The 45,136-nt window shown below is 74.9% G+C and carries 35 protein-coding genes; 28 read left to right on the top strand and 7 right to left on the bottom strand.

Annotated elements, in window-relative coordinates:
- Positions 1 to 247 precede the first annotated feature (247 nt).
- The 8 genes from ACIQI7_RS36535 (at position 248) to ACIQI7_RS36570 (ending at position 11,519) form a co-directional block, all read left to right on the top strand.
- Positions 248 to 1,657 carry a histidine kinase gene (locus ACIQI7_RS36535; protein WP_401118537.1) on the top strand — a complete coding sequence of 470 codons (1,410 nt, stop codon included), beginning with the start codon at positions 248 to 250 and terminating at the stop codon, positions 1,655 to 1,657.
- Positions 1,609 to 2,274, top strand: coding sequence for a LuxR C-terminal-related transcriptional regulator (locus tag ACIQI7_RS36540; protein ID WP_387760233.1), 666 nt, complete (start codon positions 1,609 to 1,611; stop codon positions 2,272 to 2,274). Before ACIQI7_RS36535 ends, ACIQI7_RS36540 begins: the two co-directional genes overlap by 49 nt.
- A gap of 221 nt (positions 2,275 to 2,495) precedes the next feature.
- Positions 2,496 to 4,070 (top strand): DUF2637 domain-containing protein, encoded by a 1,575-nt coding sequence (locus ACIQI7_RS36545; protein ID WP_401118540.1) that lies wholly within the window; start codon positions 2,496 to 2,498, stop codon positions 4,068 to 4,070.
- 136 nt (positions 4,071 to 4,206) lie between these two features.
- Complete coding sequence (locus ACIQI7_RS36550; protein ID WP_401118543.1) at positions 4,207 to 5,496, top strand: DUF6986 family protein; 1,290 nt, start codon at positions 4,207 to 4,209, stop codon at positions 5,494 to 5,496.
- 132 nt (positions 5,497 to 5,628) lie between these two features.
- Positions 5,629 to 6,285, top strand: coding sequence for a YigZ family protein (locus tag ACIQI7_RS36555; protein ID WP_401118545.1), 657 nt, complete (start codon positions 5,629 to 5,631; stop codon positions 6,283 to 6,285).
- A 438-nt stretch (positions 6,286 to 6,723) separates the two neighbouring features.
- Positions 6,724 to 8,601, top strand: a complete 1,878-nt coding sequence (locus ACIQI7_RS36560) for a hypothetical protein (RefSeq protein WP_401118547.1) — start codon at positions 6,724 to 6,726, stop codon at positions 8,599 to 8,601.
- A 114-nt stretch (positions 8,602 to 8,715) separates the two neighbouring features.
- The gene (locus ACIQI7_RS36565; protein ID WP_401118549.1) at positions 8,716 to 10,476 is read left to right on the top strand and encodes a restriction endonuclease; all 1,761 of its coding nucleotides are present in this window, start codon (positions 8,716 to 8,718) and stop codon (positions 10,474 to 10,476) included.
- A 281-nt stretch (positions 10,477 to 10,757) separates the two neighbouring features.
- Entirely contained in the window at positions 10,758 to 11,519 is a 762-nt protein-coding gene (locus ACIQI7_RS36570) for a ZIP family metal transporter (RefSeq protein WP_401118552.1), read from the top strand.
- 126 nt (positions 11,520 to 11,645) lie between these two features.
- Here the strand turns inward: ACIQI7_RS36570 and ACIQI7_RS36575 are convergent, their stop codons facing one another.
- The gene (locus tag ACIQI7_RS36575) at positions 11,646 to 12,551 is read right to left on the bottom strand and encodes a LysR family transcriptional regulator (protein ID WP_401118554.1); all 906 of its coding nucleotides are present in this window, start codon (positions 12,549 to 12,551) and stop codon (positions 11,646 to 11,648) included.
- 151 nt (positions 12,552 to 12,702) lie between these two features.
- On the opposite strand from ACIQI7_RS36575, the gene ACIQI7_RS36580 reads away from it, so the two are divergent.
- Positions 12,703 to 13,644 carry an EamA family transporter gene (locus tag ACIQI7_RS36580; RefSeq protein WP_401118640.1) on the top strand — a complete coding sequence of 314 codons (942 nt, stop codon included), beginning with the start codon at positions 12,703 to 12,705 and terminating at the stop codon, positions 13,642 to 13,644.
- Here ACIQI7_RS36580 and ACIQI7_RS36585 read toward each other — a convergent pair.
- Positions 13,559 to 14,107 carry a MarR family winged helix-turn-helix transcriptional regulator gene (locus ACIQI7_RS36585; protein WP_401118556.1) on the bottom strand — a complete coding sequence of 183 codons (549 nt, stop codon included), beginning with the start codon at positions 14,105 to 14,107 and terminating at the stop codon, positions 13,559 to 13,561. The two genes, ACIQI7_RS36580 and ACIQI7_RS36585, sit on opposite strands and share 86 nt — an antisense overlap.
- A gap of 167 nt (positions 14,108 to 14,274) precedes the next feature.
- On the opposite strand from ACIQI7_RS36585, the gene ACIQI7_RS36590 reads away from it, so the two are divergent.
- Complete coding sequence (locus ACIQI7_RS36590; protein WP_387760246.1) at positions 14,275 to 14,607, top strand: DUF2218 domain-containing protein; 333 nt, start codon at positions 14,275 to 14,277, stop codon at positions 14,605 to 14,607.
- Here ACIQI7_RS36590 and ACIQI7_RS36595 read toward each other — a convergent pair.
- Complete coding sequence (locus ACIQI7_RS36595; protein WP_401118642.1) at positions 14,580 to 15,236, bottom strand: phosphatase PAP2 family protein; 657 nt, start codon at positions 15,234 to 15,236, stop codon at positions 14,580 to 14,582. The two genes, ACIQI7_RS36590 and ACIQI7_RS36595, sit on opposite strands and share 28 nt — an antisense overlap.
- A 486-nt stretch (positions 15,237 to 15,722) precedes the next feature.
- Positions 15,723 to 17,063, bottom strand: a complete 1,341-nt coding sequence (gabT, locus tag ACIQI7_RS36600; protein WP_401118560.1) for a 4-aminobutyrate--2-oxoglutarate transaminase — start codon at positions 17,061 to 17,063, stop codon at positions 15,723 to 15,725.
- Between the two features lie 241 nt (positions 17,064 to 17,304).
- Between gabT and ACIQI7_RS36605 the strand changes: the two genes are divergently transcribed.
- From ACIQI7_RS36605 to ACIQI7_RS36615, 3 genes are all read left to right on the top strand, one after another.
- Positions 17,305 to 19,395 carry an ATP-binding protein gene (locus ACIQI7_RS36605; protein WP_401118563.1) on the top strand — a complete coding sequence of 697 codons (2,091 nt, stop codon included), beginning with the start codon at positions 17,305 to 17,307 and terminating at the stop codon, positions 19,393 to 19,395.
- A 164-nt stretch (positions 19,396 to 19,559) separates the two neighbouring features.
- Positions 19,560 to 21,128, top strand: coding sequence for a PucR family transcriptional regulator (locus tag ACIQI7_RS36610; RefSeq protein ID WP_387760253.1), 1,569 nt, complete (start codon positions 19,560 to 19,562; stop codon positions 21,126 to 21,128).
- Positions 21,129 to 21,384: 256 nt separating this feature from the next.
- Positions 21,385 to 22,827, top strand: coding sequence for an aldehyde dehydrogenase family protein (locus ACIQI7_RS36615; RefSeq protein WP_401118566.1), 1,443 nt, complete (start codon positions 21,385 to 21,387; stop codon positions 22,825 to 22,827).
- Between the two features lie 138 nt (positions 22,828 to 22,965).
- Here the strand turns inward: ACIQI7_RS36615 and ACIQI7_RS36620 are convergent, their stop codons facing one another.
- A complete protein-coding gene (locus ACIQI7_RS36620) occupies positions 22,966 to 23,634 on the bottom strand; it encodes an NAD(P)-binding oxidoreductase (RefSeq protein WP_401118568.1) in 669 nt (222 codons plus the stop codon).
- Between the two features lie 69 nt (positions 23,635 to 23,703).
- On the opposite strand from ACIQI7_RS36620, the gene dxr reads away from it, so the two are divergent.
- The 5 genes from dxr (at position 23,704) to ACIQI7_RS36645 (ending at position 29,415) form a co-directional block, all read left to right on the top strand.
- The gene (dxr, locus tag ACIQI7_RS36625; protein WP_401118571.1) at positions 23,704 to 24,945 is read left to right on the top strand and encodes a 1-deoxy-D-xylulose-5-phosphate reductoisomerase; all 1,242 of its coding nucleotides are present in this window, start codon (positions 23,704 to 23,706) and stop codon (positions 24,943 to 24,945) included.
- 80 nt (positions 24,946 to 25,025) lie between these two features.
- On the top strand, positions 25,026 to 26,330 hold the full coding sequence (locus ACIQI7_RS36630; protein WP_401118573.1) for a M50 family metallopeptidase: 1,305 nt from the start codon (positions 25,026 to 25,028) through the stop codon (positions 26,328 to 26,330).
- A gap of 142 nt (positions 26,331 to 26,472) precedes the next feature.
- Positions 26,473 to 27,633 (top strand): flavodoxin-dependent (E)-4-hydroxy-3-methylbut-2-enyl-diphosphate synthase, encoded by a 1,161-nt coding sequence (gene ispG, locus ACIQI7_RS36635; protein ID WP_387760262.1) that lies wholly within the window; start codon positions 26,473 to 26,475, stop codon positions 27,631 to 27,633.
- A gap of 205 nt (positions 27,634 to 27,838) precedes the next feature.
- Positions 27,839 to 28,714 (top strand): GNAT family N-acetyltransferase, encoded by an 876-nt coding sequence (locus tag ACIQI7_RS36640; protein ID WP_401118645.1) that lies wholly within the window; start codon positions 27,839 to 27,841, stop codon positions 28,712 to 28,714.
- Between the two features lie 113 nt (positions 28,715 to 28,827).
- Positions 28,828 to 29,415 carry a GNAT family N-acetyltransferase gene (locus tag ACIQI7_RS36645; RefSeq protein WP_401118576.1) on the top strand — a complete coding sequence of 196 codons (588 nt, stop codon included), beginning with the start codon at positions 28,828 to 28,830 and terminating at the stop codon, positions 29,413 to 29,415.
- Here the strand turns inward: ACIQI7_RS36645 and ACIQI7_RS36650 are convergent.
- The gene (locus ACIQI7_RS36650; protein ID WP_401118578.1) at positions 29,412 to 30,329 is read right to left on the bottom strand and encodes an aminoglycoside phosphotransferase family protein; all 918 of its coding nucleotides are present in this window, start codon (positions 30,327 to 30,329) and stop codon (positions 29,412 to 29,414) included. The genes ACIQI7_RS36645 and ACIQI7_RS36650 overlap by 4 nt on opposite strands.
- Positions 30,330 to 30,441: 112 nt before the next feature.
- The gene (locus tag ACIQI7_RS36655; RefSeq protein WP_401118647.1) at positions 30,442 to 31,368 is read right to left on the bottom strand and encodes a ferritin-like domain-containing protein; all 927 of its coding nucleotides are present in this window, start codon (positions 31,366 to 31,368) and stop codon (positions 30,442 to 30,444) included.
- A 282-nt stretch (positions 31,369 to 31,650) separates the two neighbouring features.
- On the opposite strand from ACIQI7_RS36655, the gene rimP reads away from it, so the two are divergent.
- The 10 genes from rimP to ACIQI7_RS36705 all read left to right on the top strand — a co-directional run bounded on the left by rimP (position 31,651) and on the right by ACIQI7_RS36705 (position 44,964).
- On the top strand, positions 31,651 to 32,187 hold the full coding sequence (gene rimP / locus ACIQI7_RS36660; protein ID WP_401118581.1) for a ribosome maturation factor RimP: 537 nt from the start codon (positions 31,651 to 31,653) through the stop codon (positions 32,185 to 32,187).
- Between the two features lie 55 nt (positions 32,188 to 32,242).
- Positions 32,243 to 33,244 carry a transcription termination factor NusA gene (nusA, locus tag ACIQI7_RS36665; protein WP_387760269.1) on the top strand — a complete coding sequence of 334 codons (1,002 nt, stop codon included), beginning with the start codon at positions 32,243 to 32,245 and terminating at the stop codon, positions 33,242 to 33,244.
- A 75-nt stretch (positions 33,245 to 33,319) separates the two neighbouring features.
- Positions 33,320 to 33,613 carry a YlxR family protein gene (locus ACIQI7_RS36670; RefSeq protein ID WP_401118584.1) on the top strand — a complete coding sequence of 98 codons (294 nt, stop codon included), beginning with the start codon at positions 33,320 to 33,322 and terminating at the stop codon, positions 33,611 to 33,613.
- A 229-nt stretch (positions 33,614 to 33,842) separates the two neighbouring features.
- Complete coding sequence (gene infB / locus ACIQI7_RS36675; RefSeq protein WP_401118587.1) at positions 33,843 to 36,956, top strand: translation initiation factor IF-2; 3,114 nt, start codon at positions 33,843 to 33,845, stop codon at positions 36,954 to 36,956.
- Between the two features lie 151 nt (positions 36,957 to 37,107).
- On the top strand, positions 37,108 to 37,404 hold the full coding sequence (locus ACIQI7_RS36680; protein WP_401118590.1) for a DUF503 domain-containing protein: 297 nt from the start codon (positions 37,108 to 37,110) through the stop codon (positions 37,402 to 37,404).
- 153 nt (positions 37,405 to 37,557) lie between these two features.
- Positions 37,558 to 37,998, top strand: a complete 441-nt coding sequence (gene rbfA, locus ACIQI7_RS36685; RefSeq protein ID WP_207812580.1) for a 30S ribosome-binding factor RbfA — start codon at positions 37,558 to 37,560, stop codon at positions 37,996 to 37,998.
- Between the two features lie 2 nt (positions 37,999 to 38,000).
- Positions 38,001 to 39,104, top strand: coding sequence for a bifunctional oligoribonuclease/PAP phosphatase NrnA (locus ACIQI7_RS36690; protein WP_401118593.1), 1,104 nt, complete (start codon positions 38,001 to 38,003; stop codon positions 39,102 to 39,104).
- A 35-nt stretch (positions 39,105 to 39,139) separates the two neighbouring features.
- The gene (gene truB, locus ACIQI7_RS36695; RefSeq protein WP_401118595.1) at positions 39,140 to 40,069 is read left to right on the top strand and encodes a tRNA pseudouridine(55) synthase TruB; all 930 of its coding nucleotides are present in this window, start codon (positions 39,140 to 39,142) and stop codon (positions 40,067 to 40,069) included.
- A gap of 192 nt (positions 40,070 to 40,261) precedes the next feature.
- Entirely contained in the window at positions 40,262 to 43,954 is a 3,693-nt protein-coding gene (locus ACIQI7_RS36700; protein ID WP_401118598.1) for a serine protease, read from the top strand.
- Between the two features lie 65 nt (positions 43,955 to 44,019).
- Positions 44,020 to 44,964 (top strand): bifunctional riboflavin kinase/FAD synthetase, encoded by a 945-nt coding sequence (locus ACIQI7_RS36705; protein ID WP_401118600.1) that lies wholly within the window; start codon positions 44,020 to 44,022, stop codon positions 44,962 to 44,964.
- Positions 44,965 to 45,136: the final 172 nt, after the last annotated feature.

Raw genomic sequence — 45,136 nt, forward strand, 5'->3', positions numbered from 1 at the left:
GGTACTGCAGGGGGGACCCTGTGGGAGAGTAGGACGCCGCCGAACAATCATTGCTGAAGAACCCCCATCCGGGACCCCGGATGGGGGTTCTTCGCATTTCCCGATCATCTCACTCGTGGGTGTCACTTCGTCCACCAGCAGGTGGTCCTAGGTCCACCCCGGAATTGGGGTGCCATGGCCAGTGTGGGTGCCGACTGGTTCGTGAACACTGATGGAGGACGATCGGTACCGGCATCAGGAGCTTCCCGTGACAACAGTGAGTCGTACGAGCGGCACGTCCGTACGTGCGCAGGCCCGGGCCGCGTTCGCGGCCGGCGGTGAGGGGCTGACCCGACTGGTCGTGGTGTTGCTGAGCGCGGTGCCGGGGTTCGCGCTGCCGGTGGCGGCCGCCGTCCTCTCGGGGGTGGTCGCGGCCCAGGTGCTCCAGAACTACTCCCCGGAGATCCTCGCCGCGCTGCTGGTTGCGGCGTTCGCCGGTTCCGTGGTGGCGGCGTTCCTCGTCCGCAGCGTGGCCGCCCGCACCCGCGGTCAGCTGGAGCGCTGGTTCGGCATACGGCTGCCGGCCGCGTACGAGCCGCGTCCGGAGCTGGAGTTGGACGGTCGTGGCCACTGGTGGACGGGCTACACCTACCACCGCTCGCGGACGGTGGCGAAGTACGCGCAGGTCGTCCACTGGGGGCTGCGGGACCGGACCACCCGCGCCGAGCTGCTGTGGCTGGTGGTGAACCCGTTCCTCGTGGTGGCCCTGGTCGGGCCGGTGGCCGTGCTGCTTGGGCTGGGTGTCGGCTACATCCTCGTGGGGCCGGTGCCGGCGGACGGGGTGGGGCCGCTGAACGGCCGGATGGTGTCCGTCCTGCTGAGCGCCGTGCTCGGGGCCGCCATGGTCGCCGTCGGCACGCTCGTGGCCCCGTTCGCGGTGCGGGTGTACGCGGAGGCGGCCCGCCGGGTGCTGGACCAGGACGGCCGGGCGACGCACGCCCAGCTGACCAGGCGGGTGGCCGAGTTGACCGAGACGCGGGCGGACGCGGCGGGCAACCAGGCGGCCGAGCTGCGGCGGATCGAGCGGGACCTGCACGACGGCGCCCAGGCGCGACTGGTCGCGATAGGGATGACGCTGGGCACCATCGAGCACCTGATGGACACCGACCAGGAGGCCGCGCGGGAGCTCCTCGCCGAGGCCCGCCAGTCCTCGGCCCGGGCCCTCCAGGAGCTGCGGGACCTGGTGCGCGGCATCCACCCGCCGGTGCTGGCCGAGCGCGGACTGGGCGACGCCGTCCGCGCCCTGGCACTGGACAGCGCGCTGCCGGCCGAGGTGTGCGTAAGCCTGCCGGACCGGCCGCCGGCCCCGGTGGAGGCCGCCGTGTACTTCAGCATCTGCGAGCTGCTGGCCAACGCGGCGAAGCACTCGGGGGCGGACCAGGTGTGGGTGGACATCCTGTACCGGGCCGGCTCCCTGCGGGTCACGGTGACGGACGACGGTGTGGGGGTGGCGGACCCTTCGCGAGGAACGGGGCTGCGCGGGATCGAGAAGCGATTGGGTACCTTCGACGGTGTCCTCTCCATCGACAGCACGTCGGGCGGACCCACCACCATCACCTTGGAGTTGCCGTGCGAGTTGTCCTCGCCGAGGACCTCTACCTCCTTCGCGAAGGCCTGATCCGGCTGCTGGAAGCGCACGGCTTCACCATCGCCGCGGCGGTGGAGACCGGTCCCGAACTGTTGGAGGCGCTGCTGACCCACCGCCCGGACGTGGCCGTGGTCGACGTCCGGCTGCCTCCGACGCTCACCGACGAGGGCCTGCAGGCCGCGCTCAAGGCCCGGCGGGAGATCCAGGGCCTGCCGGTGCTGGTGCTGTCGCAGCACGTCCAGCAGCTCTATGCGCGGGAGTTGCTGGCCGACGGCACCGGGGGGATCGGCTACCTGCTGAAGGACCGGGTGTTCAACGCCGGGCAGTTCATCGACGCGGTGCGGCGGGTCGCGGCGGGCGGCACCGCGATGGACCCGGACGTGATCGCCAAATTGATGCAGACCACCTCGCGCCGGCCCGGCCCGCTGCTCCGGCTGTCCCCGCGCGAGCGCGAGGTGCTGGAACTGATGGCCGAGGGCTGTTCCAACTCGGCGATCGCCGCCCGGCTCTCGGTGAGCGACGGTGCGGTGGCCAAGCACATCGCCAACATCTTCGGCAAGCTCGAACTCGCCCCCGACGAGGACGCCAACCGTCGGGTGCTGGCCGTACTGACCTACCTCAACGGCACGGCGGGGCAGACCCGCTGACGGCCCGGTCGGCCCCCGGTGCGGCTCCGCGCGGTGCCGGGGCCGGCGCCGGGCCCCCACACTGTGACACCCCAGGCTGTGGAAACGCTTAAACAGGTGTACGAGTAAACTCCGGTGGGCCGGGCCCGGCGGTTGCTCAGCCGTCCGGCGGCCCGACCAGCGGGACCCGGCAGCCGTGGCAGCGTACGGCAGCAGCCGACATCCAGGGGTTGATAGACGTAATGGCACGCCCAACGCTCACCAAGGCCCATCGGGGCCTGCTCGGCATGGTCGCGGCCGGTGCCTGCATCATCTCGGGCATCGGCTTCGCGGGTTCGTACAACGCGGTGCGCGAGCTGGCCGAGCAGAAGGGTTTCGGCGCCTTCTCCTACGCCTTCCCGATAGGCGTGGACGCAGGCATCGTGGTGCTCCTCGCACTCGACCTGGTGCTCACGTGGCTGCGGATCCCCTTCCCGATGCTGCGGCAGACCGCGTGGCTGCTGACCGTCGCCACCATCGCCTTCAACGCGGCCGCCTCCTGGGGCGATCCGCTCGGCATGGGGATGCACGCCGTCATCCCCGTGCTCTTCGTCGTCGTGGTGGAGGCCTCGCGGCACGCGGTCGGCCGGATCGCGGCGATCACGGCTGACCGGCACATGGAGTCGGTCCGGGTGATGCGCTGGATCCTCTCTCCGATACCGACCTTCCGGCTCTGGCGGCGGATGAAGCTCTGGGAGCTCCGCTCCTACGACGAGGTCATCCGACTCGAGCAGAACCGCCTGGTCTACCGGGCGCAGCTGCGCTTCCGGTACGGCCGTGGCTGGCGCCGTTCGGCGCCGATCCAGGCACTGCTGCCGCTCAAGCTCGCCAAGTTCGGCGTGCCGCTGGACCCGGCGCTGCTCGACCGGCTGGACGACGAGGGCCGTGAGCGCGAGGCCACGAAGGTCGAGGCAGTCGAGGCCGTCGCGGCCATCGAGCAGGATGCCCCGGAGCCGGAACTCCAGGAGGGTCGGGCCGCTGCGGCCATCGCCCCGGTCGAGGCGGACCCGGTCCAGCCGCCGCAGCCCCGGCCCGAGCCGCACCCCGAGATCGAGCCTGTGTCGGCCGCCGAGGCCCCGGTGCAGCCGCAACAGGTCCAGCCCGAGCAGTTCCAGCCCGAGCAGCCCCAGGCTCCGGCCACCGTCCCGCCGGTACCCGTCGAGGTGGCCGCACCGGTGCTGGCGAAGCTGGCCGCCGTGCGTCGGCGCGTCGAGGCCGAGCCGGAGGGCGAGCCCGTCGAGGGCCCGGTGCAGCGTGGAGACGAGGTCGACGTCTGGGCGGCCGGACAGACCCGCGTCGGCACCCAGCGACCCGACGCCGCCGCTCCCGTTCCGCCCCTGGGCCCTGAGGCTCCTGCCGTTCCTGCTCCTGCCCCCGCCCCTACTCCTACTCCTACTCCTGCTCCCGCGCCTGCCCCCGGCGCCGCCCCCGCCCCCGTCGGTCGGGCACCCCGCCCGACCTCGCCGTGGTTCAACGCCGTACCGGTGGCCGCGGAGCCGTCCTCGGAGCACCTGGAGCCGGTCGAGGAGCCCGTTCCCGGTGAGGTGTCCGACACCCGTCCGGGGCCGGCGCACCTCGACCTCGACCTCGCCTACGAGGCGCTGCTGTCGTACATGGACGCCCACAACCACCAGCCCGACGCCCAGCGGCTCGCCGACTGGCTGACCAGGAGGTACGGCGCCACCGGGAAGGGACCGGACGGTGCAGTCCACCCGAAGGAGGTCGCCGACCTCTACCCGGCGCTGAACGAGCGGTACGCCGACGCCGGGAGGGACTGACCGCGGGGGACCGACCGCGGGGCCGACCACAGCCGTCACCGTCCGGGCACCGGGCGGCCATTGACGCCCGATCCCGCCGGAGCTACCTTCGCCTCAACAAAATGTTGAAGCGATGGGTCGGCATGGAGGAGTGCGGATGACACGGGTCGGGGTCGACGGAAACGGGCCGACGAGCGGGGCCTCCTTCTCCTCCGCGGCCCGTGCCGCCGTGGAGGCGCTGCTCGCCCCAGTCGACGCCGAACTGACACGCCGTTACCCGGGCGAGCCCGGCACCAGGCAGCCGGTCCACACCGTCTACGTCCCGGCGGACGCCTTCGGCGCCGACACCGTGCGGGAGTGGGGCCGCCGGGCCCTGGAGGCCTTCGACCGCCACGCCGCCACCCCCGCCGAGCTGGCCCGCGCCCTCGGGGTCGCGGACGACGGACTGCTCGCCGACGTGCACGCCCGGGTCCGCGCCAAGCTGGAGCGCGAGCCGGTCGAGGACCTGCGGATCGACTTCGAGGACGGCTACGGCCCCCGCCCCGACTCCGAGGAGGACGCGGCCGCCGTCCGCGCCGCCGAGCTGGTCGCCGCGTCGGTGGCCGACGGCAGTGCCCCGCCGTACCTGGGCATCCGGATCAAGTGCCTGGAGGCGCCGGTCCGCGCCCGCGGCATCCGCACCCTGGAGCTGTTCCTGGCCACCCTGCTGGCCGGTGGCGGCCTGCCGGAGGGGCTGGTCCTGACCCTGCCCAAGGTGACGTACGCCGAGCAGGTCACCGCGCTGGTCCGGCTGCTGGAGGACTTCGAGGCGAGGGCCGGGCTGCCCGTCGGCCGGATCGGCTTCGAGATCCAGATCGAGACCACCCAGGCGATCCTGGGCCCGGACGGCCGGGCCACCGTCGCCCGGATGATCGAGGCCGCGGAGGGCCGCGCCACCGGCCTGCACTACGGCACCTTCGACTACAGCGCCGCCTGCGGCGTCGGCGCCGCCCACCAGAGCATGGACCACCCGGTCGCCGACCACGCCAAGGCGGTCATGCAGGTGGCCGCGGCCGGCACCGGGGTCCGGCTCTCCGACGGCTCGACCAACGTCGTCCCGACCGGCTCCACCGAGCAGGTGCACGCCGCCTGGAAGCTCCACCACGGCCTGGTCCGCCGCTCGCTGGCCCGCGCCTACTACCAGGGCTGGGACATGCACCCGGCGCACCTGCCGACCCGCTACGCCGCGGTCTACTCCTTCTACCGCGAGGGCCTGGCGGCCGCCGCCGCCCGGCTGGCGGCGTACGTCGCGAAGGCGGGCGGCGACGTGATGGACGAGCCGGCCACCGCCCGGGCGCTGAGCGGCTACCTGCTGCGCGGCCTGGACTGCGGCGCCGTCGACCTCGCCGAGGTCACCGCGCTGACCGGCCTGGACCGCGAGCGGCTGGAGGCCCTGGCCGGCCGCTGACCCGACCGCGGAGAGCCGTCGGCCCCGGCCGCTGACCCCTCCCGCCGCGCGCCAACTAGGCTGGCGGTGCCGCTCCGGTGTCCCGGGGCGTGCGCCGTCAGCCGTCGCCGCCCTCGGGAGGACCCCCGCGCCATGTCCGCCACGCCGGAGCCGACCGCCAGGCCGTACCTCACCATCCGGCGGGCCGGCAGCCACGAGATCGAGATCAAGAAGTCCCGGTTCATCTGCCACCTCGCCCGGGTCGCGGACGAGGAGGAGGCGCAGGCCTTCATCGCCGGCATCCGCAAGCAGTACTGGGACGCCCGGCACAACTGCACCGCCTTCGTGGTCGGCGACGAGCAGCACCGGGAGCGCTCCAGTGACGACGGGGAGCCCGGCGGCACGGCCGGGGTGCCGATGCTGGAGGTGCTGCGCCGGCGGGGGCTGACCGACACCGTCGCCGTGGTCACCCGGTACTTCGGCGGGATCAAGCTCGGCGCGGGCGGCCTGGTGCGGGCGTACGGGAACGCGGTGTCGGAGGCGGTGGACGAGATCGGCCTGCTGGAGCGCCGGCCGGTCGCGCTGCTGGCCGTGACGGTGGACCACGTGCGGGCCGGGCGGGTGGAGAACGACCTGCGGGCCGCCGGGTACGCGGTGAGCGACCTGGCCTACGAGGCCACCGGGGTGCGGATCGAGGTGGGCGTGCCGGAGCCGGAGGTGGCGGAGTTCCACACCTGGCTGGCCGAGGCGACCGGCGGAAGCGCGGTGGCGGTCCCGGCCGGCCGCACCTACGTCGAGGTGCCGGTCTGACCGCGGGGAAGGGTGGCGCCCGTGGGGCCAGCGGGTCGGACGGTCCGTCGGACGGCCCGTGACCGGCCGTTTCCCGTAGACCAGGCGCCGCGCCACGCGGAAGACCGCTTGAGCAGATTCACCCGAACGTAGTGTCGTGGCCCGGAGTTGGAACTTCCCCTCCGGGCCGTGGCGTTTCCTGGGCAAGGCTCCGGCAGAACCGGACGAAACCATCGATGGAGGACACAGGACCCGACCCCGCACCGCGGAGGCATGCGCATGACCTCAGACCGTTCGACCTCGAATCCCCAGTCCACGACGAATCCGACCGCGAACCGCCCGACCGCGAACCGCCCGGCTTCGAACCATCCGATCGCCAACCGTCCCGCCCCGAACCGCGTCCGCTCGCACGCCGCCGCCGACCTGCCCGGTGCCCGCGGTCCCGCGGCGCCCTACCGGATGACGGTCACCACGGCCCTGACACACGCCGAGGCCGTCGCCCTGGCCGACGAACAGCTGGCCTCCTGGCTGAAACAGGAGGGCTTCGAGGAGCCCCCGCCGGCCCGTCCCGCCCCCGCCGGGCGGAGCGCCGAACCGGCTCCCGGCACCGAGCGGCTGCGGCTGGGCGAGCGCGTCCTGCTCGACCGCGACCAGGGGCCGCTGCGCGGCGACCCGGACGTCGGCCGCTACGACCTGGACAGCGGCTGCGGCGCCCCGGACACGGGCCGCTACGACCGCCGCCGGCTGCGCACCCCGGCCCCGCACGGCACCCAGCAGCTCACCCTCACCGTGGCCACCGCCCCGGACGGCCCCACCTGGGTCCGGCTGGAAGCCGAGACCCACAGCACCGGCAGCGGCGTGCGGACCCCGTGCCGGGTGCCGGTCCCCGAACTCGCCCGCTCGCTCCTCCCGTTGCTCGACGCCACCGACGGCCCGGCCGCCGTCCACCTCGCACCCCGGGTGATCACGGCCGACGAGGTCGACGCCCTGATCGACGAGCTGTGCGACCCCGAGCGCAGGCTGCCCACCGTGGTGGCCAGCGTCCCGGTGAACCTCCCGCTCGACCACTGGGTGCAGGACGTGGTGGCCCCGCTGTGCCAGCAGCTGCCCGGCCTCGCCACCGCCTACGTGCTGGACCCCGGCGCCCGCACCTGGTTCAACGTCGCGCTGGAGTACCACACCGTCTACGGCGGGGCGGTGCGCACCTACCTCCCCGAGGTCGACCCGGCCTCCCGCCAGGACAGCGCCCGACATCCGGTGCTCGCCCGGGGCCGAATAGAAGAGGACCTGCGCCGCGCCGCCGGGCTGCTCGCCCGCGAGCCGCGCCGCCTGGCCGCGGAACAGCCGCTGCCGCCGCCGCTGGCGGCCGTCCCGGTGCTGCGCGTACCGCCGCCGCAGCTCCGCCGGACCGCGGAACAGGCCACGGCTCAGGCCATGGACCAGGCCACGGAACGGGCTGGGCAGCAGGCCGTGGAGCAGATCGTCGACCGGGCACCGGAGCAGGGCGTCGAGCGGACCGCCGAGCACGACGCGGAGCAGGCCGCGGAACGGACCACCGGCCGGGTAGCGGCGTGCCACGGCGACGAACTGGCCGCGCTGGCCCGCGAGGAGCAGCAGGACCGCGTCGAGCAGCAGGCCCGGGCCGACGAGCTGGAGCGGGTCCGGCACACCCTGCGCCTGGAGCGCCGCGAACACCGTGAGCGGGGGCAGGGCCGTGACGGCCGGGACATCCGGGACGGCCGCCTCCACTCCGGCACCCGCGCCCTGACCGGTCGGCACTGCGTCGCACCGGGCGGCGGGCCGGGCGCCGGGCCGCACTCGGCCGCCCAGCCCCACGACGACCGCGGCACGCCCGAGACCTTCACCGAACTCATGGCCAGACTGGGCGAGTTCCCCCTGGTGACCTTCACCGGTGACCAGAAGAGCGCGCTCGCCCTGGACGAGCTCCAGTGCGCCGGCGCGGGCTGGGCCAGGCTCGCCTGGGACGGGCTGACTGCCCTTCAGGAGTATGCCGAGGCGGCCGTGCGCGGTGCGGCCGGCGGGGACTTCAAGCAGTGGTGCGAGCGCACCCCCGAGGGCTGCCGCCGTTTCCCGCCCCGCAAGGCGGTCCGCGGGGAGTCCCGGACGGTGTTCAGCCACACCAAGTGGAAGCGCGAGCGGATGCTGCCGGTGCCGGAATGCGTCGACTCCTCCCGGCGCGCGTTCATGGGCGCGCACCTGCGGATCGGTGGCGGCCGCACCGCGCCCCGGCTGCACTACCTGGACGACTGCTCCGGCAGCGGCCGGATCTACGTCGGCTACATCGGTCTGCACCTGACCAACACCCGGACCAACTGAGCGGCTTGGCTGACCGCCGCGCCCGTTCGGGGGACAATGTCCGGCAGGGGCGGGTCCTCAGGCTCGCCGATCGCCCCGGGCAGGCGCCGGACGAGCATGGGGGAACGACGACCGATGCAGTACTCAGCAGACGGCCAGTCCGAGGGAACCGCCACCGTCCAGTTCCCCCGGCCGGGCTTCCTCGCCTCGGTCTTCCGCGACCTCGGCGCCGAGGAGGAGCGCGCGCCGGACAGCGCCGCCACCGGCCGCCCCGGTGGAGGCCCGGCCGGTGACGGCCCGTCCGGCGACGCTCCGACCAAGGGCGGCCCGGCCGGTGACGGTTCCGCCGCCCCGGGCCTCCCCGGCCCAGGACCCGCCTCCGGACCCGTCTCCGGCCCCGGTGAGGCCGAACCGAACGAGGCCGCCCCGGACGAGGCCGTGGCGGCGCACGCCCGGGCCGCCGCCCTGACCCACCACCGCACGCTCGCAGTGCGGGCCGAACACGACCGTTTGGCCGACCTGCTGCGGCGGGCCGCGCTGCCCGTCGCGGCCATGGACTTCGAGAGCCAGCTGCGCCACTACCAGCCCCGCCCCTACCCGGCCGACGGCTCCGACACGGCCGAGGAATCCGAGCCCCGCTGGGAGGACTTCGCGCCCGCCGAGCCGCCCGCGGCCGACCCGGCGAGCGGCCCGTCCCGTCGGCTGCTCGACTCCGGCTACCAGCGCGAGCTGGCGCAGGCCCGGCTCACCCACCAGCGCGCCCTGCGCGAGTGGCGCACCCGGCGGGCCGAGGCCGGCAGCCCGGCCGCCGACGAGTCCCGGCGCGCCCACGAGGCGGCCGAGGAGGCCCGGGCCCGCGCCGTGCGCGAGTACAACGAGAGCCTGGAGGAGTGCCGCCGGGCCTACCGGCTGGCCGAGCCGGCCGCCGTGGAGTCGCTGCTGGAACGGGCGCTGGCCGCCGCCGAGACGGCCACCCAGGACCTGCCCGCGCCCTGCCGGGCGGTCTTCCGTCCGCTCACCCGCACCGCCGTGCTGGACCTCGACCTGCCCCCGCTCGACCTGGTGCCCTCGCTCGCCGGCTACCGGCTCGCCCCGGACGGCGACATCATCCCGGTGCCGCGCCCGCCCGCGGACCGGGCCACCGACTACCTGCGGCTGGTCGCCCGGCTCGCCCTGCGCGCCCTGCAGGCCGCCGACGCCGTCGACACCGACGAGATACTCGCCGGCGTCGTGCTCAACGGCTGGCTGCGCGATCCCGCCGATCCCGCCGCCGAACCGCTCTGCCTGGTCAGCGTGGACGCCGACCGCGACGCCCTGGCCCGCACCCGGCTGCTGCCGCCGGGCACCCCGTACGAGGAGCGCGACGACGAGGGGGTCTACGCCGACGCCGAGCAGGACGAGGCGCTGGTGCGGCTGCGCGGGCTCGGCGCCGCCGTCACCCCGGACCCGTACGACCGGCCCGGGGTCCAGCCGGCCGCCCGGGCCGGGGCCACCGTCCCGGCCGCTTCCGACCTGTCCGCCAACGAGTTCGCCCAGCTGGTGCGGGACCTGCTTACCCGCGGCGGGATCGCGCGGTGGAGCGTCCGGCTGCGCGGCCCGGCCGGGCTGGTCGCCACCGGCGAGGGCGCACCGGGGACGGCGCTGCCCGGCCGCTGGGTGGTCTGGGCCTCCCGGGACGCCGCGTCGATCGGAGCCGAGCAGATCGAGACCCTGGCCGAGGCGGTCGGCGAGGAGTCGGCCGAGCGCGGCCTGCGGCTGACCACCGGCCGGTTCACCGAGGAGGTGCTGGACCTCACCGCCGGGGAGGGCCACCGGCACATCCACCTGATCGACGGCGACGGCGTCCGCGAACTCGCCCACACCCACCTCGGCCTGCCGCTCGCCACCGGCGGCTGACCCGCCCGCAGGCAGGCCGCGCCGACGGGCGGCCTCACTCCGACGGCCCAGCCGGCGGCCCGTCCGGCGGGCGCCCCGGTGGGCCGGGGCCGAGGCTGGGGGAACGGCTCCCGACCCGGTCCCGGCACCCCGGGTGACCACCGTCGAACGGGCGTCCGGTACGGTCGGCGATCGGCCCGGCCACGGGCGGATCCCAGGGGGAGAGGAATGGGCAGAGCGTTCGGCGGACCCTCCGACCAAGGCCCCGGCCACCCGGCCGGACCCGGGACGGAGCCGGTCCGATGACCGCGGTACTGGTCGCCGCCGCGGCGTTCCTGATGACCCTGGTCGGCGGTTTCGTCGCCCAGCGCACCCGCGACCGCCGCCACCTGGTGCTCGGCTTCGCCGCCGGACTGATGCTCGGCGTGGTCGCCTTCGACCTGCTGCCCGAGGCGATCCACCAGGCGCCGGGCGAGGTGCACGGCGTACCGCAGGCGCTGCTGATGTTCGCGGCCGGCTTCCTCACCATCCACGTGGTCGAGCGCGCGGTCGCCATCCACCGCGGCCACGAGGGCGAGTACGCCGCCCACTCCCACGGCCACCACGTGCACGACCACTCCGCCGGGCGCCAGGGCATCGGACTGACCGCCGCGCTGGCCCTGGTCGGGCACAGCGTGATGGACGGCTTCGCGATCGGCGCCGCCTTCCAGGCCGGCACCACGGTCGGCACGGTGGTGGCCATCGCGGTGGTCGCGCACGACTTCGCCGACGGCTTCAACACGTACACGATCACCCGGCTGTACGGGAACAACCGGCGGCGGGCGCTGACCCTGCTCGCCGCGGACGCGCTGGCCCCGGTGTCCGGTGCGGCGATCACCCTGGCGTTCACCATCTCCGAGCACCTGCTCGGCCTCTACCTGGGCTTCTTCTCCGGGTTCCTGCTCTACCTGGCGACCTCCGACATCCTCCCCGAGGCCCACAGCCCGCACCCCTCGCGCAGCACCCTGCTCTGCACTGTCGCCGGGGTCGGCTTCATGTGGCTGGTGATCGGCTTCGCCGGCTGAAGCCCATACCAGCCCGTAGAGCACTTGCGCGACGTCCGCGCGAGCCCTCGCGACGTCCGTACGATCCCTTGTGCCGTCGTACGAGACCCGACGACAAGCCCGTACGGGGGCCGGCAGGAGGCCCGCTCAGACCGGCAGCCGCCCCCAGCACTCCCGCATCGAGGCCAGCGCCTCGGTGATGGCCGGCCGCCGGGAGGCCTGGGAGCGCCAGAGCGCGAACACCCGGCGGCTCGGCTCCGGCGTCACCCGGCGGGCCGCCACCCCGGGCGGCAGCGGGCCCCGGCCGAGCCTCGGCACCAGGCCCATCCCCAGCCCGGCCGCGACCAGCGCGATCTGCGTCTCGAACTCCCCGACCTGGTAGCGCACGTCCGGCTCCTCGCCGGCCTCGCGCAGGGTGCGGACCAGCCAGTCGTGGCAGATGTTGCCGGGCGGCACGCTGATCCAGCGCTGCCCGCACAGCCGCTCCACCGGCACGGGGTCGAGCGCGGCCAGCCCGTCGTCGACGGGCAGCAGCAGGTCCACCGGGTCCGTGCCGAGGTCCATCCGGGAGACCCCCTCCTGGACCGGCAGCGGCACGGTCGGCCAGTCCTGCACCAGCGCCAGGTCCACCTCGCCCCGGGCCACCAGCTCGGCCGCCGGGTAGGGGTCGCGCTCCAGCAGCCGGACGTCCAGCTCCGGGCAGCGCCGCCGCAGGTCGGCCAGTGCCGCGGGCATCAGTCCACGGGCACCGGACGGGAACGCCGCCACCAGCAGCCGTCCGACGGCCTGGCCGCGCTGCTCCTCCAGCCGCACCTCGGCCTGCTCCACCAGCCCCAGCACGGTCTGCGCGGTGACGGCCAGCTCGCGCGCCGCGTCGGTCAGCACCACGCCCCGGCCCTGCCGCTCCAGCAGCACCGTCCGGGTCTCCCGCTCCAGCTTGGCGATCTGCTGCGAGACCGCCGACGGCGTGAAGCCGAGCGCGGCCGCCGCCCCGCCGACCGAACCGTGCACCGCCACCGCGTGCAGCGCGCGCAGGCGCCCCAGATCCATCATGCAGCGATCCTAAAGTGTCCTCTTCAGTATTCATCGCTGGTGCTACACGGTCCGGCGCCACCATGCTCGACCCATGACCGCGACAACCGCCGCCGCCCCGAGCGGCCAGCCCGGCACGGGCACCACGGGAAGCACAGGTGGCGGGGGCGGCATGAGCCCGCGCCACATCGCCCTGGCCGTCCTGGTGGCCGCCGTCTGGGGCCTCAACTTCGTCCTGATCCACGTCGGCCTGGACAGCTTCCCGCCGCTGCTCTTCTGCGCCCTGCGGTTCGCCGTCGTCGCGGTGCCGGCGGTCTTCTTCGTCGGCCCGCCCAGGGTGGCCTGGCGCTGGGTGGTGGCGGTCGGCGTGGTCCTCGGGGTGGTCAAGTTCGGGCTGCTCTTCCTCGGCATGCACGCCGGGATGCCGGCCGGACTCTCCTCCCTGGTGCTCCAGGGGCAGGCCGGCTTCACCGCGCTGTTCGCCGCCGTGCTGCTGCGCGAACGGCCCGGCGGGCAGCGGCTGGCGGGCCTGGCGGTCGCCTTCGCCGGCATCGCGCTGAGCGCCTGGGACCAGGGCGCCGGCGGACCGCTCGGGGCCTTCGCCCTCGTCGTCCTGGCCGCCGTCGCCTGGGGCCTGGCCAACGTGCTGACCCGCAGGGCCGCGCCGCCGGACGCGCTGCGCTGGATGGTCTGGGTCAGCGCCGTCCCGCCGCTGCCGCTGCTGGCCCTGTCCCTGCTGGTCGAGGGGCCGGAGGCGGACCTGCGCGCCCTGCGCGACATCACCCCGGCCGGACTGGGGGCGATCGGCTACGTCGGGCTGGTCTCCACCCTGCTCGGCTTCGTCGCCTGGAGCTTCCTGCTGCGCAGCTACGACGCGACCGCCGTCGCGCCCTACTCGCTGCTGGTCCCGGTGTTCGGGATGTCCTCGGCCTGGCTGCTGCTCGGCGAGCGGATCAGCCCGACGGCCGCGGCGGCCGCGCTGCTGGTGATCGCCGGGATCGGGATCACCGCGCTGCGCCCGGGGGCCGCTAGCGGCGCGGTGGCCCGGCTGCGAGGAAGCGGGCCTCGGCGGAGCGCAGCACCCGCAGCAGCACCTCCTCGTCGGCGGGGCTGACCTCGCCGAAGTACTCCTGCGCCACCTCGTCCCGGACCTGCCCGATCCGCTCCACCGCCGCCCGCCCGGCCTCGGTCAGCAGGATCCGCACCGCCCGCCGGTCGGCCGGGTCGGGGCTGCGCTCGACCAGGCCGGCCTCCTCCAGCGCGTCGACCACGGTGGTCGCCGAGCGCGGGGCGATGTGCAGCTTGTCGGCGAGGTCGCTCAGCCGCATCGCGTGGTCCGGCGTCTCGCAGCCGGGCACGTGGGCGAGCATGCGCAGCGCCCGGGCCTGGCCGGGGGTGATGCCGTACGGCTCCAGCCGCCAGCCGGTCTGACGGCGGATCCGCTTGATCGCCCTGGTCATCGCGTCGGCGAGTTCGGCGGCGGTGCCGGCGGTGCCGGGAGCGCCGGTGGTGCCCGGAGTGCCGGGCCGGGGGTCGGGGGAGGAGTCCGCCGGTTCGTCGGTCGGCGTGGTGGTCATCGGCGGTCTCCTCGGCTGGCGTCCGCCCAAGGGTAGCCGCCGGTCCGGGGCCCGCGGCCGACGGCGGAGGACGGTCGCGGAAATATGTTGAGCCTAGCTCAGCATCTGGGTTAGCGTTGCGCCTAGTGAGGGGACCCTAAGTTCCCCTCCCCGACCCTGGAGGGCCCATGCCCCGCTCCGAAGCCCGCGTCGCCACCGACCGCCCGGGCCGTTACGCCAAGCAGCTCACCGCCCACATGGGGCGCAAGATCGAGGCCGTCTACTCCGAGGAGACCGGCCGCGGCACGCTGGTCTTCGGCGCCGGCACCGCCACCCTGGAGGCGCAGCCGGACGCACTGCTGCTCACCGTCGAGGGCGAGCGCGAGAACCTGCCCGGCCTGGAGGACGTCGTCGGGCGCCACCTGGTCCGCTTCGGCGCCCGCGACGAACTCGTCATCGAGTGGCACCGCGACAACGGCGAGGCCGGCCTGGTTCACCGCAACGAGGACCCCGAGGCCTGACGCCTCCCGGCACCCGGCCGGGGCAGCCACCGGGCGAGCGACCACAGCACCAGGACGGCCAGGCACCAGCTCGCCACCACGTCCAGCAGCCAGTGGAAGTCGCTCCACACCAGCCCCGCGCCCACCCCGAGCGACAGCAGCGTCGCACCGGCCGCCAGTCCCCGGGCGGCGAGCGGCCCCGCCACCCGGGCCAGCAGCAGCGCCGCCACCCCGTACGCGACCGTCGCGGTCGCGGTGTGGCCGGAGGGGTACCAGCCCCACTGGCCCGCCGTCAGCGGCTCCCCGAGCGGCCCCGGCCGGGCGAACGCCGCCTTCGCCGGGACCACCAGCAGCGGGATCAGCCCCGCCGTCAGGGCCGCCACCGGCAACGGCAGCCACCAGCGGCCCGCCCCGGCCCGGCGTCCCCGCCAGGCGGCCAGCGCGCCGGCCAGCAGCAGCACCGGGACCGCCGGGACACCGCTGCCCAGGTCCGACAGGAGGTGGCCGAGGCGGTCGAGCAGCACGTTCGGGAAGTCCCGGTGGGCCGTGCGGACCGCCCGACGGACCCAGCGGTCCACGCCCAGCAGCGGCCCGTCCGCCGCGACCTGCCAGGACACCACCAGCAACAGCGCCGCCGCCGCCACCGGCACGGCCAACGACCGCGCCGCCCGGCCCAGGACGGCGAACAGCCGCCCCGGAGCAGGGGGGAGAGCTCCGGGGCGGCTCTGATGATCGCCGTTCCGCGCGTCCCGGGGGGTGTGGGGCGGACGGTCGGTCGATCGGCCTTCGGTGTGCGCCGGCCCTCCCGGGCCGGCCTGGTCGTCCTCGTGCGGCACCCGCGGAAGAGGCCCCGGAAGGGGCCCCGCGGACGGCCGCGCCAACGGCTGAGGCTCGCTGTCCATCTGTGATGACACTACGTCAACACCCCTCCCGCGCCGAGCGCCTCCAGCGATTCCGCACATCATCTTCACCCTGCGCCGGGCGACCCCCGGGGCACCCCGACGACCACGCCCGGACCGCCCGCACGGCGGGCCCGGAAACCGAACGGCCCGTGCGGACCAGAGGTCCCCACGGGCCGTTCAGCGCTGTCCGGACAACCCTCCGGAGGGGGATCACCGCCTGACGGGCGACACCGCTCAGAGGGCGGCGAACGCGCCCTCCAGGATGTCCAGGCCCTCGTTCAGCAGGTGCTCCGGCATGACCAGCGGCGGCAGGAAGCGCAGCACGTTGCCGTAGGTGCCGGCGGTCAGCACGACCAGGCCCTCCGCGTGGCACGCCTTGGCGATGGCCGCGGTGGCCTCCGCGTTCGGCTCCTTGCCGCCCGGCAGCACCAGCTCGATGGCGATCATCGCGCCGCGGCCGCGGACCTCACCGATGATCTCGTACTTCTCCTGCATCGCCCGCAGGCGGCCCAGCATGATCTCGCCGATCCGCTGCGCCTTGCCGTTGAGGTCCTGCTCCTTCATGGTCTCGATGGCGCCCAGCGCGGCGGCGCAGGCCACCGGGTTGCCGCCGTAGGTGCCGCCCAGGCCGCCGGTCTGCGCGGCGTCCATGATCTCGGCGCGGCCGGTCAGCGCCGACAGCGGCAGGCCGCCCGCGATGCCCTTGGCGGTGGTGATCAGGTCCGGGACGATGCCCTCGTCCTCGCACGCGAACCACTGGCCGGTGCGGCAGAAACCGGTCTGGATCTCGTCCGCGACGAACACGATGCCGTTCGCCTTCGCGAACTCCACGATCGCCGGCAGGAAGCCCTTGGCCGGCTCGATGAAGCCGCCCTCGCCCTGGATCGGCTCGATGATGATCGCGGCGACGTTCTCCGCGCCGATCTGCTTGTTGATGGCGTCGATCGCCTGGGCGGCGGCCTCGGTGGCGGCGTTCTCCGCACCGGTCAGCCAGCGGTACGGGTAGGCGACCGGCACCCGGTAGACCTCGGGGGCGAACGGACCGAAGCCCTGCTTGTACGGCATGTTCTTCGCCGTCAGCGCCAGGGTCAGGTTGGTGCGGCCGTGGTAGCCGTGGTCGAACACCACGACGGCCTGGCGCTTGGTGTAGGCGCGGGCGATCTTCACCGCGTTCTCGACGGCCTCGGAGCCCGAGTTGAACAGCGCGGTGCGCTTCTCGTGGTCACCCGGGGTCAGCTCGTTCAGCTGCTCGGCGACGGCCACGTAACCCTCGTACGGGGTCACCATGAAACAGGTGTGGGTGAAGTTGGCCAGCTGCTCGGTCGTCCGGGCCACCACGGCCTCGGCGCTGTTGCCGACGTTGGTCACGGCGATGCCGGAGCCGAAGTCGATCAGCGAGTTGCCGTCCACGTCCTCCAGCACGCCACCGTTGGCACGGGACACGTACACCGGCAGGGTGGTGCCGACACCGGCCGCCACCGCACCCAGCTTGCGGGCGTGCAGCTCCTGCGACTTCGGACCGGGGATCGCGGTGACCAGGCGGCGCTCCTGCGGGAGCGGCGTTGCGGCGCTCATGGGGTTTCTCCAGACTTCTCGGCTCGGTGCTTCGCAGGCTACGGCCGCCCTCCCCACCCGGGCACGCGCCACTCGGTAGCAGTGCGCCGCCCGACTTGTCCGGCACGGCCAGCGCGGGCGGTACGACTACCCGCAGGCCACGCTCCACTACCCTGAGCGCGGGCGTGTCGCCGGTACGGCGGCATGGGTATGGCGGCACCGACGGCGGTCGGGCCGGGCGGGCGAGGGAGCGGGGCCGTACATGGCACACGACGGGGCACACCACCACGGCGAGCGCACCACCACCAGACCCCCGACGGCGGTGCCCCCCCAACGCCCCGGCGCGGGTACCCCCGCCTTCGACCTCGTGGCCTGGGCCTGCGCCCCGCGCCCGGACGCCGACCCGGGCATCTACCGGCTCGGCTACCGCCGCATCGACCCGGAGCGGGCGGAGGCGGCCAAGGTCGCGACCTGGCCGCTGCTGCTGCGGGCGGGGCTGAACGCGGTGGTGGCGTGGTTCGCCTATTTGTACGGCACCCAACTCCTGACATACGTCCTGGTGTGGTTTGGCACCCAGACGGGCATCGGCCCACTCGCCTCGCCCTCCGAGTCCGAGGCCATGTTCACGCTCCTGGTGGCCAACATCCTGGTGATCGCCGTGGTCATCAAGGTCTTCGGCCGGATGGGCCGCTGGCCCGAGGTGTGGCGCCGTTACGTCGCGCCGCTGGTGTCGCGCACGGTGACGCAGGAGCGGCCCGCCGAGGAGGACGTCCCGGGGGTGGCCGAGGCCGCGCGGGGGCAGGACCCGTGGGCCGGGCTGCGCCAGGGCGGCGCGGCCGAAGCCGCGGCCCGGCTGGACGGCGAGGTCGTGGGCGACGTCGACTACGTGCGGATCCGGCGCGCCTGGGAGTCCGCCCAGGCGGACCCGGTGTTCGTGCCCGCCTTCGCCGAGCAGGTGGCCACCCGCGGCGCGGCGGCCTTCGCCCACCCGTCCGAGGCGCGTGAGCTGCCCGATCGCGCCGAGCGGCACGATCTGCTGCTGGGTCAGGTCAGGCTCGGCACCGCGCAGGACGTCCCGAAGAACCCGCTGGGCCATCGGGCGGCCGGTTTCGCGCTGGACCCGGCCGTGCTGGGCACCTCGCTGCTCGCGGTGGGCCCCGCCGGGACGGGGAAGACGGTGCGGCTGGCCCGGCCGGTGGCCGAGGCGTTGTGCCTGCAGGCGCTGTCCGGCACCGCCTGCGCGGTGGTGGTCGGGGCGGCGGACGCCGATCTCGGTCCGGACTCCTGGTACGACGTGGTGATCGCGCCCGGCGACCCTTCCTCGCTGTACGGGCTGGACCTCTACGGCGCCGCGCGGGACCCGGACGAGGCGGCCGCCCGGCTGGCCGAGGCGCTGCTGCCGGACGAGCTGACCGCCCGCGCCGAGCACGCCCGTACCGCGCTGCAGCAGGTGGTGGGCCCCTTCCACGCGGCGTACGGCCGCTACCCGGGGGTGCGGGAGCTGCGGGCGCTGCTGGCCGGTGATGCGGACGTGCTGGCCGCCGTGGTGAAGGCGCTCGGCGCGGCCAGCCGGCTGGCCGTCCACGAACGGGACCTGGAGCACCGGGAGCGGCAGCGCGACCGGGCGGACGACCCCGGGGCGCTGCTGGCGGACCGGCTGGCGCTGCTGGAGCGGCCCGCCTTCGACGGGGCCTTCGCGACCGACGGCACCGGTCGGCCCCCGTTCGCGATGCGGGTGCTGGACCACCCGCTTCGCGTGCGGGTGAAGTTGCCCGAGCGGAGCCACCCGGAGGCGGCGCGGATGCTGTCCCGCCTGGTGGTGGGGCAGTTCGTGCAGGCGGCCGGCGCCCGCGAGGACCGTTCGCTGTTCGCCGGCCTGGTGGTGGACGACGCCTCGGCGGCGCTGGACGCCACCGCGGTGCGCGGCCTGCAGCGGATGCGCGGGGCGAACGCGGGCGCGGTGCTGCTGCTGCGCACGCTGGTGGACCTGCCGGAGGCGCTGCGGGCGCCGCTGTTCGGCGCGGTCGGCTGCCGGATGGCGTTCCCGGGGATCGCGCCGTGGGACGGCAAGCTGTTCTCGGAGGCGTGGGGGACGCACCTGGTGCAGGAGACCGCGGTCACCCACACCCCCGACACCTCCGGTGGCGTGATCCGGCGGGCCGGGCGGGTCGGGCGGAAGGCGTTGTCGGGGACGACGGCGCAGACGGAGTCGGTGACGACGCGGGACGTGGAGCGCTTGCGGTGGTCGCCGTCGGATCTGGCGCACGCGTTGCCGGCGGGGCACGCGGTGGTGTCGTTGACGGCGGTGTCGGGGGAGCAGGTGCCGCCGCTGCTGGTGGATCTCAGGGACTGAGGGCGGGCTGACGGCGGGGCCGCCGGGAAGTCGCCTTCGAGGTGGATTCGGCAGTGCGGGTTGTCCGGAGCGTCCATAATGAAGGGGAGAGACCCTCACCAGTCCCACGTCCCTCTCCTCGCCCGGCCGCAACGGCGCGGTCAGGTCGATCCTCCGAAGGTGCCATGCCCCCCACACTCGCCTCCGTCGTCCGCAACACGTCGCTCCATCTGACGGTCCTCGCCGGTGCGGACCACCTGGAGCGGCCGGTCCGCTGGGTGCACACCAGTGAGCTGGACGACCCGACGCCGTTCCTGGAGGGTGGTGAGCTGCTGCTCACCACCGGTATCAAGCTGGGCCGTACGGCGGCGCAGCTGCAGGCGTACGTGCACCGGTTGGCCGACGCGGGGGTGGTCGGGCTGGGGCTCGGGGTGGGGCTGTCGCACACCGAGGTGCCGCAGCCGCTGGTGGACGCGGCGGCGCAGCGCGGGCTGCCGCTGCTGCGGGTGCCGGAGCCGACGCCGTTCATCGCGATCAGCAAGGTGGTGTCGGCGGCGCTGGCCGCGGAGCAGTACGAGGCGGTGACGACCAGCTTCGAGGCGCAGGAGGAGCTGACCCGGGCGGCGCTCGGCAAGGACGGCACGACGGCGGTGGTGCGCCGGCTGGCGGCCCGGCTGGGGGGATGGGCGGCGCTGTACGACGGGTCGGGCGCGCTGTCGGTGGTGGCTCCGGACTGGGCGGCGCGCCGGGCGGGGCGGCTGGCGGCGGAGGTGGACCGGCTGCGTCGGCGGCCGGCGCCGTCGAGCGCGGCGCTGCAGGGGCGCGCGCCGGGGATAGACACGGCGGACGAGGACTACGTGGTGGTCCAGTCGCTGGGGGCGGACCGGCGGGCCCGGGGCTTCCTGGCGGTCGGGACCGAGGACCGGATCACGCCGACCGAGCGGTACGTGCTGAACGCGGCGGTGGCGCTGCTGACCCTCACCCTGGAGCGTTCGCGGGAGCTGCGGCAGGCCGAGGAGCGGATGGGCGCGGCGCTGCTGCGGATGGTGCTGGCGGGTGAGGTGGCGACGGCCCGGCAGGTGGCGGTGGGGCTGTTCGGGGGTCTGCCGGAGGGGACGATACGGGTTCTGGTGGCCGGGGCCGGGCCGGCCTCCGCGGATGCCGCGGAGGCGCTCGGGGAGCTGGGCGACCGGGCCGAGCAGGCGGGTTCGCGGGTGGGCGAGAAGCTGCTGGTGGCGCGGGAGGACGGTGCGCACGGGCCGCGGCTGATGGTGCTGGCGCTGGACAACGGCGCGGTGCACCGGGCCTGTCTGGGGGCGGTGGAGGAGCACGAGGGCCTGTCGTTGGGCGTCTCGGCGCCGGCCGCGCTGGAGGACGCCGGGACGGCGCACGCGCAGGCCGAGCGGGCGCTGGCGGTGGCGCTGCGCGGTGGCCGCCGTTCGGTGGACCACGAGGAGGTCGGCGCGGGGTCGCTGCTGCCGCTGCTCGGCGAGGACGCGGTGACGGCCTTCGCGGAGGGGCTGCTGCGGCCGTTGCGGGAGCACGACCGGACGGCCCGCGGGGACCTGGTGGCCTCGCTGCGGGCGTGGCTGTCCCGGCACGGCCAGTGGGACGCGGCGGCGGCCGACCTGGGCGTGCACCGGCACACGCTGCGCTACCGGATGCGCCGGGTCGAGGAGTTGCTGGGCCGCTCGCTGGACGACACGGACGTGCGGATGGAGCTGTGGCTGGCGCTCCGTTCCGGCGAGGAGTGAGGCCTCGGCGAGGACAGAGGACAGGTGCGCTCCGGCGAGGAGCGAGGCTCCCGGGAGGAGGGTGAGGCCCCGGGAGGCTCAGGGCGCAGTCGGGAAGCGGCGCCCCGGGGGCGGCTCCCGTAGGACGCGGTGGAGTGGCCTCGGGGGCGAACGCTCCTAGTCGGCCAATCCGGTCCGCGCACCGCCCCGCCTACCCTCAAATCCGGGTCCCACGTCCGTGGGCCGTAGGACAGACGAGGAGAGGGCCGGTACCACGGTGACCACCACGTACGATTTCTGGCTCGCCGGCCGCCGGGCGAGCGGCGACGCCGACTTCGAGGTGCACAACAGCTGGGACGGCCGTCTGGTCGGCAAGGTGAGCATCCCGACCGAGGCCCAGGTCGAGGAGGCGCTGGACGCCGCCGTCGCCGCGCTGCCGGTGTTCGCCGCCACCCCGGCGCACCAGCGTGCCGGCGCCCTGGACCACGTGGCCAAGCGGCTGGCCGAGCGCACCGAGGAGCTCGCCCAGCTGGTCAGCGCCGAGAACGGCAAGCCGATCAAGTGGGCCCGCGGTGAGATCGGCCGCGCGGTGTCGGTGTTCCGCTGGGCCGCCGAGGAGGCGCGCCGCACCAACGGCGAGACCATGCGGCTGGACACCGACCCGGGCGGCGTGGGCCGTTTCGCGGTGGTGCGCCGCTTCCCGCGCGGTGTGGTGCTGGGGATCGCCCCGTTCAACTTCCCGCTGAACCTGGTCGCCCACAAGGTCGCCCCGGCGATCGCGGTCGGCGCCCCGATCATCCTGAAGCCGGCTCCGGCGACGCCGCTGTCGGCGATGGTGCTGGGCGAGATCCTGGCCGAGACCGACCTGCCGGCCGGCTCCTGGTCGATCCTGACCGTGCCGAACGACCGGATGCCGGCCCTGGTGCAGGACGAGCGCCTGCCGGTGATCTCCTTCACCGGTTCGGACAAGGTCGGCTACCAGATCATGGACTCGGTGCCGCGCAAGCACTGCACCCTGGAGCTCGGCGGCAACGCCGCGGCCGTGGTGCTCGCCGACTGGTCCTCGGAGGCCGACCTGGACTGGGCGGCCACCCGGATCGCGATGTTCGCCAACTACCAGGGCGGCCAGTCCTGCATCTCGGTGCAGCGGGTCATCGCCGACGCCTCGGTGTACGACGCGCTGGCGGAGAAGGTCGTCGCCAAGGTCAAGGCGCAGGTCACCGGTGACCCGAGCGACGACGCGACCGACGTCGGCCCGCTGATCGACGAGAACGCCGCGAAGCGCGTCGAGTCCTGGGTCGAGGACGCGGTCGCCAAGGGCGCCAAGGTGCTCGCCGGCGGTACCCGCGAGGGCGCGACCTACGCCCCGACCGTGCTGGCCGACCTGCCCGGGGACGCCATCCTGGCCAAGGCCGAGGTGTTCGGCCCGGTGCTGTCGCTGCACAAGGTGGACGGCGTGGACGAGGCCTTCGCGGCCGTCAACGACTCGGCGTTCGGCCTCCAGGCGGGCGTGTTCACCCACGACCTCCAGACCGCCTTCCGCGCCCACCGGGAGCTGGAGGTCGGCGGTGTGATCATCGGCGACGCGCCGTCCTACCGCGCCGACCAGATGCCGTACGGCGGCGTCAAGGACTCCGGTGTCGGCCGTGAGGGCGTCAAGTACGCGATGGACGACTACACCGTCGAGAAGGTCATGGTCCTGACCGGCCTCGACCTCTGAGCGGTGCCGTAGTGACGCCGTAGCGGTGCGATGGCAGCGCTACGGCAGTAGCGGGAGGGCCCGGTTCACCGAACCGGGCCCTCCTCGCATCCGCGCCCTCCCCGCATCCCCCGTGCGCCTCGTGCGCCCCGCGCCGGCTCAGCCGTCGTGCCCGGCGGCCGCGGCGACCGCCTCCTCGACGGTGGCGTTCCCGGCGACCAGCTCCAGCGTCAGTCCGGCCGTGCCGGATTCGTGCAGCAGCGCGGCCAGGACGGCGGCCACGTCGGCCCGGTCCACCGCGCCGCGGTCGACCGAGGGGGCCAGCCGGACCAGGCCGGTGCCGGGGCCGTCGGTGAGCCGCCCGGGGCGCAGCACCGTCCAGTCCAGAGCGGTCCGGGCGCGGACGGCGTCGTCGGCGGCGCCCTTGGCCCGCAGGTAGGTCTCGAAGACCTCGTCGGCGGGGTGGCGCGCCTCGGCGTCGGCGGCCATCGCCGAGACCATCAGGTACCGGCGGACCCCGGCGAGTTCGGCGGCGTCGGCGAGCAGGACGGCGGCGTCCCGGTCGACGGTGTTCTTGCGGGCGGCGCCGCTGCCCGGTCCGGCGCCGGCGGCGAAGACCACCGCGTCGGCACCGGTCAGCAGCCCGGCGAGCTGCGGAGCGGTGGCGGCCTCCAGGTCGAGCAGCAGCGGCTCGGCGCCGGCGTCGACGAGGTCCCGGGCCTGCTCGGGGCGGCGGATGATCCCGGCGGGCCGCTCGCCGCGGGCGGCGAGCAGCCGTTCCAGCTGGAGCGCGATCTGTCCGTGGCCCCCGGCGATGACGGTACGCATGGTTCCGACGGTAGTCCGAAGGGCCGGAGGTCGTCCTGGGGAGCGCCGCGCACAGGACACAATGGGCGCATGACTTCGCTCGCCCACCCGCAGCTGCGCTTCACGCCCACCGTGGCGGTCCCCTCCGGCCCCCGGGAGCTGGTGATCCTGGGTTCCACCGGTTCGATCGGCACCCAGGCCGTCGACGTGGTGCTCCGCAACCCGGACCGCTTCCGGGTGGTCGCCCTGTCGGCGGCCGGCGGCCGGGTGGAGCTGCTCGCCGAGCAGGCGGTGCGGCTGGGCGTGCACACCGTGGCGGTGGCGGATCCGGCGGCCGAGCCGGCGCTGCGCGAGGCGCTGGCCGCGAAGGCGGCGGGCCGTCCGCTGCCGACCGTCCTGGTGGGCCCGGACGCGGCGACCGAGCTGGCCGCGCTGGAGTGCCACTCGGTGCTGAACGGCATCACCGGTTCGATCGGCCTGCGGCCGACGCTGGCCGCGCTGGCGGCGGGCCGGGTGCTGGTGCTGGCCAACAAGGAGTCGCTGATCGTCGGCGGTCCGCTGGTGAAGGCGGTGGCGAAGCCGGGCCAGATCGTGCCGGTGGACTCCGAGCACGCCGCGCTGTTCCAGGCCCTGGCCGGCGGCACCCGGGCGGAGGTGCGCAAGCTGGTGGTGACGGCCAGCGGCGGCCCGTTCCGCGACCGCACCCGTGAGCAGCTGGCCGGGGTGACCCCGCAGGACGCGCTGGCGCACCCGACCTGGGCGATGGGCCCGGTCGTCACGATCAACTCGGCCACCCTGGTGAACAAGGGCCTGGAGGTGATCGAGGCGCACCTGCTGTACGACGTGCCGTTCGACCGGATCGAGGTCGTGGTCCATCCGCAGTCGGTGGTGCACTCGATGGTCGAGTTCACCGACGGTTCGACCCTGGCCCAGGCCAGCCCGCCGGACATGCGGATGCCGATCGCGCTGGGCCTGGGCTGGCCGGACCGGGTGCCGGACGCCGCCCCCGCCTGCGACTGGACCAAGGCCGCCACCTGGGAGTTCTTCCCGCTGGACGACGAGGCCTTCCCGGCGGTCGAGCTGGCCCGGGAGGTGGGCACCCTGGGCGGCACCAACCCGGCGGTCTTCAACGCGGCCAACGAGGAGTGCGTGGAGGCGTTCCTGAAGGGCCGCCTCGCCTTCACCGGAATCGTGGACACTGTTGCCAAGGTCGTGGCCGAGCACGGCGGGCGGGACGGCGGTCCGGCGTCGGGAACTTCCCTGACGGTGGAGGACGTCCTGCACGCGGAGGACTGGGCGCGCGCCCGGGCCCGCGAGCTGGCGGCCGGTTGACCACCGGGCGACGGCCGGGCGACGGCCATGATTGCGGTAGGACGAGACGATGAGCGGAGCGGCATGACGGAGGACCAGCGGTGGCAACGGTTTTGACGGTGGTCGGCATCCTGGTCTTCGTCATCGGGCTGCTGATCTCGATCGCCTGGCACGAGCTCGGCCACCTCTCCACGGCCAAGCTGTTCGGCATCCGGGTGCCGCAGTACATGGTCGGCTTCGGCCCGACCCTCTGGTCGCGCCGGAAGGGCGAGACCGAGTACGGCATCAAGGCGATCCCGTTCGGCGGGTACATCCGGATGATCGGGATGTTCCCGCCGGGCGATGACGGCCGGATCACCAAGCGCAGCAGTTCGCCCTGGCGCACCATGATCGAGGACGCCCGCGAGGCCTCCTACGAGGAGCTCCAGGAGGGTGACGAGAGCCGGCTCTTCTACACCCGCAAGCCGTGGAAGCGCATGATCGTCATGTTCGCCGGGCCGTTCATGAACCTGGTCCTGGCGTTCGGGCTCTTCCTGACCGTCATGATGGGCTTCGGCGTCCAGATGAGCGTGCCGACGGTCAAGACCGTCGCCCAGTGCGTGGTCAAGGCGGGCCAGCCGACCGACAGCTGCCCGGAGGGCGCCCCGCAGACGCCGGCCGCCCAGGCCGGGCTGAAGGCGGGCGACCGGATCCTCTCCTTCGACGGCGACCGGATCCGCACCTACGACCAGCTCCAGGAGGACATCCGCAGGTCGGCCGGCCGGACGGTGCCGGTGGTGGTCGAGCGGGACGGGCAGCAGCAGACCCTCACCCCGACCATCGCGGTCAACGACGTCCAGAAGTACGACGACGACAACGTCCCGCTCAAGGGCCAGACCGTCCAGGCCGGGTTCCTCGGATTCACTCCGGCGAGTGGTGTGGTCCAGCTCGGTTTCGGGCAGTCGCTCGACCGGATGTACGACATGGCCGAGAACGGGGTGAAGTCGCTGATCGCCCTGCCCGGCAAGATCCCCGGGCTGTGGAACGCGGTCGTCGGCGACGCCCCGCGCGACCCGGACTCGCCGATCGGCATGGTCGGCGCCGCCCGGGTCAGCGGCGAGGTCATCTCGCTCGACATCCCGGCCACCCAGCGGATCGCCGTCTTCGTGAACCTGCTCGCCGGGATCAACCTGTCGCTCTTCCTCTTCAACATGCTGCCGCTGCTCCCGCTGGACGGCGGGCACATCGCCGGCGCCGCCTGGGAGGCGGTCCGCCGCCGCTTCGCACAACTGTTCCGGCGGCCCGACCCGGGCCCGTTCGACGTCGCCAGGCTGATGCCGGTGGCGTACGTGGTGGCCAGCGTCTTCATCGGCTTCACACTGCTGGTGATGGTCGCCGACCTGGTGAACCCGGTGAAGATCGGCTAGGACGTTCGGGTACGGCGGGTGTGCTGGGCGCCGTTGCGGTGCCGTACCGTGGAGGCCGGGTGCGCGATCACAGCGCGCCCGGCCTCGGCCGTGTCACGGCCGGGCGGTCGACCACACCTCAACCCCGGGGAACCCTGCGCACATGACCGCGATCTCGCTCGGTATTCCGTCCCTGCCGCTCAAGCCGCTGGCCAAGCGCCGTTACTCCCGGCAGATCATGGTCGGCAACGTGCCGGTCGGCGGCGACGCCCCGGTCTCGGTGCAGTCGATGACCACCACCGTGACCTCGGACATCAACGCCACCCTCCAGCAGATCGCCCAGCTCACCGCGTCCGGCTGCCAGATCGTCCGGGTCGCCGTGCCCTCGCAGGACGACGCCGACGCGCTGCCGATCATCGCCAAGAAGTCGCAGATCCCGGTCATCGCGGACATCCACTTCCAGCCGAAGTACGTCTTCGCGGCGATCGACGCCGGCTGTGCGGCGGTGCGCGTGAACCCGGGCAACATCAAGGCCTTCGACGACAAGGTCGGCGAGATCGCCAAGGCCGCCAAGGACGCGGGCGTCCCGATCCGGATCGGCGTCAACGCCGGCTCGCTGGACAAGCGCCTGATGGAGAAGTACGGCCGGGCCACCCCGGAGGCGCTGGTCGAGTCGGCGCTGTGGGAGTGCTCGCTGTTCGAGGAGCACGACTTCCGCGATATCAAGATCTCGGTCAAGCACAACGACCCGGTCGTGATGATCAACGCCTACCGCCAGCTCGCCGCCGCGTGCGACTACCCGCTGCACCTCGGCGTGACCGAGGCCGGGCCGGCCTTCCAGGGCACCATCAAGTCGGCGGTCGCCTTCGGCGCGCTGCTGGCCGAGGGCATCGGCGACACCATCCGGGTCTCGCTCTCCGCCCCGCCGGCCGAGGAGATCAAGGTCGGCAACCAGATCCTGGAGTCGCTCGGGCTGCGCGAGCGCGGCCTGGAGATCGTCTCCTGCCCGTCCTGCGGGCGCGCCCAGGTGGACGTCTACAAGCTCGCGGAGGAGGTCACCGCCGGGCTGGAGGGCATGGAGGTGCCGCTGCGGGTGGCCGTCATGGGCTGCGTCGTGAACGGCCCGGGCGAGGCCCGCGAGGCCGACCTCGGGGTCGCCTCCGGCAACGGCAAGGGTCAGATCTTCGTCAAGGGCGAGGTCATCAAGACCGTCCCGGAGTCGAAGATCGTCGAGACCCTGATCGAGGAGGCGCTCAAGCTCGCCGAGCAGATGCAGGAGGCGGGCGTCGAGGCGGGCTCGCCGACCGTGGTCGCGGGGGAGTGACCGGTCGCGGGGGGCGAACCCCCGCGTAGCGTGTTCCGGCAGCCGTGGGTTGCCCTGACCGTGCGGAACGCCCGCGCGGTGATTTCCGGAAGCGGGGCCGTCCGTTCGCGGACGGCCCCGCGGCCGTAGCCGGGTGGGGCCACGGAGTAGGGTGCGGCCAGAGTCGTCTCAGTGAGGTGCTGTCTCGATGCTCGATCGAGGTGTGATGCTCCCGAGCTCCTTCCAGGCCGCCCGGGCCCTGGCCACCACCCGCGTGCTGGAGCCGCCGGACCTCCCGGGCGCCCTGGAGATCCTCCACCGCGACCCGGTCGCCAACGCGTTCGTCGCGACCAGGGTCGAGGCCGTCGGGCTGGACCCGTGGCGGCTCGGCGGGGAGCTGTGGGGCTGGTACGACGCGGACGGGGTGCTGGACGCGCTCTGCTACGCCGGGGCGAACCTGGTCCTGGTCAACGCCGGGCCGGTGGCGGTCGCGGCGTTCGCCGAGCGGGCCCGCCGGCAGGGACGGCGCTGCTCCTCGATCGTCGGGCCGGCGGCGGCCACCGCGGCCTTCTGGGCGCTGCTGGAGCGCAGTTGGGGGCCGGCCCGGGAAGTGCGGGCGCACCAGCCGCTGTTGGCGACCTCGGTGCCGTCGGCGGAGATCGCGCCGGACCCGCTGGTGCGCAGGGTGCGGCGGGACGAGGTCGAGACGCTGATGCCGGCGTGCGTGGCGATGTTCACCGAGGAGGTGGGGGTGTCGCCGCTGGCGGGGGACGGCGGGCTGCTCTACCAGGCCCGGGTGGCCGAACTCGTCTCCACCGGGCGGTCGTTCGCGCGGTTCGACGAGGACGGTCAGGTCGTCTTCAAGGCGGAGATCGGGGCGGTGACGGAGGGGGCCTGCCAGATCCAGGGGGTCTGGGTCGCTCCGGAGCACCGGGGGCGGGGGCTCTCCGAGACGGGGATGGCGGCGGTCCTGGACGTCGCGTTGCGGGAGGTGGCGCCGGTGGTGTCGCTGTACGTCAACGACTTCAACCTGCGGGCCCGGGCCGCGTACCGGCGGGTGGGCTTCCAGGAGGTCGGGGCGTTCATGAGCGTGCTGTTCTGAGCGTGCTGCCCCGGCGGCTCGCGGCGCTGTTCCGCGCGGGTCCGGCAAGCTGCGCGAAGCGCTGTTGGGATCTTCGGCCGCGCCGCGGGGCCGCTGGTAGTAACGTCCGGAGCATGGATCAGCTGACCGGGGTGACGATCGAGGCCATCGACCTTGCGGCCTGGGCGCCGCAGGCGCTGGAGGTCCAGGCGGTGGCGTTCGGGCTGACGCCCGAGGAGGTCGCGGTGCGGCTGCACATCGTGGGGCGGCACGCCCAGCAGCCGGGGGTGATCGCGCTCGGGGCGATGAGCGGCGGGCGGCTGGTCGGGTTCGGGTACGGGATGCCCAACCAGCGGGAGCACTGGTGGAGCACGGTGATCGAGCCCTACCTGGCCGCGGAGGGGCACGGGGACTGGCTGGACGGGGTGTTCGCCGTCACCGAGCTGCACGTGCTGCCGGAGTTCCAGGGGCAGGGGGTCGGTTCTCGGCTCATCCGGACGCTGTGCGAGCGGTCGGGACTCGACCGGAGCATCCTGTCGGCGATCGACGCGGAGACGCCGGCGCGGCGGCTGTACCGCGGGCTGGGGTACCGGGACCTGGCGCGGGCCGTGCGGTTCCCGGCGACGGACCGGCTGTACGCGGTGATGGGGGCCCGGCTGCCCCTGCGGGGGGCCGGGGCCTGGAGCGCGCCTGCGGGCGAGGGCCAAGGGGCTTCGGGCTAGAGGGAGTTGGCGAACTCGAGGTACAGCTCGGCGTCCTCGCGGCGGTCCGCGCCGAGGGCGCGGAGGGCGAGGTCGACGGCGCGGAAGAGGGTCCAGCCGCGGAGGCGGTCCTGGTCGACCTCCAGGGCCTCGGAGAGCCGGCCCAGCCGGCGGCGGACGGCGGCGGGGGCGCCGGGGGAGCCGAGCAGGGTGTCGGCGCGGTCCAGGGCCAGGCGGGCCAGGTCGTAGGCGCGTTCGCCGGCGAGCGGGCGCGGGTCGATCGCCAGCCAGGGGGCGCGGTCGGCGGCCAGGACGTTGCCGTGGTGGAAGTCGCCGTGCAGCAGGAAGGACTCGGTGGCGGAGCCGGCCAGGTCGCGGGCGGTGTCCAGGGCCTCGGCGACCAGGTGCCGTGCTTCGGCGGCCGCCGGGTGGGAGCGTTCCGCGAGCCGGGCGGCGGTGGCGATCCGCTGGGCGGGGGCCGGGAACGGATGGCCCTCGGGGAGTTCCGTCCAGAGGCGGTGCAGCAGGCTGGTGGCCTCCAGCATGGCCTTGGGCTCGGCGAGGGAGCGCAGCGGGATCTCGCCGTGGAGGCGTTCGAGCAGCAGGACGCCTTCGGCGGGGACGGCGTCGAGGAGCAGAACGGCGCCCCGGCCCGCCCAGTGGGTGAGGGCGGTGTGCTCGTGGGCGGTCTCGGGGGTGGGCAGGCCGATCTTGAGGACGGCGGGGGAGAGGTCGTCGCGGTGGACGTACGCGACGAGGCTCAGGCTGCCGCCGGGGTCGAGGACCCGTTCCAGGGTGAGGTTCCGGGCGGCGAGGTGGGTGGCGGCCCGGGCTGGGAGGGTGGCCAGCCACCGGCGGGCGACGTCGCCGTGGGCGGCGGTGACGGTGTTCGTCAGCCGGCTGGGGACGGTGATGGTGGGTTCGGCTCCCGACATGGGTCCATTGTCGGGGTTTGGGGCGGGGCGGGCGTGCGGGCTTCGCCCCGCGCGTCCGCCGGGGCCCGGGGTCAGTCGGTGCGGGCCCTTCGGTCAGCCGGCGGGGCCCGGGTCAGCCGGGGAGGCCCGGGAAGGGGGTGGCCGGGGCGCCCCAGTGGCGGGCCCGGAGGGCGGCTTCGCGCAGGGCGGTGGCGGCGGAGGGGCGGTAAGGGGCGGGGAGCGCGGTGACCAGGTCGGCGTAGGCGGTGGTCAGCCGGGTCTCCAGGTGGACGGCGAGCTTCGCGGCGTCGGCGGGCGAGGCGACCGGGAACGGGAGCTGGTAGCCGCCGGCGGCGGGGGTGGGGGCGGCGGTGGAGGAGGTGAGGAGGCGCTGCCAGGCGTCGCGTTGGGCCAGGTGGGCGGCGTGGGTGGTGCGGGCGTCGGCGCGCTGGGGGTCGTCGGGGAGGTGGGCGCCGACCACGCCGTAGCCGTAGACGGCGGCGTGTTCGGCGCCGAGGGCGGTCTGCAGGGCGGGGACGGCGGAGGTCCTGGCGGCGGGGGTGGCCTCGGTACGGCCGTCGGGGGTTCTGACCGGGGTCGGGTCGCCGAGGGCCGCGGCGTGCAGGGCGTTGGAGGCGGAGACGGCGGCGAGCAGCCGGGCGAGGGACGGGCTGACCTCGTCGAGGCCGTTGAGGCGGGACTCGGCGGTCCGGCGTTCCATGAGGGCCAGCTCGGGGAGGGTGGGCAGGGAGCGGACCGGGGTGCCGGTGGGCGAGGGGCTCGCCGTCGGCAGGCCCTGGGCGAGGGCGGCGCGGTGCTGGGCGGTGTCGTCGCGCAGGGGCTGGAGGAGGGCCGTCTGGGCGCCCGGGACGGTGAGCAGGTTGTCGTAGGCGCCGAGCAGCAGATCGGTGTCGGCGACCGCGCGGAGCCGGGCGGGGGCGTCCGGGTCGCGGGTCGGGGCGGGGCCGGCCGGGCGGGTGCCGCGGGGGTCGGCGGTGCAGGCGGTGAGGGCGGTGAGCAGTCCGAGGGCCAGGAGGGTCCGTCGGCTGTGCGGCTGCATCGGGGTCACTCCGGGCGGGTACGGGAGGACGGCCTCCCCGCTGCCCTCGTTGGCGTGAATGATTACAGAATCCCCACGTTCCCGGGCCTGGTTCGCCGGATGCCGTGCCGGGTGTGAGCTTGCTCGCAGTGGGTGGCGTGGGGGCGGTGGGCGGCGGTCCGGAATCGGTGGTTGGGGGCTTGACCGGATAGGCTTTGGGCCGAGCTGCCGTGATCCGGTGTGGCACCGGGGGCGCGGAGCGACCTTCTGACAACAGCAGACGCGGCCGAGGAGTCCACCCGGATGAGCACCACCCACACCGACCGGCTGCGAGCGTTGCTGGAGCCGCTGGCCGAACAGGCCGGCCTGGACCTGGAGGACGTCAGGGTCACCAGGGCGGGCAGCCGCCGGCAGGTGCAGATCGACGTCGACACCGACGGCGGTGTGGACATGGACGCCATCGCCGAGTTCAGCCGGGTGGTCGGTGCGGCCCTGGACGAGTCGGACCTGATGGGGGACGACGCGTACCTGCTGGAGGTCGGCTCGCCGGGTGCGGAGCGTCCGCTGGTCCTGCCCCGGCACTGGCAGCGCGCCGAGGGCCGGCTGGCCCGGATCCACCTGGTGGACGGCGGGGAGATCGTCGCCCGGGTGCTGGAGGCCGACGAGGACGGCGCCCTGGTCGAGGTGCAGCCGGTGAAGGGCCGCGGCCGCCCGAAGGAGCGTCGTCTGGCGTACGCGGAGGTCGACCGGGCGCGCGTCCAGGTCGAGTTCAACCGCAAGGACGACGAGCTCCTGGACGAGGCCGCGGACTTCGACGAGGGGGAGGACGGCGCCGAGTGACCCCCGGGTGCCGTACGACCATGACGAACGTGACGAAAGACGAGGAGGCGTAGCCGTGGACATCGACATGAGTGCCCTGCGCACGCTGGTCAACGAGAAGAACATCCCCTTCGACCTGCTGGTCGAGTCCATCGAGTCCGCCCTCCTCACCGCGTACCACCGCACCGAGGGCTCGCGCCGCCGGGCCCGGGTGCACCTGGACCGCAAGAGCGGCCACGTCACCGTGTGGGCCATGGAGGACCCGGCGGAGCTGGAGGAGGGCGTCGAGCCGAAGGAGTTCGACGACACTCCGAACGGCTTCGGCCGGATCGCGTCCAGCATCGGCATCCAGGTGATGATGCAGCGCCTGCGCGACGCCGCCGACGACCAGACCTTCGGCGAGTACGCGGGCAAGGAGGGCGACATCGTCACCGGTGTCGTCCAGCAGGGCAACGACCCGAAGAACGTGCTGGTCGACATCGGCAAGCTGGAGGCCATCCTGCCGCCGCAGGAGCAGGTCCCGGGCGAGGACTACCGGCACGGCACCCGGCTGAAGTGCTACGTGGTGGCCGTGCGCCGGGGTGTGCGCGGCGCTTCGGTGACGCTGTCGCGCACCCACCCGAGCCTGGTGAAGAAGCTGTTCGCGCTGGAGGTCCCGGAGATCGCGGACGGCAGCGTGGAGATCGCGGCGATCGCCCGCGAGGCCGGCCACCGGACCAAGATCGCGGTCTGGTCGCGCCGCCAGGGCCTGAACGCCAAGGGCGCCTGCATCGGCCCGATGGGCTCCCGGGTGCGCGCGGTGATGGGCGAGCTGCACGGCGAGAAGATCGACATCGTCGACTGGTCGGAGGACCCCCGGGAGATGGTGGCCGCCGCCCTGTCCCCCGCACGGGTGACCAGCGTGGAGATCGTGGACGCCGCCCAGCGCTCCGCCCGGGTGATCGTGCCGGACTACCAGCTGTCGCTGGCGATCGGCAAGGAGGGGCAGAACGCCCGCCTGGCCGCGCGTCTGACCGGTTGGCGGATCGACATCCGGCCGGACACCGAGGGCCAGTCCGAGGAATCGCAGGCCCGGTAATCAGTGTTGTCCAGGGTGTCCCCGTCGGTCCTCCGGGACCGACGGGCGGCGCCATGTCGCCTCGGAGGGGTAGACTTGCCTTCGTCTGGCCGGACGCATGTCCGAGCACGCCCGGAGCGCACCTGCGTGGGCTGCCGCAAGCGCGCGGCCAAGCACCAGCTGTTGCGTGTCACGGCGGTCGAGGGCGAGTGCGTCCCTGATCCCCGTGGCGCACTCCCGGGCCGGGGCGCTCACCTGCACCCCGATCCGGCCTGCCTCGACCTCGCGGTCCGCCGTCGGGCGTTCCCCCGGGCCTTCCGGCTCCAGGGCGCGCTCGACACGGAGCGGCTCCGCGGGTTCATCGGGGAGCGGGTGGGCGAAGCCCCCTAGCAGGGCCGCCTCCCGCGACGGCCGCCGCTCGCGCGGCGGAGAACCACCGCAACAAGCACAGCGTTCGGGCAGCCGCGCGCCGTGCCACCAGTCAGGTACCTCGCGATGTGGAAGTAGGTCGAGATTGCGATGAGCACTCGATGAGTACGCGATGAGTACGCGATGGGTACGCCCATGAAGTAGCGACAGTCCGGCGGACGAGACCCCCGGACTCATAGACAGGAGTGAAGTGGCTAAGGTCCGGGTTTATGAACTCGCCAAGGAGCTTGGCTTGGAGAGCAAGGCCGTCATGGCCAAGCTCACCGAGCTCGGTGAGTTCGTTCGTTCGGCGTCCTCGACGATCGAGGCGCCGGTCGTGCGCAAGTTGACTGACGCGCTTGGTGTGGCCCCCACTGGTGGCTCCGCTGCCAAGCCGGGCCCGCGGAAGACCGCGGCGCCCTCCCCCGCCGCCGGCTCGGGTGCCCCGAAGCCGGGGGCTCCGACTCCGGGTCCGCGCCCCGCCGCGGCGCCTGGTCCCCGTCCGACCCCGGCTGCCGCCGCGCCTTCCGCGCCGGCCGCCCCCGCCGCCCCGAAGCCGGGCGCGCCGACCCCGGGCCCGCGCCCGGCCGCGCGTCCCGCCGCCCAGGCGGCCCCGGCCGCGCCCGCGGCCGAGTTCTCCTCGCCGGCCCCGGCCGGCGACGCCCCGCGTCCGTCCACCCAGGCCCCGCGCCCGGGTGGCCAGGCCTCCGGCGGCGCCCGTCCGGGCCCGCGTCCGGCCGGCCCGCGTCCGGGCAACAACCCGTTCACCTCGGGTAGCGCCACCGGCATGGGCCGTCCCGGCGACCGCCGTCAGGGCGGTCAGGGCGGTGCCCCGCGTCCGGGCGGTGCCCAGGGCGGCGGCGCTCCGCGTCCGGGCGGCGACCGTCCGCGTCCGGCCGGTGCCCCCGGTGCCGGTGCGCCGCGTCCGGGCGGCGACCGTCCGCGTCCGGCCGGTGCCCCCGGTGCCGGTGCGCCGCGTCCCGGTGGCGACCGTCCGCGTCCGGCCGGTGCCCCCGGTGCCGGTGCCCCCCGTCCGGGTGGTGCTCCGCGTCCCGACGGCATGCCCCGTCCGGCCGCGCCGCGTCCCGGCGGTCCGACCCCGTCCGGCATGCCGCGCCCGAACCCGGGCATGATGCCGCAGCGTCCGGCCGGCCCGCGTCCGGGTCCGGGTGGCCGTGGTCCGGGTGGCCCCGGCGGCCGTCCGGGTGGTCCGGGTGCCGGTGGCGCCCGTCCCGGCTTCCAGGGTCGTCCGGCCGGTCCGGGCTCGCGTCCGGCCGGTGGCGGCGGCTTCGGCGGCCCGCGTCCCGGTGGCGGTGCCCCCGGTGGCGGCGGCGGCTTCGGCCCGCGTCCCGGCGGCTTCGGCGGTCGTCCCGGCGGCCCGGGTGCCCGTGGTGGCACGCAGGGCGCCTTCGGTCGTGGCCCGGGCGGTCGCCCGGCGCGCGGCCGCAAGTCGAAGCGGGCGAAGCGCCAGGAGTACGAGGCCATGCAGGCCCCGTCCGTCGGCGGTGTGATGCTGCCCCGCGGCAACGGCCAGACCGTTCGCCTGTCGAGCGGCGCCTCGCTGATGGACTTCGCGGAGAAGATCAACGCCAACCCGGCCGCGCTCGTCTCCGTCATGTTCAACCTCGGTGAGATGGTCACCGCGACGCAGTCGGTCTCCGACGCCACGCTGCAGCTGCTGGCGGACGAGATGGGCTTCGTCCTGGAGATCGTCAGCCGGGACGACGAGGACCGCGAGCTGCTGGAGTCGTTCGACATCGACTTCGGTGCCAACGAGGGCGACGAGGACCAGCTGGCCCCGCGCCCGCCGGTCGTCACCGTCATGGGTCACGTCGACCACGGTAAGACCCGCCTGCTGGACGCGATCCGCAAGTCCAACGTGGTGGCCGGCGAGGCCGGTGGCATCACCCAGCACATCGGTGCCTACCAGGTGGCGACGATCGTGAACGGCGAAGAGCGCCCGATCACCTTCCTCGACACCCCGGGTCACGAGGCGTTCTCCGCCATGCGTGCCCGTGGTGCCAAGTCCACCGACATCGCGATCCTGGTGGTCGCGGCCAACGACGGTGTCATGCCGCAGACGGTCGAGGCGCTGAACCACGCCAAGGCCGCCGGTGTGCCGATCGTGGTCGCCGTCAACAAGATCGACGTCGAGGGCGCCGACCCGACCAAGGTCCGCGGTCAGCTGACCGAGTTCGGTCTGGTGGCCGAGGAGTACGGCGGCGACACCATGTTCGTCGACATCTCCGCGCGCCAGGGTCTCAACATCGACCAGCTGCTGGAGGCCGTGGTCCTGACCGCGGACGCCTCGCTCGACCTGCGGGCCAACCCCGAGCAGGACGCGCAGGGTATCGCCATCGAGGCCCACCTCGACAAGGGCCGCGGCGCCATGGCGACCGTCCTCGTGCAGCGCGGTACCCTCCGCGTCGGCGACTCGATCGTGGTCGGCGACGCCTACGGCCGCGTCCGCGCGATGCTGGACGAGAACGGCAACAGCCTCGCCGAGGCCGGCCCGTCCCGCCCGGTGCTGCTGCTCGGTCTGACCTCGGTGCCCCGCGCCGGCGACAGCTTCATCGTCGTCGACGAGGACCGCACCGCCCGCCAGATCGCCGAGAAGCGCTCGGCCCGCGACCGCAACGCCGCCTTCGCGCAGCGTCGGGTCCGGGTGTCCCTGGAGGACCTGGACAAGGCCATCGCCGCCGGCTCCATCGAGCAGCTCAACCTCATCATCAAGGGTGACGTCTCCGGTTCGGTCGAGGCCCTCGAGGACGCCCTCGTCAAGCTGGACGTGGGCGAGGAGGTCGAGCTCCGGGTCCTGCACCGCGGTGTGGGTGCCATCACCGAGTCCGACGTGGACCTGGCGATGGGCTCGGACGCCATCATCATCGGCTTCAACGTGCGCGCCGAAGGCCGTGCGCGCACCGCGGCCGAGAAGGAAGGCGTGGACGTCCGGTACTACTCGGTCATCTACCAGGCGATCGAGGAGATCGAGAACGCCCTCAAGGGCATGCTCAAGCCGGAGTACGAGGAGGTGCGCCTCGGCGCCGCGGAGATCCGCGAGGTCTTCCGCTCCTCCAAGTTCGGCAACATCGCCGGTGTCCTGGTCCGCGACGGCATCATCCGCCGCAACGCCAAGGCCCGCCTGCTGCGCGACGGCAAGGTCGTGGCGGAGAACCTCTCCATCGAGGGCCTGCGCCGCTTCAAGGACGACGCGACCGAGGTCCGCGAGGGCTTCGAGGCCGGTGTCACCCTGGGGTCGTTCAACGACATCAAGGTCGACGACATCATCGAGACCTACGAGATGCGCGAGAAGCCGCGCGCCTAGTCGGTGTCAGCCGGGGCCGGTCGACGGGTGGTATTTCCGTCGACCGGCCCCGGTCTCGCTGTGTAGGGTCCGGGAGTAGTCAGACACAACGGCGTCAGCCCGGTTCCGGGCTGCTCCCCGAGGCCTTCCAGGTCGGCGAGACCTGTCATACATGTTCGTGGGAACACTCACCTTCGACCTGCTGCTGGGCGACGTCCACTCGCTCAAGGAGAAGCGTTCGATCGTGCGGCCCATCGTGGCCGAACTGCAGCGCAAGTACAGCGTGTGCGCTGCCGAGACCGGGAACCAGGACCTGCACCGCCGGGCCGAGATCGGCCTCGCGGTGGTGGCCGGCGAAGCCGGGTACGTCACCGAGGTCCTGGACAGCTGTGAGCGGTTGGTCGCCGGCCGCCCCGAGGTGCAGCTCCTCTCCACGAGGAGGCGGTACCACAACGACGACGACGAATGAGGACCGTGGAGCCGGCCGACGGAAGTCGCCGTTCTCACACGGATCAGGACCGAGAGCGCCCGCAAGGCCGGGCGCGGGCCGGTACTTTGGGGCGTGGGCCCCGACGGGTGCGCAGCTCGCCCGGGTACCGGGCCCACTGCACGAGGAGGCAACGTGACCGACACCGCAAGGGCGCGCAAGCTCGCCGACCGCATCCAGGTGGTCGTCGCCCAGACCCTGGAGCGGCGGATCAAGGACCCCCGGCTGGGGTTCGTGACCATCACCGACACCCGGGTGACCGGAGACCTGCGCGAGGCCACCGTCTTCTACACCGTCTTCGGTGACGAGACCGAGCGCGAGGCCACCGCGGCCGCGCTGGAGAGCGCCAAGGGCGTGATCCGCTCCGAGGTCGGCAAGATCGGGGTGCGCTTCACCCCGACGCTGACCTTCGTCGCGGACGCGCTGCCGGACAACGCCCGGAACATCGACGACCTGCTCGACCGGGCCCGCACCTCGGACGCCGCCGTGCGCACCCAGGCCGCGGGGGCGAGCTACGCCGGCGACGCGGACCCGTACCGGGTTCCGGCGTCCGAGCGTGACGACGAGGACGAGTAGTCATGGCGGGTGAGCCGGCGCGGGCCGCCTCGCGAGCCGGATCGACCACGGGGGCGTCCTCCACCAGCACGGTGGAGGGTGCCCTCGCGGCGCTCCCGGCCCCGCGCAGCGAGGAGAGCGGGTTCGAGCTGGTCTGGCAGCGGGTGGTGGCGGAGATCGGGCGGGCCCGTTCGATCGACCTGATCTGCCACATCTGCCCGGACGGCGACGCCTTGGGCTCCTCGCTGGCGGCTGCGCTGGCGCTGCGCGCGCTCGGCAAGCAGGTGCGGGTGTCCTTCGGCGACGACCCGCAGATCGTGCCGGAGTCGCTGGCCTTCCTGCCCGGCCAGGAGCTGATCGTGCCGGCCGCCGAGGTGCCGGACCAGCCCGAGCTGGTGCTCTGCTTCGACGTGGCCGCGGAGAGCCGGCTCGGCCTGCTGCACGACAAGGCCTTCGCCGCGCCCGTGCTGGTGGTGTTCGACCACCACGCCTCCAACCCGGGCTTCGGCACCCACCAGTTGATCGACCCGACCGCGCCGGCCACCGCCGTGCTGGTCGACGAACTGCTGCGCCGGCTCGGCGTCGAGCTCGACCAGGAGCTGGCCACCTGCCTCTACACCGGTGTCGCCACCGACACCGGGTCGTTCAAGTACCGGGCCACCACGCCCGCCACCCACGAGCTGGCGGGCCGGCTGCTGGCCACCGGCATCCGGCACGACCTGATCTCCCGGCAGCTGTGGGACACCTCCTCGTTCGGGTACCTCAAGGTGCTCGCGGGCGCGCTCGACCGGGCCGTCTACGAGCCGGAGGCGGCGGACGGGCTGGGCCTGGTGTGGACCTGGGTGCCGTACCAGGACCTCGCGCTGTTCAGCGTCACGGTCGAGGAGATCGAGGGACTGATCGACGTCCTGCGCCGCCCGGCCGAGGCCGAGGTGGCGCTGGTGCTCAAGCAGGACCCGGACGGCACGCTGCGCGGCTCCTCGCGGTCCAAGGGCGCGGTGGACGTCGCCGCGGCCTGCGCCGAGCTGGGCGGCGGGGGGCACGTCTTCGCGGCCGGATTCAGCGTCCGCGAGGAGGTGGCCGCGGTGGTCGAGCGGTTCCGGGGCGCCCTGCGCCCGGTACGTTGATCGTCTCTGCTGATGTTGTTGAGAGAAAGAACCCGATGAAGCGCAAAGGCACCGGCCCGGACGGCCTGGTGATCGTCGACAAGCCCGAGGGCATCACCTCGCACGGGGTCGTCGCCAAGCTGCGGTGGCTGGCCGGGACCCGGAAGGTCGGGCACGCCGGCACCCTGGACCCGATGGCCACCGGCGTGCTGGTGATCGGCGTCGAGCGGGCCACCCGGCTGCTCGGCCACCTGATGCTCACCGCCAAGACCTACGAGGCGACCATCCGGCTCGGCCAGACCACCGTCACCGACGACCGCGAGGGCGAGGTCACCTCCTCGGCCCCGGCCGACGCCGTCACCCGGGAGGCCGTCGACGTCGGGATCGCGGCGCTCACCGGCGAGATCATGCAGGTGCCGTCCAAGGTCAGCGCGATCAAGATCGACGGCAAGCGCTCGTACGCGCGGGTGCGCGAGGGCGAGGAGTTCGAGCTCGCCGCCCGGCCGACCACGATCCACTCCTTCACCGTGCACGGGCAGCGCGCGGCGGTCGCCGAGGACGGCACGCCGGTGCTCGACCTGGACGTCACCGTCGAGTGCTCCTCCGGCACCTACATCCGGGCGCTGGCCCGGGACCTGGGCGCCTCACTGGGCGTCGGCGGGCACCTGACCGCGCTGCGCCGCACCAAGGTCGGGCCGTACGGGGTGGAGTCGGCACACACCCTGGAGCAGCTGGAGGCCGCGGTCACCGGCGAGTCCCCGGAGGGGCTGCAGGTGCTGCCGATCGGGCAGGCCGCGGCGGCCGCCTTCCCGCGCTGGGACCTGGACGAGGCCTCGGCGCAGAAGCTGTCGCACGGCTCCCGGCTGAAGGCGCCCGGGAGGGGCGTGGACGGGCCGATCGCGGTGTTCGGGCCGGACGGGCGCTTCCTCGCGCTGGTCGAGGAGAAGGGCGGGCAGGCGAAGCCGGTCGCGGTCTTCGTCGGCTGACGGCCCCGCCGCTGTCCGGAGCCCCCGTCGGGAGTCATCCCGACGGGGGCTCCGCCGTTCCCGGAGGCGTTTCACCCGTGCGAGGGGGCGCGCGGGGTGAACGCCCGTGGTGAGCGGCGCGGGCGCGGTCGGGGCGCCGCCCCGGCGGGCAGGTTCCCGGCGGCGGGCGAGCGACGGCCGAAGGGGCGCGAGATGCCGGGGTTTCCGGAGGGCGATCCGGGGCGGTACCTGCTGCGGATCCGCGACCTCGACGGGCGGCTGCACGGCTTGGGCTTCGTCGCCGACCCGCAGGGGGCCGTGCTGACGGCGCACGAGAGCGTCGCCGGGCTGGAACGGATCGTCCTGGACACCCCCGGCGGGCAGCGCACGGTGCTCGGCCCGGACGCCGTGCTGCCGCTGCCCGGGCACGGACTCGCGCTGCTGCGCACCGGGGCGGCCGGCGGGCTGCCGGTGCCCCCGCTGCCGCTGGCCGCCGTCGCGACCGGGCCGGAGGTGCTGCTGCCCGCGCTGGCCGCGGAGGACGGGCGGGTGGTCGCGCTGCGCTGCGGGCTGCTCGGGGTCACCGGCGCGGCGTACGGCGGGCACCGGCTGGGCGGGGTGCTGCTGCTGGACGTGCCGGTGGTCGGCGGGGTCGCGGTGCCGGCCGGCTCGCCGGTGCTGGACGCCCGCAGCGGGGCGGTGGTCGCACTGGCCGCGCCCGCCGTGCGCGGGCCCTGGCACGGCGGGGCGCTGCCGGCCGTGGCGGTGGGTGCCGCGGCGGCCGGAACGGGCCCCGCGGACGGGACGCGGGCCGCCGAGGCACTGGCCGAGCTGCTGGCGCGCGACGCGGCGGCGGTGCCCGGCCACGGCCCGGCGCTCGACCTGGCCGGGGTGCTGCGGCTGGCCGCCGCCCAGGTGTCGGCCGCCGGCGCGGGACCGGGCCGGGTGGCCCGGCTGGCCGCCGACCGGGCGGACCGGCCGGACGGCCTGACCGGGGAGGAGCCGGCCGCGACCGTCACCGTGCTGGTCGGCGCCCCCGGCAGCGGGCGCACCACCGAACTGGCCGCGCTGGCCGTCCGTCGGCACGGCGGCGCCCGGCCGCTGCCCACCCTCTGGCTGCGCGGCGCCGACCTGCGCGCCGGGGACCGCTCGCTCGCCGAGCCGGTGGAGCGGGCACTGGCCGCCGCGGCGGCCGGCCTCGGCACCCCGGCGCCCGCGGCCGAACCGGTGGCGGCGCTGTGCGCGGCGGCCGGCCGTCCGCTGCTGGTGGTCCTGGACGGCCCCGAGGAGGCCCCGCTGCCGGTGGACGCGCGCTGGCTGCGCGGCGCCGGCCAGTGGCTGACCGGCTGCGGGGCCCGGCTGGTCACCGCCTGCGGGGAGGAGCTCTGGGAGCGGCTCGCGGCCGAGACCTGGGGCGGCGGCGCCCCCGGCCCCCGCCGGACGGCGGAGCCGCACCCGGACGGCGACCTGAGCAGCGCGCCCACCGTGCGGATGGACGGCCGCGGCCCGGGCGGGCCGAGCCTGGCCGGGCACCGGCTCGGCCCGCTGCCCCCCGAGGCGGCCGAGCGGGTGCGCCGCCGGTACGGCCTGCCCCCGGGGCGCCCGGTCGCCGCCGAGGACGCCCGGCACCCGCTGGCCGTCCGGCTGGCCGGGGAGCTGTGGGCCGAGGGGCTGTGGGCCGGAGGGCCGCACGACGGGCCGGTGCGCCGGGGCGACCTGTTCGAGGCCTTCCTGGACCTGCGCTGCCTGCGGGTGGCCCAGCGACTGGAGGACGCCCGGCCGCGCCGCCCGGGTGCCCACCGGAGGGGCGCGGCGCGGCCGGTCGGGCCCAGGCACCGGCGGGTGCGCCGGCTCGCGGCGGCGGTCGCCGGGCGGGTGCACGAGGCGGCCCGGCGGATGCTCGGCGGCCCGTCGGGCGGGGGGCTGGACCGGACGGTCTTCGAGGAGCTGTTCCCGGCCGAGGGCGGCTGGGCCGCGGCGGTGCTCGCCGAGGGCCTGTTCGTCCCGGCCGGGCCCGGATTCCGCTTCGCGCACGGGGAGTTCGCGGACTGGCTGCAGGGCCGGCACCTGGACCTGGACGCGGCGCTGCGGCAGCTGCTCGGCGAGGCCGAGGACACCCCGCCCCGGCCCGCAGACGAGGTCGAGGAGCCGGGCGGCCATCGGGCGGGGGACCCGGGCGGCCATCGGGCGGGGGAGCCGGCCGCCGGAGCGAACGCCGTCGCCCGGCACCGGGTCGGCCCGGTCGCCGCCGCACTGCGCCGGGTGGCCGAGACCGGGGGCGCCGGCGCCCTGGACCCGTGGCTGCACCGGATCCGGCGCGCCCTTAACCTGCGCCCGCCGGGCAGCGAACCCGCCTGGTGGGCGGCCCGGCTGCTCACCGCGGGCCTCGCCGCCAGCCCGGACCCGGCCGAACACCTGGCGCTGCTCGACCAGTTGGCCGACCGGATCGCCGAACGGGCCGGCGCGGCGGGCGCGGTGGCGCTCCCGGCGGCTGGGCTCGGCCGCTTCGGCCCGGCCTTCTGGACCGGCCTGGGCCTGCCCGCCGAGGCCGAACTCGCCCTGCTGCGCCGCCTGGTGGTCGCCGACGGCCCGGGGCAGCGCTTCCTCGCCGTGGTGGCCGAGCGGCTGCGCGCCGACCCCGTCGCAGTCTTCCCGCTGCTCTGCGCCTGGTTCGAGGACCCGCGCGGCCTGCCGGGCCGCCCCGGACGCACCGTGGCCGGCCTCGCCCACGACCTGCTGTACGCCCACCGGCGGCTCGCCCTGGACGAGTTGGCCGACGCGCTGGCCGCCGCCGCGCACCCGGCGGCGGACGCGCTGCTCACCGTGCTCGCCGCCGAGGAGCCGTCCGCGCTCTGCCGGGCGGTGGACCGCTGGAGCCACGACCGGCGGCCCGAACGGCACGTCGCGGCCGCCGTGCACGCGCTGCGGACCGCCCCGTACGCCTCCGGTGCCGGGGCCGAGCTGCTGCGGTACACCGCGCTGACGCTGCTCGCCCGTGAGGACGAGCCCGGCCTGCACGGGGCCGCGCTGGCGCTGCTGGTCGCCGATCCGGCGACCAGGGCCGAGCACCTGCCGGCCGCGCTCGCCCGGCTCCGGGCGGGCGGCGACGCCTTCCTCACCCCGCGGGCGCTCGCCCCGGCCCTGGAGAGCGACCCGGAGGCCGTCCTGGCCGCGCTCGCCGACCGGTCGGCCGCCCCCGGTGCGGCCCCCGCCGAGACGCTGCGGGTGCTCGCCGACGCCACCGCCCCGGTGGCCGTCCGGCGGGGCGCCGAGCTGGCCGCCCGGCTGCTGCGCATCCACCCGGTGCCGGCCGGTCCGGTCGCCGTCGACTACCTCGGCCGCCGGCTGGGACGCGCCGCCGGCGTCCACCCGGCCGACCGGACGGAGCTGCGGGCGCTGCTCGACGCCGCGCTGGCCACTCGCAGCGCGGCCGTCCGGCGGCCGTTCGCCGAGGTGCTGTCCGTCCCGGTGGCCGACCCGGCGGCGGACGCGCTGCGCTGCGAGCTGCTGGACGCCCTGCTCGCCGCCGAGGCCGACCCGGTGGTGCTGACCGCCGTGGTGGAGCGGCTGGCCGAGCACTGCGCGGCCGAGAACCCGGCCCGGGCCCGGGCGGTGCTGGCCCGGGCCACCCCGGGCCTGCCGGGCGCGGACGAGCTCCTGGTGCGCTGCGCCGGGCGGTCGGCGGCCTTCGCCCGGTTGCTCGCCCGGTGGCCGTCCGGGGCCGCGCCGACCGCTCCGGACGGCCCCCGGCCGGCCCGGATGCGGGCCCTGGCGGCGGCCGGACGGGATCCGTGGTACGCCGCCGCCGGGGCCGATCGGACGGTGTCCGGGCGGCCCGCGGGGGCCTCGGTGCGCTCAACCCGTATTCCGGTGCCTGAGCCGGGGCAGGCGCATGGCACGCTATAGGGGTTCGGGTTTTGAGCGTTTGAGCGTACAGAGGGTACGCGCCGTACGGAACAAGGAGCGGTCAGGTGCAGCGCTGGCGTGGCCTGGAGGAGATCCCCGGTGACTGGGGACGCAGCGTCGTCACCATCGGCTCGTTCGACGGGGTGCACCGCGGGCATCAGCTGATCATCGGGCGGGCGGTCGAGCGGGCCCGCGAACTCGGCATCCCGTCGGTCGTGGTGACCTTCGACCCGCACCCGCGCGAGGTCATCCGCCCGGGGAGCCACCCGCCGCTGCTCGCGCCGCACCCGCGCCGCGCCGAGCTGATCGCGGAGCTGGGCGTGGACGCGGTGCTGGTGCTGCCGTTCACCACCGAGTTCTCCAAGGAGTCCCCGGAGACCTTCGTCCGGCAGGTGCTGGTGGACGCGCTGCACGCGCGGGTCGTCATCGAGGGCCCCAACTTCCGCTTCGGACACCGGGCCGCGGGGGACGTCGCGCTGCTCGGCGAGCTGGGCCGGGCGGACGACTTCGAGGTGGAGGTCGTCGACCTCCAGGTGTGCGGCACGGCCGGGGACGGCCAGCCGTTCTCCTCCAGCCTGACCCGCCGGCTGGTGGAGACCGGGGACATGGCCGGAGCCAACGAGGTGCTGGGCCGCCCGCACCGGGTCGAGGGCGTGGTGGTGCGCGGCGCGCAGCGCGGCCGCGAGCTGGGCTACCCGACCGCCAACGTCGAGACCGTGCCGCACAGCGCGGTCCCGGCCGACGGCGTGTACGCGGGCTGGCTGACCGCGGACGGCGAGCGGATGCCGGCGGCGATCTCGGTCGGCACCAACCCGACCTTCGACGGCACCGCCCGCACCGTGGAGGCGTACGCCATCGACCGGGTCGGCCTGGACCTGTACGGGCTGCACGTGGCCGTGGACTTCCTGGCCTACCTGCGCGGGATGGAGAAGTTCGACTCCATCGACGCGCTGCTGGACCGGATGGCCGACGACGTCAAGCGGGCCCGCGAGCTGACCGACGGACTCTGAGCGACCGGGGCCGACCGACGGCGTCCGGCCGTCGGTTCCGGTCGCCGGGACGACGGAAGGGGCCCCCCCCCCCGGGGGGGGGGGGGCCCCCCCCGCCGGGCGCCGGGGGGGGGGGCGGCGGGGGGGGCCCGATCCCCCCCCCCCCCGCGGGGGCCGCGGGGCCCCCCGGGGC

The organism is Kitasatospora sp. NPDC092039 (genome assembly GCF_044756065.1).
Lineage (GTDB): Bacteria > Actinomycetota > Actinomycetes > Streptomycetales > Streptomycetaceae > Kitasatospora.

Coding starts and splice junctions, on each gene's coding strand:
- ACIQI7_RS36650 (WP_401118578.1), bottom strand. CDS start 30,329: ATGTCGGGAGCCGAACCCACCATCACCGTCCCCAGCCGGCTGACGAAC.
- ACIQI7_RS36565 (WP_401118549.1), top strand. CDS start 8,716: ATGCAGTACTCAGCAGACGGCCAGTCCGAGGGAACCGCCACCGTCCAG.
- ACIQI7_RS36585 (WP_401118556.1), bottom strand. CDS start 14,107: ATGACCACCACGCCGACCGACGAACCGGCGGACTCCTCCCCCGACCCC.
- ACIQI7_RS36680 (WP_401118590.1), top strand. CDS start 37,108: ATGTTCGTGGGAACACTCACCTTCGACCTGCTGCTGGGCGACGTCCAC.
- ispG (WP_387760262.1), top strand. CDS start 26,473: ATGACCGCGATCTCGCTCGGTATTCCGTCCCTGCCGCTCAAGCCGCTG.
- ACIQI7_RS36645 (WP_401118576.1), top strand. CDS start 28,828: ATGGATCAGCTGACCGGGGTGACGATCGAGGCCATCGACCTTGCGGCC.
- ACIQI7_RS36690 (WP_401118593.1), top strand. CDS start 38,001: ATGGCGGGTGAGCCGGCGCGGGCCGCCTCGCGAGCCGGATCGACCACG.
- ACIQI7_RS36555 (WP_401118545.1), top strand. CDS start 5,629: ATGTCCGCCACGCCGGAGCCGACCGCCAGGCCGTACCTCACCATCCGG.
- ACIQI7_RS36605 (WP_401118563.1), top strand. CDS start 17,305: ATGGCACACGACGGGGCACACCACCACGGCGAGCGCACCACCACCAGA.
- ACIQI7_RS36700 (WP_401118598.1), top strand. CDS start 40,262: ATGCCGGGGTTTCCGGAGGGCGATCCGGGGCGGTACCTGCTGCGGATC.
- ACIQI7_RS36575 (WP_401118554.1), bottom strand. CDS start 12,551: ATGATGGATCTGGGGCGCCTGCGCGCGCTGCACGCGGTGGCGGTGCAC.
- ACIQI7_RS36550 (WP_401118543.1), top strand. CDS start 4,207: ATGACACGGGTCGGGGTCGACGGAAACGGGCCGACGAGCGGGGCCTCC.
- rimP (WP_401118581.1), top strand. CDS start 31,651: ATGAGCACCACCCACACCGACCGGCTGCGAGCGTTGCTGGAGCCGCTG.
- ACIQI7_RS36640 (WP_401118645.1), top strand. CDS start 27,839: ATGCTCCCGAGCTCCTTCCAGGCCGCCCGGGCCCTGGCCACCACCCGC.
- ACIQI7_RS36580 (WP_401118640.1), top strand. CDS start 12,703: ATGAGCCCGCGCCACATCGCCCTGGCCGTCCTGGTGGCCGCCGTCTGG.
- ACIQI7_RS36560 (WP_401118547.1), top strand. CDS start 6,724: ATGACGGTCACCACGGCCCTGACACACGCCGAGGCCGTCGCCCTGGCC.
- ACIQI7_RS36545 (WP_401118540.1), top strand. CDS start 2,496: ATGGCACGCCCAACGCTCACCAAGGCCCATCGGGGCCTGCTCGGCATG.
- ACIQI7_RS36570 (WP_401118552.1), top strand. CDS start 10,758: ATGACCGCGGTACTGGTCGCCGCCGCGGCGTTCCTGATGACCCTGGTC.
- ACIQI7_RS36610 (WP_387760253.1), top strand. CDS start 19,560: ATGCCCCCCACACTCGCCTCCGTCGTCCGCAACACGTCGCTCCATCTG.
- ACIQI7_RS36655 (WP_401118647.1), bottom strand. CDS start 31,368: ATGCAGCCGCACAGCCGACGGACCCTCCTGGCCCTCGGACTGCTCACC.
- truB (WP_401118595.1), top strand. CDS start 39,140: ATGAAGCGCAAAGGCACCGGCCCGGACGGCCTGGTGATCGTCGACAAG.
- dxr (WP_401118571.1), top strand. CDS start 23,704: ATGACTTCGCTCGCCCACCCGCAGCTGCGCTTCACGCCCACCGTGGCG.
- ACIQI7_RS36590 (WP_387760246.1), top strand. CDS start 14,275: ATGCCCCGCTCCGAAGCCCGCGTCGCCACCGACCGCCCGGGCCGTTAC.
- gabT (WP_401118560.1), bottom strand. CDS start 17,063: ATGAGCGCCGCAACGCCGCTCCCGCAGGAGCGCCGCCTGGTCACCGCG.
- ACIQI7_RS36620 (WP_401118568.1), bottom strand. CDS start 23,634: ATGCGTACCGTCATCGCCGGGGGCCACGGACAGATCGCGCTCCAGCTG.